The 55,776-nt window shown below is 62.3% G+C and carries 51 protein-coding genes, 1 tRNA gene and 2 pseudogenes (2 of these 54 running past the window's edge); 29 read left to right on the top strand and 25 right to left on the bottom strand.

Features of this window, described 5'->3' with window-relative positions; genetic code table 11:
• A protein-coding gene (locus F8N82_RS18445; RefSeq protein WP_038996640.1) for a peptidoglycan DD-metalloendopeptidase family protein crosses the window boundary here: on the top strand, positions 1-654 show its 3' portion. Its footprint begins 42 nt before the window's first position; only the last 654 of its 696 coding nucleotides appear in the window; the start codon falls outside the window, past its left edge; the stop codon is at positions 652-654.
• Between the two features lie 59 nt (positions 655-713).
• Here the strand turns inward: F8N82_RS18445 and F8N82_RS18440 are convergent.
• The 6 genes and pseudogenes from F8N82_RS18440 to F8N82_RS18415 form a co-directional block, all read right to left on the bottom strand.
• Positions 714-1,154 (bottom strand): annotated as a pseudogene (locus tag F8N82_RS18440) (transporter); the annotation flags it as partial.
• A 110-nt stretch (positions 1,155-1,264) separates the two neighbouring features.
• A pseudogene (locus tag F8N82_RS18435) lies at positions 1,265-1,682 on the bottom strand (hypothetical protein); the annotation flags it as partial.
• A 74-nt stretch (positions 1,683-1,756) separates the two neighbouring features.
• On the bottom strand, positions 1,757-2,167 hold the full coding sequence (locus F8N82_RS18430) for a hypothetical protein (RefSeq protein WP_052251568.1): 411 nt from the start codon (positions 2,165-2,167) through the stop codon (positions 1,757-1,759).
• Between the two features lie 113 nt (positions 2,168-2,280).
• Complete coding sequence (locus F8N82_RS18425) at positions 2,281-3,579, bottom strand: NAD(P)/FAD-dependent oxidoreductase (RefSeq protein ID WP_038996638.1); 1,299 nt, start codon at positions 3,577-3,579, stop codon at positions 2,281-2,283.
• On the bottom strand, positions 3,576-4,655 hold the full coding sequence (locus F8N82_RS18420; RefSeq protein ID WP_414602468.1) for a polyamine ABC transporter substrate-binding protein: 1,080 nt from the start codon (positions 4,653-4,655) through the stop codon (positions 3,576-3,578). The genes F8N82_RS18425 and F8N82_RS18420 overlap by 4 nt, the downstream gene beginning before the upstream one ends.
• A gap of 59 nt (positions 4,656-4,714) precedes the next feature.
• Positions 4,715-6,073, bottom strand: a complete 1,359-nt coding sequence (locus F8N82_RS18415; RefSeq protein ID WP_038999558.1) for a glutamine synthetase family protein — start codon at positions 6,071-6,073, stop codon at positions 4,715-4,717.
• A 174-nt stretch (positions 6,074-6,247) separates the two neighbouring features.
• On the opposite strand from F8N82_RS18415, the gene F8N82_RS18410 reads away from it, so the two are divergent.
• The 4 genes from F8N82_RS18410 to nadA all read left to right on the top strand — a co-directional run bounded on the left by F8N82_RS18410 (position 6,248) and on the right by nadA (position 10,922).
• A complete protein-coding gene (locus tag F8N82_RS18410) occupies positions 6,248-7,162 on the top strand; it encodes a helix-turn-helix domain-containing protein (protein WP_038996636.1) in 915 nt (304 codons plus the stop codon).
• Between the two features lie 53 nt (positions 7,163-7,215).
• Entirely contained in the window at positions 7,216-8,085 is an 870-nt protein-coding gene (locus tag F8N82_RS18405; RefSeq protein ID WP_038996635.1) for an isocitrate lyase/PEP mutase family protein, read from the top strand.
• A 54-nt stretch (positions 8,086-8,139) separates the two neighbouring features.
• Positions 8,140-9,636: a YdgA family protein gene (locus F8N82_RS18400; protein WP_038996634.1), complete on the top strand. Its 1,497-nt coding sequence runs from the start codon at positions 8,140-8,142 to the stop codon at positions 9,634-9,636.
• A 227-nt stretch (positions 9,637-9,863) separates the two neighbouring features.
• Positions 9,864-10,922 carry a quinolinate synthase NadA gene (gene nadA, locus F8N82_RS18395; RefSeq protein ID WP_038996633.1) on the top strand — a complete coding sequence of 353 codons (1,059 nt, stop codon included), beginning with the start codon at positions 9,864-9,866 and terminating at the stop codon, positions 10,920-10,922.
• Positions 10,923-11,026: 104 nt separating this feature from the next.
• Here nadA and F8N82_RS18390 read toward each other — a convergent pair whose 3' ends face one another.
• Positions 11,027-12,460: a M48 family metalloprotease gene (locus tag F8N82_RS18390; protein WP_038996632.1), complete on the bottom strand. Its 1,434-nt coding sequence runs from the start codon at positions 12,458-12,460 to the stop codon at positions 11,027-11,029.
• A 124-nt stretch (positions 12,461-12,584) separates the two neighbouring features.
• Between F8N82_RS18390 and F8N82_RS18385 the strand changes: the two genes are divergently transcribed.
• Both F8N82_RS18385 and F8N82_RS18380 read left to right on the top strand, forming a co-directional pair.
• Positions 12,585-12,824, top strand: coding sequence for a sulfurtransferase TusA family protein (locus tag F8N82_RS18385; RefSeq protein WP_038996631.1), 240 nt, complete (start codon positions 12,585-12,587; stop codon positions 12,822-12,824).
• Between the two features lie 24 nt (positions 12,825-12,848).
• Positions 12,849-13,919, top strand: a complete 1,071-nt coding sequence (locus tag F8N82_RS18380; protein ID WP_038996630.1) for an AI-2E family transporter — start codon at positions 12,849-12,851, stop codon at positions 13,917-13,919.
• 81 nt (positions 13,920-14,000) lie between these two features.
• On the opposite strand, the gene F8N82_RS18375 is transcribed toward F8N82_RS18380, so the two are convergent.
• Positions 14,001-14,474: a peroxiredoxin gene (locus F8N82_RS18375; protein ID WP_038996629.1), complete on the bottom strand. Its 474-nt coding sequence runs from the start codon at positions 14,472-14,474 to the stop codon at positions 14,001-14,003.
• Positions 14,475-14,485: 11 nt separating this feature from the next.
• Positions 14,486-15,046: a glycine cleavage system protein R gene (locus F8N82_RS18370; protein WP_038996628.1), complete on the bottom strand. Its 561-nt coding sequence runs from the start codon at positions 15,044-15,046 to the stop codon at positions 14,486-14,488.
• 260 nt (positions 15,047-15,306) lie between these two features.
• Between F8N82_RS18370 and dapA the strand changes: the two genes are divergently transcribed.
• The 5 genes from dapA (at position 15,307) to F8N82_RS18345 (ending at position 19,000) form a co-directional block, all read left to right on the top strand.
• A complete protein-coding gene (dapA, locus tag F8N82_RS18365; protein ID WP_038996627.1) occupies positions 15,307-16,185 on the top strand; it encodes a 4-hydroxy-tetrahydrodipicolinate synthase in 879 nt (292 codons plus the stop codon).
• Between the two features lie 17 nt (positions 16,186-16,202).
• Entirely contained in the window at positions 16,203-17,318 is a 1,116-nt protein-coding gene (bamC, locus tag F8N82_RS18360) for an outer membrane protein assembly factor BamC (RefSeq protein WP_038996626.1), read from the top strand.
• Positions 17,319-18,077: an MBL fold metallo-hydrolase gene (locus F8N82_RS18355; RefSeq protein WP_038996625.1), complete on the top strand. Its 759-nt coding sequence runs from the start codon at positions 17,319-17,321 to the stop codon at positions 18,075-18,077.
• 29 nt (positions 18,078-18,106) lie between these two features.
• The gene (purC, locus tag F8N82_RS18350) at positions 18,107-18,817 is read left to right on the top strand and encodes a phosphoribosylaminoimidazolesuccinocarboxamide synthase (RefSeq protein ID WP_038996624.1); all 711 of its coding nucleotides are present in this window, start codon (positions 18,107-18,109) and stop codon (positions 18,815-18,817) included.
• A gap of 93 nt (positions 18,818-18,910) precedes the next feature.
• Positions 18,911-19,000 (top strand) — tRNA-Ser (locus tag F8N82_RS18345).
• Positions 19,001-19,242: 242 nt separating this feature from the next.
• On the opposite strand, the gene F8N82_RS18340 is transcribed toward F8N82_RS18345, so the two are convergent.
• On the bottom strand, positions 19,243-20,913 hold the full coding sequence (locus tag F8N82_RS18340) for a PAAR domain-containing protein (RefSeq protein WP_338918805.1): 1,671 nt from the start codon (positions 20,911-20,913) through the stop codon (positions 19,243-19,245).
• A gap of 513 nt (positions 20,914-21,426) precedes the next feature.
• Between F8N82_RS18340 and F8N82_RS18335 the strand changes: the two genes are divergently transcribed.
• Positions 21,427-22,095 (top strand): class I SAM-dependent methyltransferase, encoded by a 669-nt coding sequence (locus F8N82_RS18335; RefSeq protein WP_038996621.1) that lies wholly within the window; start codon positions 21,427-21,429, stop codon positions 22,093-22,095.
• A 24-nt stretch (positions 22,096-22,119) separates the two neighbouring features.
• On the opposite strand, the gene F8N82_RS18330 is transcribed toward F8N82_RS18335, so the two are convergent.
• The 7 genes from F8N82_RS18330 to F8N82_RS18300 form a co-directional block, all read right to left on the bottom strand.
• Entirely contained in the window at positions 22,120-24,684 is a 2,565-nt protein-coding gene (locus F8N82_RS18330) for a fimbria/pilus outer membrane usher protein (RefSeq protein WP_038996619.1), read from the bottom strand.
• An 86-nt stretch (positions 24,685-24,770) separates the two neighbouring features.
• The gene (locus tag F8N82_RS18325) at positions 24,771-25,514 is read right to left on the bottom strand and encodes a fimbrial biogenesis chaperone (RefSeq protein ID WP_038996618.1); all 744 of its coding nucleotides are present in this window, start codon (positions 25,512-25,514) and stop codon (positions 24,771-24,773) included.
• A gap of 87 nt (positions 25,515-25,601) precedes the next feature.
• The gene (locus tag F8N82_RS18320; RefSeq protein WP_038996617.1) at positions 25,602-26,198 is read right to left on the bottom strand and encodes a fimbrial protein; all 597 of its coding nucleotides are present in this window, start codon (positions 26,196-26,198) and stop codon (positions 25,602-25,604) included.
• A gap of 172 nt (positions 26,199-26,370) precedes the next feature.
• Positions 26,371-27,018: a response regulator gene (locus F8N82_RS18315; RefSeq protein WP_038996616.1), complete on the bottom strand. Its 648-nt coding sequence runs from the start codon at positions 27,016-27,018 to the stop codon at positions 26,371-26,373.
• Positions 27,019-27,089: 71 nt separating this feature from the next.
• Positions 27,090-30,320, bottom strand: coding sequence for a hybrid sensor histidine kinase/response regulator (locus F8N82_RS18310; protein ID WP_038996615.1), 3,231 nt, complete (start codon positions 30,318-30,320; stop codon positions 27,090-27,092).
• An 80-nt stretch (positions 30,321-30,400) separates the two neighbouring features.
• Complete coding sequence (locus F8N82_RS18305) at positions 30,401-31,594, bottom strand: EAL domain-containing response regulator (RefSeq protein ID WP_038996614.1); 1,194 nt, start codon at positions 31,592-31,594, stop codon at positions 30,401-30,403.
• Positions 31,581-34,409 carry an ATP-binding protein gene (locus F8N82_RS18300; RefSeq protein ID WP_038996613.1) on the bottom strand — a complete coding sequence of 943 codons (2,829 nt, stop codon included), beginning with the start codon at positions 34,407-34,409 and terminating at the stop codon, positions 31,581-31,583. Before F8N82_RS18300 ends, F8N82_RS18305 begins: the two co-directional genes overlap by 14 nt.
• A gap of 210 nt (positions 34,410-34,619) precedes the next feature.
• Here F8N82_RS18300 and F8N82_RS18295 point away from each other — a divergent pair, with 210 nt between their 5' ends.
• The 6 genes from F8N82_RS18295 to F8N82_RS18270 all read left to right on the top strand — a co-directional run bounded on the left by F8N82_RS18295 (position 34,620) and on the right by F8N82_RS18270 (position 40,860).
• Positions 34,620-34,997 (top strand): type 1 fimbrial protein, encoded by a 378-nt coding sequence (locus tag F8N82_RS18295; RefSeq protein WP_038996612.1) that lies wholly within the window; start codon positions 34,620-34,622, stop codon positions 34,995-34,997.
• Positions 34,998-35,195: 198 nt separating this feature from the next.
• Positions 35,196-35,519 (top strand): chemotaxis protein CheY, encoded by a 324-nt coding sequence (locus tag F8N82_RS18290; RefSeq protein ID WP_224793874.1) that lies wholly within the window; start codon positions 35,196-35,198, stop codon positions 35,517-35,519.
• A 198-nt stretch (positions 35,520-35,717) separates the two neighbouring features.
• Entirely contained in the window at positions 35,718-38,045 is a 2,328-nt protein-coding gene (locus tag F8N82_RS18285; RefSeq protein ID WP_038996610.1) for a hypothetical protein, read from the top strand.
• Entirely contained in the window at positions 38,036-39,256 is a 1,221-nt protein-coding gene (locus F8N82_RS18280) for a hypothetical protein (RefSeq protein WP_038996609.1), read from the top strand. The genes F8N82_RS18285 and F8N82_RS18280 overlap by 10 nt, the downstream gene beginning before the upstream one ends.
• 10 nt (positions 39,257-39,266) lie before the next feature.
• Positions 39,267-39,923 carry a DUF1266 domain-containing protein gene (locus F8N82_RS18275; RefSeq protein WP_038996608.1) on the top strand — a complete coding sequence of 219 codons (657 nt, stop codon included), beginning with the start codon at positions 39,267-39,269 and terminating at the stop codon, positions 39,921-39,923.
• Between the two features lie 40 nt (positions 39,924-39,963).
• Complete coding sequence (locus F8N82_RS18270) at positions 39,964-40,860, top strand: LysR substrate-binding domain-containing protein (protein WP_038996607.1); 897 nt, start codon at positions 39,964-39,966, stop codon at positions 40,858-40,860.
• Here the strand turns inward: F8N82_RS18270 and F8N82_RS18265 are convergent, their stop codons facing one another.
• Positions 40,861-42,258, bottom strand: a complete 1,398-nt coding sequence (locus F8N82_RS18265; RefSeq protein ID WP_038996606.1) for an amino acid permease — start codon at positions 42,256-42,258, stop codon at positions 40,861-40,863.
• Positions 42,259-42,462: 204 nt separating this feature from the next.
• Here F8N82_RS18265 and F8N82_RS18260 point away from each other — a divergent pair, with 204 nt between their 5' ends.
• The gene (locus F8N82_RS18260) at positions 42,463-43,266 is read left to right on the top strand and encodes a phytanoyl-CoA dioxygenase family protein (protein ID WP_038996605.1); all 804 of its coding nucleotides are present in this window, start codon (positions 42,463-42,465) and stop codon (positions 43,264-43,266) included.
• A gap of 85 nt (positions 43,267-43,351) precedes the next feature.
• Here F8N82_RS18260 and F8N82_RS18255 read toward each other — a convergent pair whose 3' ends face one another.
• On the bottom strand, positions 43,352-43,576 hold the full coding sequence (locus F8N82_RS18255) for a YdcH family protein (protein WP_038996604.1): 225 nt from the start codon (positions 43,574-43,576) through the stop codon (positions 43,352-43,354).
• A 363-nt stretch (positions 43,577-43,939) separates the two neighbouring features.
• Between F8N82_RS18255 and F8N82_RS18250 the strand changes: the two genes are divergently transcribed.
• The 4 genes from F8N82_RS18250 to F8N82_RS18235 all read left to right on the top strand — a co-directional run bounded on the left by F8N82_RS18250 (position 43,940) and on the right by F8N82_RS18235 (position 48,094).
• Complete coding sequence (locus F8N82_RS18250; protein ID WP_038996603.1) at positions 43,940-45,574, top strand: phosphoethanolamine transferase; 1,635 nt, start codon at positions 43,940-43,942, stop codon at positions 45,572-45,574.
• A gap of 99 nt (positions 45,575-45,673) precedes the next feature.
• The gene (rnd, locus tag F8N82_RS18245) at positions 45,674-46,807 is read left to right on the top strand and encodes a ribonuclease D (protein WP_038996601.1); all 1,134 of its coding nucleotides are present in this window, start codon (positions 45,674-45,676) and stop codon (positions 46,805-46,807) included.
• Complete coding sequence (locus tag F8N82_RS18240) at positions 46,804-47,097, top strand: YcgL domain-containing protein (protein ID WP_150777096.1); 294 nt, start codon at positions 46,804-46,806, stop codon at positions 47,095-47,097. The genes rnd and F8N82_RS18240 overlap by 4 nt, the downstream gene beginning before the upstream one ends.
• Positions 47,098-47,161: 64 nt before the next feature.
• Entirely contained in the window at positions 47,162-48,094 is a 933-nt protein-coding gene (locus tag F8N82_RS18235; protein WP_038999557.1) for a D-2-hydroxyacid dehydrogenase, read from the top strand.
• A gap of 27 nt (positions 48,095-48,121) precedes the next feature.
• Here F8N82_RS18235 and F8N82_RS18230 read toward each other — a convergent pair whose 3' ends face one another.
• Positions 48,122-48,715: a nitroreductase family protein gene (locus F8N82_RS18230; protein WP_038996599.1), complete on the bottom strand. Its 594-nt coding sequence runs from the start codon at positions 48,713-48,715 to the stop codon at positions 48,122-48,124.
• 148 nt (positions 48,716-48,863) lie between these two features.
• On the opposite strand from F8N82_RS18230, the gene F8N82_RS18225 reads away from it, so the two are divergent.
• The gene (locus tag F8N82_RS18225) at positions 48,864-49,313 is read left to right on the top strand and encodes a YcgN family cysteine cluster protein (RefSeq protein WP_038996598.1); all 450 of its coding nucleotides are present in this window, start codon (positions 48,864-48,866) and stop codon (positions 49,311-49,313) included.
• Between the two features lie 56 nt (positions 49,314-49,369).
• Entirely contained in the window at positions 49,370-50,584 is a 1,215-nt protein-coding gene (locus tag F8N82_RS18220; protein ID WP_038999555.1) for a hypothetical protein, read from the top strand.
• Here F8N82_RS18220 and F8N82_RS18215 read toward each other — a convergent pair.
• The 3 genes from F8N82_RS18215 to F8N82_RS18205 all read right to left on the bottom strand — a co-directional run bounded on the left by F8N82_RS18215 (position 50,581) and on the right by F8N82_RS18205 (position 51,916).
• Entirely contained in the window at positions 50,581-50,946 is a 366-nt protein-coding gene (locus F8N82_RS18215; RefSeq protein ID WP_038996596.1) for a YgaP family membrane protein, read from the bottom strand. The two genes, F8N82_RS18220 and F8N82_RS18215, sit on opposite strands and share 4 nt — an antisense overlap.
• A 66-nt stretch (positions 50,947-51,012) precedes the next feature.
• Entirely contained in the window at positions 51,013-51,483 is a 471-nt protein-coding gene (locus tag F8N82_RS18210) for an RNA methyltransferase (protein WP_010223125.1), read from the bottom strand.
• A gap of 61 nt (positions 51,484-51,544) precedes the next feature.
• Positions 51,545-51,916: a YajD family HNH nuclease gene (locus F8N82_RS18205; protein ID WP_038996595.1), complete on the bottom strand. Its 372-nt coding sequence runs from the start codon at positions 51,914-51,916 to the stop codon at positions 51,545-51,547.
• 126 nt (positions 51,917-52,042) lie between these two features.
• Between F8N82_RS18205 and F8N82_RS18200 the strand changes: the two genes are divergently transcribed.
• The gene (locus F8N82_RS18200) at positions 52,043-52,315 is read left to right on the top strand and encodes a hypothetical protein (protein ID WP_038996594.1); all 273 of its coding nucleotides are present in this window, start codon (positions 52,043-52,045) and stop codon (positions 52,313-52,315) included.
• On the opposite strand, the gene F8N82_RS18195 is transcribed toward F8N82_RS18200, so the two are convergent.
• Positions 52,312-52,785 (bottom strand): cyclic nucleotide-binding domain-containing protein, encoded by a 474-nt coding sequence (locus tag F8N82_RS18195; protein WP_038996593.1) that lies wholly within the window; start codon positions 52,783-52,785, stop codon positions 52,312-52,314. The two genes, F8N82_RS18200 and F8N82_RS18195, sit on opposite strands and share 4 nt — an antisense overlap.
• A 95-nt stretch (positions 52,786-52,880) precedes the next feature.
• Positions 52,881-54,932: a S9 family peptidase gene (locus tag F8N82_RS18190; RefSeq protein ID WP_038996592.1), complete on the bottom strand. Its 2,052-nt coding sequence runs from the start codon at positions 54,930-54,932 to the stop codon at positions 52,881-52,883.
• 84 nt (positions 54,933-55,016) lie between these two features.
• Here F8N82_RS18190 and F8N82_RS18185 point away from each other — a divergent pair, with 84 nt between their 5' ends.
• On the top strand, positions 55,017-55,508 hold the full coding sequence (locus F8N82_RS18185) for a hypothetical protein (RefSeq protein WP_038996591.1): 492 nt from the start codon (positions 55,017-55,019) through the stop codon (positions 55,506-55,508).
• Between the two features lie 22 nt (positions 55,509-55,530).
• Positions 55,531-55,776: the beginning of a class II glutamine amidotransferase gene (locus F8N82_RS18180; protein WP_038996590.1), read on the top strand. Its footprint extends 531 nt past the window's final position; 246 of the gene's 777 nt are visible here — the first part of the coding sequence; it begins with the start codon at positions 55,531-55,533; the stop codon falls past the right edge of the window.

Genomic DNA, 55,776 nt, shown 5'->3' with positions numbered 1-55,776 from the left:
TCCGCATGCAGTTCGCATTCCCCAAGCCCCGGTACTTCCGCCAACAAAGTCGTGGCCGGCACCTACAAGGTCAAGCGCGGCGATACCCTGTATTCGATTGCCGCGCGCCATGGCTGGAACTTCAAGGAACTGGCGCGCTACAACGGCATCGGTGCGCCCTATGCGGTGAATGTCGGCCAGACCATCCGCTTCGGCGGCTCGAAAACCACCACCCGCAGCACCACCCGCACCACTACCAGCGCCAGCAAGGCCAGGCCCGCAGCGCCGGCCACCAAGGTCACCCTGCGCGGTTGGGCGTGGCCGCTGCAGGGCACGGTGATCCGCCGCTTCTCGTCCGCCGACAAGCTCAACAAGGGCATCCGCATCGCTGCGACACCGGGCCAGCCGGTGTACGCAAGCCTGGGCGGCAAAGTGGCCTTCGCGGTGAACATCCGTGGTTACGGCAATCTGATCATCCTCCAGCACGGCACGTCCCACGCCAGCGTCTACGGCCACAACAGCAAGTTGCTGGTCAAGGAAGGCCAGACCGTCAGCAAGGGCCAGAAGATCGCCGAAGCCGGCGACCTGGATACCGACCGGGTGCAGCTGTATTTCGAGATTCGCCAGAACGGCAAGCCGATTGACCCATTGAGCGTACTGCCGGCAGCAGGCTGATGGCTTAGTTGCGTCGCAACAGCGTGCCTGGCGCTGTTGGCAGCACGTCAACTTCAGCGTTACCAGGCGTAGTTCAGGCGTAGGGTCCAGGTGTTGACGTCCGGTGACTTGTTGCATTCCGAGACCGAGTCGGTGTAGGCGATCAGGCCGCCGAACTGCGGCGAGAGCATGAAGCCCATGCTGGCGCCGAGCAGCACGTTCTCCTGCTGGTTGTCCTGGTCGACGCCGTCGACCCTGGTTTCGCCACCGGCGCTGTAGGTGGCGTCCAGCGAAGCCCAGAGCCCGCGATTGATGGTGTAGCTGTAATGGCCTTCGACGGCATACAGCGGCTTCTGTTCCAGCTTGCTGTCGCCCGGGTAATCGTCGTTGTCACCAAACAGCGAGACCCAGGTGTTGATCTCCAGCCAAGTCGGGCCGATGGGATGACCAAAGCCGATTTCCGGCTTGATCACCCAGCGGTTGGCGCCGATGTTGATCACTCGGTTCTTGTCGTAGTCGCCATGCCGATTTCGCCGATGCGGGTTTCGAGTGCCTGGGCGCCGCTGATTGACAGGGCAAGCAGTGTGCCGGCGATTGCGGTCAGTCGAAGCCTCATCAGTAGTCCTTACTTGTCGAAGGTCCAGGTGGCGGTGGAGCGCAGGTACCAACCCTTGGGCAGGTTGTGAATGATGAATGGCTGCAGGGTGGCCGACTCCACGTGCGCCCGGTCATGGTCACCGGCAAACGAGCTCTGGTACTGCACACGGGCGCCGAGCCGGCCGCGCGGCATCGATGGCAACGGCCGCGAGGCCCGCCTGCCATTTACCGGTACCCAGTTCGTCGTGCTCGGCGGTTGGCGCAGTGATCTGCGGGCCGATGCCCAGCTGTACGCCTTCGGTCTTGAGCAGGAAGATGTCGAACAGGTTCAGGTCGCCGATGCCGATGCCGATGCCGATGCCGGTGCTGTAGCCGCCATGCGGATCCGGGCGGGTACTGACCGGCAGGGTTGCCCGCAGCAGTTGTGGCACAGGCAGGAAGTCGCCCGGGGCAACGCGAGGCAAATGGCGTAGGTCCTTTGCATAACGTGACAGCCTGATCAATGAAACGGTTAGAAGCGCTTGAGCTACTGGTACTTGATCACGATGCCTTTTAGCTTGCGCCCTTCGATCGTGCGGATATCGCGGTCCCACAGCGGGCCGCTGACGTAGGCGGACACCGGCTGGATCCGGTCATAGACCACCACCACGGCATCGCCGCCGATGCTGGCGGCCTGCTCGCGCAGCTTCTGTTCGACTTCGGTAATCGGCGGTGGCGGCTCGACGCTGGCATCGACGACGATTTCACCGAGCCGGGCATGGGGGCGGGTTGGCTCGCTGCGCAGCACCTCGACATTGGCTGCACGGGTGGGGGCTGCATGGGGCGCGCCGACATATTCGGTGGTGCGCGCGTCGATATTGCTGCAACCGGCCAGGGCCAGCAGCAGACCGCCGAGCAGCCAGTGCTGGCGCGGGTAAAGCTTGAGGCCTGCGATCATCCTTCGATTCCCTCCGAAGCCTGTCATGCACTGAAACAAAGACTTATCTGAAAGTAGCTGCAATTGAGTCAGTCGCAAGGGAAAGAAGGATGTTTAACGGGCGGCAAGGCGTCCTAGCCAAGCACCTCACGCAGGCGGTACCAGAACATCCCCAGCGCCAGCAGTGGCGAGCGCAAGGCCTTGCCGCCGGGGAAGGTCAAATGTGGCACCGCGCTGAACACATCCAGACCCTGGCTGTGCCCGGCATGAATCGCTTCGGCCAACAGCCGCGCGGTCCAGTGGGTGACGTTCAGGCCGTGGCCGCTGTAACCCTGGGCGTAAAACACATTGGGGTGCTGGGACAGGCGCCCGACCTGGGGGAAGCGATTGGCGGTGATGCCGATCTTGCCGCCCCACTGAAAATCGATGCGGGTATCGGCCAATTGCGGGAACACCTTGAGCATCTTCGGCTTCATGTAGGCGCCGATGTCCGCAGGGTCGCGCCCGGAGTAGTGGCAGGCGCCGCCGAACAGCAGGCGCCGGTCGGCAGACAGCCGGTAATAGTCGAGGCCGACCTTCTGATCGCACAGCGACAGGTTCTGCGGAATCAGTTGCTCGGCCTGTGCCTTGGACAACGGCTCGGTGGCGATGATGTAGCTGCCGGCGGGCAACACCTTGCCGCTCAGGCGCGGCTCCAGCTCATCCAGGTGCGCGTTGCAGGCCAGCACCAGGCTGGCGGCGCGTACCGTGCCATGACTGCTGCGTACCTGCACGGTGGCGCCATGGTTGATCTGCAGCACCGGGCTCTGTTCGAAGATGCGCACACCCAGGGATTCGGCCACGCGGGCTTCGCCAAGTACCAGGTTGAGCGGGTGCAGGTGGCCCGAGCCGCGGTCGATCAGGCCGCCGGCATAGACGTCGGAGCCGACCACCTGATGCATCTGCTCGGGCCCGACCAATTGCGTTTCATGGCGATAGTTCAGTTCGGCCAGGCTTTGTTGTTCTGCGCGAAAGGCGGCGAACTGCGCCGGGGTATTGGCCAGTTCGCAAAAGCCCCAGCGCAGGTCGCAGTCGATGCCGTGCTCGCGGATACGCTCGGCCACCACCTCGACCGACTCGATGCCGGCGCGCTGCAGGTACTTGACCCCGTCCTGGCCGACGTAGCGGGCAAAGCCTTCGACTTCATGGCCGATACCGCGAATCAGCTGACCGCCGTTGCGCCCGCTGGCGCCCCAGCCGATGCGCCGGGCCTCCAGAAGGATCACCGAGAGGCCGCGCTGGGCCAGTTCGATGGCGCAGTTGACCCCGGTAAAACCGCCGCCGATCACACAGACATCGGCCTGCAGATCGGCGCCCAGGGCAGGGTAGGGCGCCAGGTTGTGCGCCGTGGCGCTGTAGTAGGAGCGGGCGTGTTCAGGGCTGTACTGGTTCATTTGTTCGACTTCACTTTGCTCCAGGAGCGGGTCATCAGGCGCATGATCTGCGGCGTCGGAGTGTTGGAGACATACAGCTTGTCCAGCACCTGTTGCGGCGGGTACACCTCGGGGTTGTTGACAAGCTCGGCATCCATGTACTGCTTGGCCGGCGGGTTGGCGTTGGCGTAACCGACCACGCCGCTGACCTTGGCGATCACTTTCGGGTCGAGCAGGTAGTTGATGAAGGCATAGGCCTCTTTCGGGTTGCTGGCGTCGGAGGGGATGGCCAGCAGGTCGAACCACAGGTTGCTGCCTTCCTTGGGAATGGCGTAGGCGATGTTGACGCCGTTCTTGGCTTCTTTGGCGCGGTTGGCGGCCTGGAACACGTCGCCCGAATAGCCGAAGGCTACGCAGATATCGCCGTTGGCCAGGTCCGAGACGTATTTGGACGAGTGGAAATAGGTGATGTAGGGGCGCAGGGTCAGCAGTTTGGCCTCGGCTTCCTTGTAGTCTTCAGGTTTGTTGCTGCGTGGATCTTTGCCCATGTAGTTGAGGATGGCCGGGAACAGCTCGTCGGCCGAATCCATGAACGATACGCCGCACTGGCTGAGCTTTTTCAGGTTCTCGGGCTCGAACATCACCGCCCAGGAGTCGATGTGATCAACGCCGAGCACCTGCTTGACCTTGTCGACGTTGTAGCCGATGCCGTTGGTGCCCCACAGGTAGGGCACCGAGTGCTGGTTGCCGGCATCGTTTTCTTCGAGGGCCTTGAGCAGTGCCGGGTCGAGGTTCTTCCAGTTCGGCAACTGCTCGCGGTCGAGTTTCAAAAAGGCACCGGCTTCGACCTGGCGGGCCAGGAAGTGGTTGGAAGGCACGACCACGTCGTAGCCGGTGCGGCCGGCCAGCAACTTGCCTTCCAGGGTTTCGTTGGAGTCGAACACGTCGTAGATGACCTTGATACCGGTGCTGCCCTGAAAATCCGCCAGGGTGGTTTCACCGATGTAGTCGGTCCAGTTGTACACGCTGACACTGGGCTGGGCCTGGGCCGCGGCGCTGACCAACAGCGCCAGGGTTGCAGTTACGACTGTTTTCATGGGACGCATATCGACACCTTTTTGAATTGTTGTTTTCGATACTTGTTACAAGCTCGGGCTCAGACGCTGAGCAGCAGGAACTCCCGTTCCCAGGAACTGATCACCCGTTTGAAGTTCTCGTGCTCGGCCCGTTTGACCGCCACATAGCCACGCACGAATTTGCTGCCCAGGTACTGCTCGATGGTCGGGCAGTCTTCCATGTGCGCCAGGGCGTCTTCGATGGTGATCGGCAGGCGCAGGTTGCGCCTCTCGTAGGCGCGGCCCTGTACCGGGGCGCTGGGGTTGATCTTCTCGACCATGCCCAGGTAGCCGCACAACAGGCTGGCGGCAATCGCCAGGTAGGGGTTGGCATCGGCGCCGGGCAGGCGGTTTTCCACGCGCATCGCTTCGGGGCTCGAGGTTGGTACACGCAGGCCCACGGTGCGGTTCTCTTCGCCCCATTCGACGTTGACCGGCGCCGAGGTGTCGGGCAGGAAGCGGCGGAACGAGTTGACGTTGGGGGCGAACATCGGCAGCACTTTGGGGATGTATTTTTGCAGGCCGCCGATGTGGTGCAGAAACAGCTCGCTCATGTTCCCGTTGTCGTCGACGAAAATCGGCTTGCCGGTGGCGATGTCGACCACGCTCTGGTGCAGGTGCATGGCGCTGCCCGGCTCGTCGCCCACAGGTTTGGCCATGAAGGTGGCGGTGACGTTGTGCTTGAGCGCCGCCTCGCGCATGGTGCGCTTGAACACGGTGATCTGGTCGGCCAGGTCGAGGGCGTCGCCGTGACGGAAGTTGATTTCCATCTGCGCCGGGCCGTCTTCGTGAATAAGCGTGTCGAGGTCCAGGCCCTGGGCTTCGCACCAGTCGTAGACGTCTTCGAACAGCGGGTCGAATTCGTTGGCAGCATCGATCGAGAACGACTGACGGCCGCTTTCGGCCCGGCCCGAGCGGCCCAGTGGCGCTTGCAGCGGCAAGTCCGGGTCTTCGCAGCGCTGGGTCAGGTAGAACTCCATCTCCGGTGCGACGATCGGCTGCCAGCCTTTGTCGGTGTAGAGCTTGAGGACTTTCTTGAGCACGTTGCGCGGCGACAACTCGATCGGGTTGCCCTGTTTGTCGAAGGTGTCGTGAATGACCACGGCGGTCGGCTCGATGGCCCATGGCACCACATACACCGCGGCCGAATCCGGGCGGCAGACCATGTCGATGTCGGCCGGATCGAGCAGGTCGTAGTAGATATCGTCGTCGACAAAGTCCCCGGTTACCGTTTGCAGAAGCACACTTTCCGGCAGGCGCATGCCTCGTTCATGCAGGAACTTGTTGGTCGGTGCGATCTTGCCGCGGGCGATACCGGTCAGATCACTGACCACGCACTCGACTTCGGTAATCTTGTGTTCTTTCAGCCACGCAGACAGCTGATCGAAAGGGGCATTCATAAAGACCTCGTTGTTGGTTTTATCCACGCCAGGACCGGCAGTTGCGACCGGCTTGCCACCCAAGCGGCTTCCCCTGTAGCGCGTTGAGGTCTATCTTGGGTGACGCTTGCGCATTCGATCTATCCACTTTCAGCAAGACTAAAATGCACCAAAAGAGTGCATAAAGAGCAGCTCATGACAGCGTCAACGCCTTTGCGGGTTCAAGCTTTCAACACCGCCGATGTCACCGAACAGGTCCGTGCCACCCCAGGCTGGACCCAGCATTACCAACAGATGTCTCCCGGGCATTTCGCCGGCCAGTTGCGTTGCCTCGACCTGCAGGGCGTGGAGATCTACGAGGAGTGCATGAACACCCGGGTCGAGCAGAACTTCAGTGCGCCGGCCGGCTCCCTGGCGTTCTGTTTCGACCGCAGTGACCACAGCCTCTACGTGCTCAATGGCGAAAGCCGCAACATCTGGATCACCCCCGAGAACTATCAGGAAGTGGCCGTGGTGTTCGGCCCGGAATTCGTTCAGCGCCACGGTCTGGACATCGCCCGCCTGGACGGCCTGTTCATGGCGCCGCTCAACTCGATGCAGAACGAGCTGTTCAGCCGCTGGCTGAGCGGGACCCTCACGCGCATTTCGCAGGCCATCGACCCGCCCAGCCAGGACGCGCTGGCTGAACAGTTGTTTGAAGACTGTCTGTTCATCCTCGATAATGCGTGCATCTGTCTTGATCGCGGGGCGTTGTGGCGGCGTACCGAGGAGCGGGCGATCATGCGTAAAGTCGGCGAATGGGCCGCCGATTGCCCCGAAGAAACGCTCAATTTGCTCGAACTTTCACAGGTCGCCGGGGTGTCCTTGCGCCAGTTGCAACACGCCTTCAAGACGTTCACCGGCATGGCTCCGGCGCAGTGGTTGCGCCTGCGCCGGCTCAACAGTGCGCGACGAGAACTGCTCAGTTGCCGGCCCAGCGACACCACCGTAGCCGAGGTGGCCATGCACTGGTCGTTTTGGCACCTGGGACGGTTTTCCGACAGCTACCGCAAGCTGTTCAAGGAACTGCCCAGCGAGACGCTCAAACGCGCGGCGCTGTCAGTCAGATAGCCAGCAGTGGTAATGTTCGACCTACTAAATGAAGTCGATAGCCTGGAAAGACCATGCCAAGAGCCTCCCACCAAGACCTGCGTCGCGCGTTCCGTCAACTGCTTGCCTCACCTGCCTGCTACCACACCGCCTCCGTTTTCGACCCGATGTCGGCGCGTATTGCCGCCGACCTGGGCTTTGAGGTGGGTATCCTCGGTGGCTCGGTGGCCTCCCTGCAGGTGCTGGCCGCCCCTGACTTTGCCCTGATCAGCCTCAGCGAGTTCGCCGAGCAGGCGACGCGGATCGGCCGGGTGGCCCAGTTGCCGGTGATCGCCGACGCCGACCACGGCTATGGCAACGCGCTCAACGTGATGCGCACGGTGACCGAGCTTGAGCGTGCCGGGATTGCCGCGCTGACCATCGAGGACACCCTGCTGCCGGCCCAGTTCGGGCGCAAGTCCACCGACCTGATCAGCATCGCCGAAGGCGTCGGCAAGATCCGTGCGGCGCTGGAGGCGCGGGTTGATCCGGAGCTGTCGATCATTGCCCGGACCAACGCCGCGCTAATTGCTACCGAAGAAGTCATCGCTCGCACCGTGGCCTACCAGAACGCTGGGGCTGACGCCTTGTGCATTGTCGGCATCCGCGACTTCGAGCACCTGGAACAGATTGCCGCGCACCTGAGCGTGCCGCTGATGCTGGTGACCTACGGCAACCCGCAACTGCACGACGATGCGCGCCTGGCCGAGCTAGGCGTGCGCATTGCCGTCGATGGCCATGGCGCCTACTTTGCCGCGATCAAGGCCACCTACGACTGCCTGCGCGAGCAGCGCCGCATCACCTGCAGCACCTCGGACCTGAGCGCCACCGAACTTACCCATACCTACACGCAGCCGGACGACTACATCGTCTGGGCCCGCGAGTACATGGACGTCAACGAATAGGCCGCAAGGCTTAGCCAAAGCAACAACTCTCTACAAATGGAAGCGAAACAATTCATGAAGAAATCTACAGGCGTACTCGGCCTCGCAGTGGCAGTGGCAGCGGTGTGCACCGCGGGTGCCTGGTACACCGGCAAGCAACTGCCCGGCGTGCTGGAAACCACCATCGCCGAATCCAACGCCCAGACCAAGCAGGCGCTGGTGGGTATGGACACCCTCGTGGAGCTTGAGCTGGTATCGCTGGACAGCCGTCTGTTCAGCAGTACCGCCAAATACCGCCTCAAGGTAAAGAACCTGCAGGTTGGCGAAGACAGCAAAAGCTTCGAGCTGAATTTTGTCGACCAGATCGAACACGGACCGTTGCCGCTGTCGCGGGTCAAGGCACTGAAGCTGATGCCGGTCATGGCTGCCAGCCATTACCGCCTGGAAAAAGACGCTGCCACCGCCGACTGGTTCGCCCTGACCAAGGACGTTTCGCCGCTGCAAGGCCAGGTCGCCTACGGCTACGATCGCTCGATGGACAGTGCTTTCCAGGTGGCGCCGATAGAGTGGAGCAAGGACGGCTCGTCGCTGAAGTTCTCCGGGCTTGAAATCAGTGGCCACGGCAACGAAGGCGCTGAACGCGTGCAGCTCACCGGCCAGTCGGCCGGCCTGAGCCTGAACCTGGTTGACCCCGACAGCAAAGTGCTGAAAGTCGAGATCAAGGGCCTGAGCCTGACCGGCGACATGACCAAGACGCCGTTCGGCTTCTATGTCGGCAAGATGGACATGGCCGTGGCTGATACTGTCGCAACCTTCGGTGACGAGCAAAAGGTCCTGATACTCAAGGGCCTGGCGCAGAACAACGAGTACAAGAACGACGGTGACAAGCTCTCGGCGCGCATGGAATACAAGGTTGGCGACATCAACTTTGACGGCAAGGCAATCGGTGCCGGTGAGATGGTCTGGAGCCTCAAGCGTCTCGACATCCCGGCCATGCAGGCGCTGTTCGGCTGGTACCAGAGCCGTCTGCCGGAGTTCCAGCAGGCCGCTGCCGAAGGTGCAGGCATGCCGGACCTGGCAATGACCGACGCTGAAAAAGCCCAGGTGCGCAGCGATGTCCAGCGTCTGCTGGCGGCCAAGCCGCAGATCGCCCTGGAGAACCTGTCGTTCAAGACTGCCAATGGTGAAAGCCGTTTCAGCTTCAGCGTTGACCTGGCCAACCCGACCTCCCTGGAGCTGCCACCAGAGGAGCTGTACAAGCAGTTGATTACCCAACTGCAGAGCAAGCTGTCGCTGTCCAAGCCGATGATCGGTGACCTGGCGACCCTGCAGGCGCAGTTCGAAGGCCAGACCGATGCGGCTATCGTCTCCCAGCAAGCGGCCCAGGCCGGGGAAATGGTCAGCATGATGGCGGTGCAAAGCCAGATGGCCAAGGTCGAGGGCAACGACATCGTTACCTCGCTGCACTATGCCGATGGCATGGTCGACTTCAACGGCCAGAAGATGACCGTCGAGCAGTTCGCCAGCGTGATCATGGCCAACGCCAGCGCGATGCAGGCGACCGGCGGTTGATGTTCAGGCCCGGGGCGCCCGCCCCGGGCTTGTTTCACTAAAAAAACCTTTTGAATTCATCCGATTATCTGTAGCCTTCGGCATCCTATAAAAACCCGAGGCCGCAGCTGGTCCGTGGTTCTGTGTGCAAGGCTGTTTTGCCCTGCCTGCGGAGCCTGTAGCCGATTTGCCAGGGCTCGGTGATACACTCGACTTACGCGCTCAATGCGCCTGCAGGTCCAGCGATCATGACCCAGATTTCCGAACGCCTTCTCGTCCAGGCCCACCTCGATGCCAAGCAGCCCAAGCCGCTGACACCCGAGCAAGAGGCCGACTACCGCGCCGCCATTGCCGCCGAGCTCAAGGCGCAAAATGCGGTGCTGGTTGCCCATTACTATTGCGACCCGGTGATCCAGGCCCTGGCCGAGGAAACCGGCGGTTGCGTGTCCGACTCGCTGGAAATGGCCCGCTTTGGCAAGAATCACGCGGCCACGACCGTAGTGGTGGCCGGTGTGCGCTTCATGGGCGAGACGGCCAAGATACTCACTCCGGAAAAGCGCGTGCTGATGCCGACCCTGGAAGCGACCTGTTCGCTGGACTTGGGTTGCCCGGTGGATGAGTTCTCCGCGTTCTGCGACAAACACCCCGAGCGCACCGTGGTGGTGTATGCCAACACCTCGGCGGCGGTAAAAGCCCGGGCTGACTGGGTGGTGACCTCCAGTTGCGCGCTGGAAATCGTCGAAAGCCTGATGGACAACGGCGAGACCATCATCTGGGGCCCGGACCAGCACCTGGGCCGCTATATCCAGAAGCAGACCGGCGCCGACATGCTGTTGTGGGACGGTGCTTGCATCGTCCACGAAGAGTTCAAGTCGCGCCAGCTGGCCGACATGAAGGCGCTGTACCCGGATGCGGCCATCCTGGTGCACCCGGAGTCGCCCGAGGCGGTGATTGACCTGGCCGACGCGGTAGGTTCCACCAGCCAGCTGATTGCTGCGGCGCAGACCCTGCCGAACAAGACCTTCATCGTCGCCACCGACCGCGGCATCTTCTACAAGATGCAGCAGCTGTGCCCGGACAAGATCTTCATCGAAGCGCCCACCGCCGGTAACGGCGCGGCCTGCCGCAGCTGCGCGCATTGCCCGTGGATGGCCATGAATACCCTGGAGCGCACCTTGCAGTGCCTGCGTGAGGGCAGCAACGAGATCTTCGTTGAGCCGGCGCTGATCCCCCAGGCGATCAAGCCGCTCAAGCGCATGCTCGACTTTACCCAGGCGGCGCGGATGAAGTTGTCCGGTAACGCCTGACGGCCCCATCGCTGGCAAGCCAGCTCCCACAGGTTCGGTGCATGCAAATCTACTGTGGGAGCCGGCCTTGCCGGCGATAGGCTGCGAAGCAGCCTCATGCGGTCTTAGCGCATCATGTCCTTGACCATCCGCTGCTGCTCCATCAGCTCGCGCTGACGCGCATCGATCTTCGACGCCAGGACAAAGTTGTTGCCGGCGCGCTGCTTGGCGTAGTCGAGCTGCTGCAAGGCCTGGTCGAAATCGCCCACCAGGGCAAAGTATTCGGCGCGGGCCTGGTGCAGGCCGATGGTGTTGCCCGACAAACCACGTACTTCCGCTACGTCATACCAGACATCCGGATCTTCCGGACGATTCTTGAGCAGCGCATCCAGCGCCTTCTCTGCCTCGGCAGGGCGGTTCTGCTTGAGCAGCAGGTCGATGCGCGCCTGTTGCAGCGGGTAGTTGGCCGGGTACAGGCCACGCATCCGCTCGACGCGCTGCTGGGCATCGGGTAAGCGATTGTTGGTGATGTCCAGGTCGATCTGCGCCAAGTTGTAGGTGATGTCGTTGGGCGCCTTGGCCAGCAGCGGCTTGAGGTTTTCGCGCGCCTCGTTCAGGCGTCCACCCTTGATCTGCGCCAGCGCCAGGCCGTAACGAGCGGCATCTTGCTGCGGGTTTTCATCGAGCTGCGCCTGGAAGCGCTTGGCCGCAAGACCTGGGGTGCCTTCGTAGATCAACGCCACCCGGGCGCGAATCAGCTGATAGCGCTTGCTGTCTTCGGTGCCGCCCTTGGGCGCCTGTTCGGCGCGGTTGCGGGTGTCGGCGATCCGCGATTCGGTGACCGGGTGAGTCAGGAGGAATTCCGGCGGCTTGGCGTCATAGCGGTACTGACGCATCAGGCGCTCGAACATGGTCGGCATGTTGCGCGGATCGTAGCCGGCCTTTTCCAGGTTGAGGATACCGATGCGGTCGGCTTCCTGTTCGTTCTGCCGGGAGAAGCGCCGCTGTTCCTGGATGGCCGCCGCCTGGGTACCGGCAATCGCGGCAATACCGGCATCACCGGCGCCTGCAGCGGCGGCGACGATACCGATCAGCAGCGCGCCCATCATCGGCAGCTGCATACGCTGCTGGGCCTCGACGCCACGGGCGAAGTGGCGCTGGGACAAGTGCGCCAGTTCGTGGGCCAGCACTGAGGCGTACTCGCCTTCGGTCTGGGCATTGAGAAACAGTCCGCCGTTGACCCCGACGATCCCGCCAGGGGCGGCGAAGGCGTTGAGTTCACGGCTGTCGATGAGAATGAACTCCAGGCGCCGGTCCTGCAACTGGCTGGTTTCGGCCAGGCGGTAGACGCTGGTTTCGACGTAATCCTTGAGCTGGGGATCGTTCAGTTGATTGACATTGCCTCGCAGCAGGCTGAGCCAGGCGCGGCCCAGTTGGTGTTCCTGTTGCGGGGAGACAATGGCAGAACTGGCGTCGCCGAGTGACGGCAGGTCGTCGGCATGGCTGGGGAGCGCCATCAAACAGGCCAGCGTCAGCAGGGTAGGGCGCAGAAAATTCATGCACGAAGCTCTGGTCGACAAAGAACCTTACTGTAGCCCGCTCACACGTTGGCGACCAGTGGCGGTATCCTACCAGGCATTGTTCAAAATGCTACCTGTGCCGCATACCTGCCTGGAGAACCCCATGAGCGCTACCCCGACCCATGACGCCGAACTCGACGCCAGCGGGCTGAACTGCCCGCTGCCGCTGCTCAAGGCGAAGATGGAGCTCAATCGCCTGGAAAGTGGCGCAGTGCTCAAGGTGATCGCTACCGACGCCGGTTCCCAGCGCGACTTTCGCACTTTTGCCAGATTGGCTGGTCATACGCTGCTGCTCGAAGAGGCCGAAGCCGGGGTGTACACCTACTGGTTGCAAAAGGCCTGAGTTTTCTCTGTTAAAGGATCGTCAATGTTCAAGGTGCTTCGCGACTGGATGCAGCGCTACTTCTCCGATGAAGAAGCGGTGGTATTGGCGGTCTTGCTGTTTCTGGCGTTCACCGCAGTCCTGACCCTGGGCGGCATGCTTGCCCCGGTGCTGGCGGGGATGGTCCTGGCGTTTCTGATGCAAGGGCTGGTCAACGCCCTGGAGCGCCTGCGAGTGCCCACGCGCTACGCCGTGGGGCTGGTGTTCATGCTGTTCATGGGCGCCCTGGCGGTGTTCCTGCTGGTGCTGGTGCCGCTGCTTTGGCATCAGTTGATCACCCTGTTCAACGAACTGCCGGGCATGCTCGGCAAGTGGCAGTCGCTGTTGCTGCTGTTGCCCGAGCGCTACCCGCACCTGGTTTCTGACGAGCAGGTGCTGCAGGCCATTGAAGTGATGCGCGGCGAGATCGGCAAGTTCGGCCAGTGGGCCCTGACCTTCTCGTTGTCGAGCCTGCCGCTGCTGGTCAACATCATGATCTACCTGGTGCTGGTGCCGATCCTGGTGTTCTTCTTCCTCAAGGACCGTGAACAGATCGCCCATTGGGTCAGTGGTTACCTGCCCAAGGAACGGGCGCTGATGACCCGGGTGGCTGAAGAAATGAACCGGCAGATCGCCAACTACATTCGCGGCAAGGGCATCGAGATCCTGATCTGTGGTGTGGCCACCTACATCGCCTTCATCAGCCTGGGGCTCAACTATGCGGCGCTGCTGGCCTTGCTGGTGGGCCTGTCGGTGGTGGTGCCCTATGTCGGCGCGGTGGTGGTGACCGTGCCGGTAACCCTGATTGCGCTGTTCCAGTGGGGCTGGGGTGATCAGTTCATCTACCTGATGGCGGTGTACGCGATCATCCAGGCCCTGGATGGCAACGTGCTGGTGCCGTTGCTGTTCTCCGAGGCGGTGAGCCTGCACCCGGTGGTGATCATCTGCGCGGTGCTGCTGTTTGGCGGGCTGTGGGGGTTCTGGGGGATCTTCTTTGCCATCCCGCTGGCGACCTTGTTCAAGGCCGTGCTGGATGCCTGGCCGCGGCGCGAGCCAATGGTGGCGCCGCTGCTCTAAAAGCATCGCGGGGCAAGCCCGCTCCCACAGTACTCACTGTGGGAGCGGCGGTGCGGCGATCCGACTTGCCCCGCGATTGGCTTATCTTGCGTTCAGCGCCTGCGCCTGCGCCAGTACGGCATCCACATGCCCAGGCACCTTGACCCCGCGCCAGGCCTTGCGCAGCACACCATCCTTGTCGATCAGGAAGGTGCTGCGGTCCACGCCCATGTATTCCTTGCCGTAGAGCTTCTTTAGCTTGATTACGTCGAACAGCTGGCACAGCACCTCGTCCTTGTCGCTGATCAGCTCGAACGGGAAGGCCTGCTTGGCCTTGAAGTTCTCGTGGGACTTGATGCCATCGCGCGAAACGCCAAACACCAGGGTGTTGGCCGCTTCGAAGGCCGCATGCTGGTCACGGAAACCCTGGCCTTCAGTGGTGCAGCCCGGGGTGCTGTCCTTGGGGTAGAAGTACAGCACCACCTGCTTGCCTTTAAGCTCAGCCAGGCTGACGCTCTGGCCGCTGGTGGCCTGGGCCTGGAAATCGGCGACGGGTTGGTCGAGTTCAACGGCCATGAAAAGCTTCCTTACATCGGGTTCTGTGGGCGCCACGGTTCGATCAGCGCATCCAGGTTCAGGGCATCGGAGAAGTCCAGGAACTGGTCACGCAGCCAGCTGATCTGGGTACCGGCCGGCAGGGTCACGGTAAAGGTGGCGTTGAGCATGGTGCCGCCAGTCTGCGGAGCCTGGTAGGTGTCGCAGGTCAGGTTCTCCAGCTCCACATGGTGGTCGATGAAGAACTGGCACAGCTCGTTGATGATGTCCGGGCGATAGGCGGCGCTGACATAAGCCACGTACGGCAACGACAACGGGCGCACTTCCAGCTCGGCGCTGCGCACCACGTTGACGGTAAAGGTGTGCTTCTTGGCCAGGCCCGGCAGGGCGCCTTCAAAGCGCGCCAGGGCGTCCCAGCTGCCGGCGACCTGCAGCACCAGGGCACTGCACTCGCCGTGGCGGGTCAGGCGCGAGGTAACGACCGAGCAGCGATTGTCGTTACTGGCCCGGCACAGGATGTTGGTCAGCTCCATGGGATTGGCACCCAGGGCGCTGATGACAAGGAATTGTTCGCGAACGGTGGGGGTGGACATGCAGCATTCCTAAAGCGATGAGCGGTCGGTACCTGACGTGGCAAAAAGGCCGGTAAGCAGGAGCCCGGGGCTCAGGATCGAGCCTTGGGGCGCTGGCTACGCGCATTGTCGGCAGCCCGGCGGGCCACTATGTACCGATCAAAGACAGAAGGGTAGCGAAAATGGCCGCCGAGGGGAATGCTCCGCCCGCCTGCTTCGCTTGTGCAAGGCCGATGGCGCCAGTACCATTACCGCTCTCTTTTTCCGGCAGGAGCAGTTTCATGATTGCGGGCAGTATGGTGGCATTGGTCACACCCATGGATGCACAAGGGCGTCTTGATTGGGACAGCCTCAGCAAACTCGTGGACTTCCACCTGGAAAACGGCACCCACGCCATCGTTGCCGTCGGTACCACCGGCGAGTCGGCGACCCTGGATGTCAATGAGCACATTGAAGTCATCAAGGCGGTGGTCAAGCAGGTCAACGGGCGTATCCCGGTGATCGCCGGCACCGGCGCCAACTCCACCAGCGAAGCCGTACACCTGACCCGCAACGCCAAGGAAGCCGGCGCCGACGCCTGCCTGCTGGTGGTGCCGTACTACAACAAGCCGACCCAGGAAGGCCTGTACCAGCACTTCAAGCACATTGCCGAAGCCGTCGACATCCCGCAGATCCTCTACAACGTACCCGGCCGCACCTCCTGCGACATGCAGGCCGAGACCGTGATCCGCCTGTCGACCGTGCCGAACATCATCGGCATCAAGGAAGCCACCGGCGACCTGAAGCGCGCCAAAGCCATCCTTGACGGTGTCAGCAAGGACTTCATCGTCCTGTCCGGCGACGATCCTACCGCCGTCGAGCTGATCCTGCTGGGCGGCAAGGGCAACATTTCCGTGACCGCCAACGTCGCCCCGCGGGAAATGGCCGACCTGTGCGAAGCCGCCCTTGCGGGCAATGCCGAGAAGGCTCGCGCGATCAACGAACAACTCATGCCCCTGCACAAGGACCTGTTCATCGAAGCCAACCCGATTCCGGTGAAGTGGGCTTTGGTTGAAATGGGCCTGATGCACAAGGGCATCCGCCTGCCACTGACCTGGCTGAGCGAATCCTGTCACGATACGGTACGCCAGGCGATGCGCCAGTGCGGCCTGAAGTTTTAATTGAGGACGTACACCGCATGAAGCGATTGGCTGGTCTTTCCGCCCTTGCCTTGATCATCTCCAGTACCAGCGGTTGTGGCTGGCTTTGGGGCGAAGAGGGTTACTTCCGTGACCGTGGCAGCGATTATCTGGAGGCCACCCAGAAGCCGCCGATGCAGCTGCCACCGGACGTCAGCAGCGCCAAGCGGCTCGACCCGCTGCTGCCGATCCCGCGCAATGTCGCCGACGACAACGTCAAGGGCGAGTTCGAAGTACCGCGTCCACAGCCGTTGAACGCCGCTGCCGATATCAGCGATTTCAGCCTGCAGAAGAGCGGCACCTCGCGTTGGGTCCTGGCCCAGCGTTCGCCTGCTGAAGTCTGGCCGGTGGCGCGTCAGTTCTTTGAAGACAACGGCTTCCGGATTGCCGAAGAGCGTCCGCAAACCGGCGAATTCAACACCACCTGGCAGCGTTTCGACGAGCTCTCGGCATCCATGGCCAAGCGCCTGGGCAGTGCCTCGAGCAGCAGCGACAACGAAGTCCGTGCACGCATCCGCATCGAGCCGGGTGTGCAGCGCAACACCAGTGAGGTTTACATCGTCACCGTCGAGCGTCCGGCCGGCAGCACTGCCGAGCAAGACTTCCCGGCGCGTTCGGCCAACACCGGTGTCGACGCCATCCTGGTCGACGAAATGCTCGCCAGCATGACCCGCAGCGCCGAGAAGGGCGGTTCGGTGTCGTTGCTCGCCGCCCGCGACTTCGACACCCCGAGCCGCGTCAGCCTGAGCGAAGACGGCAGTGGCAACCCGGTGCTGAACCTGGGCGCCGACCTCGATCGCGCCTGGTCCAGCGTTGGCCGTGCCCTGGAACAGGGTGAATGGCGCGTTGAAGACATCAACCGCAGCCTGGGCCTGTACTACATCAACCTGGCCGAGAAGGCCGAGGCCAAGGACCAGGAGCCAGGCTTCTTCAGCCGCCTGTTCGGCAGCGCGCCGAGCAAGGAAGAGCGTGAAGCCCGTGCCGAACGCTATCAGGTTCGCCTGAGCAAGGTTGGCGAAAACGTCCAGGTCACCGTCGAGAAGAACATCAACACTGTGGCCCCGGCAGACGTTGCCCGCCGCGTGCTGAGCGTGATTCAGGACAACCTGGGTTAAGTGCGCTTCGCCGTACTTGGAAGTGGAAGCCAGGGAAATGGCACGCTGATCGCCAGTGGCAACACCTTGCTACTGGTCGATTGCGGCTTTTCCCTGCGTGAAACCGAGCGGCGCCTGGCGCTGCTCGGCGTTTCTGCGGCGCAATTGAGCGCGGTGCTGGTCACCCACGAACATGCCGACCACGTGCATGGGGTCGGGTTGCTGTCGCGGCGCTACAATGTACCGGTCTACCTCAGCCGTGGCACCTTGCGCGGCATGCGCAAGCCGGTCGAGGCCGCAGGCTTCCTGGCCGCCAACGACATCTTGCAGCTGGGCGACCTGAGCGTTACCGCCGTCGGCGTCACTCACGACGCGCTGGAGCCGCTGCAATACGTATTTGGCGATGGCAGCCGGCGCTTTGGCGTGCTGACCGACCTGGGCTCGTATGATGCGGCCCTGCTCAGCAGCTACCAGGGCCTGGACGCCTTGCTGATCGAGGCCAACCACTGTCGCGACCTGCTCGGACGCGGGCCTTACCCGATGTTTCTCAAGCAGCGGGTGGGCGGCGACTACGGACATTTGAACAACCATCAGGCCGCGCGCCTGGTGTCGGAGCTGGACTGGCAGAACCTGCAACACCTGGTGCTGGCCCATCTCAGCAGCAAGAACAACCAGCCACAGCTGGCCCGGCAATGCTTCGTCGATACCCTCGGCTGCGACCCGGACTGGCTACAAGTGGCCAATCAGGATTCCGGGCTCGACTGGCGTGAAATCGCCTAGCCCATCTCATTTAGCAAGCGGAGCCCATCATGGAAAAACGTGAAGAACTCTACCGCGGCAAAGCCAAGTCGGTTTACAAGACCGACGACGCTGACCGCTTGATCCTGCTGTTTCGCAACGACACCTCGGCGTTCGACGGCAAGCGCATCGAACAGCTCGACCGCAAGGGCATGGTGAACAACAAGTTCAACGCCTTCATCATGCAAAAGCTTGAAGAAGCCGGCATCCCGACCCAGTTCGACAAACTGCTGGGCGACAACGAGTGCCTGGTCAAGAAACTCGACATGATCCCGGTCGAATGCGTCGTGCGTAACTACGCTGCCGGCAGCCTGGTCAAGCGCCTGGGCGTCGAAGAAGGCATGAAGCTCAACCCGCACACCTTCGAGCTGTTTCTCAAAGATGACGCCAAGGGCGACCCGTTCATCAACGAATCCCACGTCGTGGCATTCGGTTGGGGTACTGCCGAGCAACTGGCCAAGATGAAAGAGCTGTCGCTCAAGGTCAACGACGTGCTGAACAAGCTGTTCGACGACGCCGGCCTGCTGCTGGTCGACTTCAAGCTTGAATTCGGCGTATTCCACGGCGAAATCGTCCTGGGCGACGAATTCAGCCCGGACGGCTGCCGCCTGTGGGACAAAGAGACCCGCAAGAAGATGGACAAGGACCGCTTCCGCCAGGGTCTGGGCGACGTCATCGAAGCCTACGAAGAAGTTGCCAAACGCCTGGGCGTGCCGCTGTAAGCGGCAAGTTCACGCAAGCGCCTGATACCACGCGAATTTTTTTCGCAAACAGGCTTTGCCTTTCGGCAAACTGCTGGTATCATGCGCGCCACTGGAGAGATGCCGGAGTGGCCGAACGGGACGGATTCGAAATCCGTTGTACTGGCAACAGTACCTAGGGTTCAAATCCCTATCTCTCCGCCATACATGTAGTAGCCGAAGCCCCCGAAAACGTTGAAGTTTTCGGGGGCTTCGTCGTTTCGGGGCGGAACATTAGGGCAGATTTCATGGCTCCGAGGGTTGTACCACGTCCGTCAACTTACTTAAACTTGATCAGCACGGCTACAACTACCATCCAAGCGAAGGAGATGATCATCATCGTCATATTGATGACCAGAAGACGTTTCAGATATGGAGGGAAGTTTTCAAGATCGCCTGGATCCAGCTCACCGATGTGAAGTGATGACCTTGGTATTGTGATCATCTGTGCGATTTTTGCTATCTCCAAGAGGGACCAAATCAAACCCCGCTTCCCCAGGCTCGTGCCCCAAATATAAATATAACGGCTGTTCTTCAAGGCCTCTTTTATGGCGTCCAGGTGACGGTGGCTTAGGTACAGGCTGAATGCGAGACCCGCAGCTGCGAGCAGACCAGGACCACCCGTAAAAATGATCGCAATCCAGGGAGACCACGTGTCGATACTGGTCATGGCTGTATAGTTTCGTAAATTTTATCCCCCATGTATTCACCACCCATGCCACCGACAGTCGTACCCCCCCCCACGCGCCAATCCCCAATGGCCGCGACACAGACAACACCCCGATACCTGTCGAGACGCCAAGCGCCAGGCAAATCGGACCACTGGCAACTTGGCCTGCCCAGCCGCCCGCACCACCCCCAAGGGTGGATATGCCGAATTTCCCTCCTTCCGTAAACTTGACCTTCTCGCAAGCTGCCTCAGAATCGCCGTTACACACCTGCTCAATAGCCAGCAACGAGGACACGCCGCCAATACCAATACCGATATAGCCGCCTGTCTTCATGTACTTGGCAGCACGACTGGTTGCATCCACATGGGTGGCATAACCCGGGATCTGACCCGGCGCACCAGCCTTGTCCCAGTGATGCACCAGGCTCCGATTGGAAATACCGAGGGCTGTTTTTAGCTTGGGGTGATCGCCGAAGGTTGTCTGGCCACGCAGACGCGTTGAGCTCAATAGGTGTGCATCCAGCTTGGCGAGCAGGTGCTTACGATCAGCAAAGAACTGCGGCGATTTAAGGTGGCCGTGCTGTCGATAGCTTTGCTGGTGCAAACGTTCTATGGCTTGAAGGGTGTCGCGCAGTTTGGTCAGGTGCGTCTCCATCACCACTGCGCTGACCCCAAGCCAGGTTGAGGTCGGGCCAGTAAAACTGGCGATTTCAGCACCGTGGCGGTGCATGAAGTCGGCTTGCTCTGGCGTCAGGGGATCCAGGGATGCCTTGACCTGTTGCGCTGCCTGCATCAGTTGCGCTTCCTGGTAGGTACAGGAAGTGTTGTTCGGATCGCCGAGCACGATCATAGAGCCGGCTTTGATCTCGCCTAGATTAGGGTTGAGCGCCTGAAACTTGCTCATCACGGCCGAATCGCGCATGGGAAAAAGCGTGGCCTCCAGTGCTTCGCGGGTCATGCTTTTGGGCGCCACATAGAAGCCAGGTTCCTGGGCCTCTACGCGGTTGAATGCCGTGGGAGCTGGATGGCTCGAAGGCGCGAAACTGGATTGACGCGGCGCTACCGAGGGGTTGGTTACCGTTGAAGAGCCTGGTTGCGCTGCTCGCCTGGCTGATTGCGGTGTAGACTTTTCGTTCTGATAGCTGGCCGTGAACACCGAGGGAATCAGTCGGGCTCTACAGGGGCAGTCGCTGAAACTATCCAGTGTGCCAGCCATGAGTTTGCCATGACTTTCCATGTGCGAGATGCCACCGACGATCCGATAAATCTTTCCGTCCTTGCCACATGAAACTCGATCACCTTCGCGAGCATGAAGCAGACCAAAGAAATTGACTCTGTCATCACCATCCAGCACTTTGCCACCGCAGGTGGTTTTGTCACCCAAGCCAATGAAATAGCCGTCAGTCATTGAGTTTTCTCCATTTCGCCTGGTCAAAGGTCACGAGTTTGGCTGCCTTCGGTGGCCACTCGGTAAACAGCGATCGGGGGATGGGATTTATCCAGAGTGCGGAGAAACTCAAGGGAGACGTCATTGCTGCATTCATTCGTATGATCCTGATCCATGGGGTTTTGGGCTACTGTCCTCTTGTCACCTCAGCGAGCGCGATACGCCTGGTGCATCTCGGCCGGTGACAATAAGTGGAGGATGTAACCCACAGGCAGCACCCTGGAACGGTGGCTATCGAGAATAAATAGGACTATTCCCAAAGGCCCAAAGAATTTGGTTGGTCGGCAGGGTATTCCAGGTCCAGAAAATGTAGGCCTATAACGGCCTGCGCTCCGCTGCGGGGCAATCCTGCGGTCACGACACGCTTTACTTTTTCTGACGCCAGAATACTATCAACCCCCATCGGCCCTGGCCTGAATTCAGCGTGCATCCCTGCGCACGTGCCTCTATTCGTTCGAAGCAATCAGAGAAGACATGATTACCATCCAAGAGCTCAATGACTTCATCAGCAATCCGGAATTGAATGACAGTATCGGACAGGTCTGGGCCTTGATCGGCCAGCATTTCGAGCAAGCACAGGCCACCTTGCCGCCAGAACAGGCAATGCCGCGTCGTGAACTGTCGTTCCATGACCATGTGCGCCTGCTGGGCTATCTGTCGCTGCTGATTGCCGAGGTGCCGGGTGATGTGGTGGAAATCGGCGTGTGGAAGGGCAAGTCGCTGGTGCTGATGAACGAGGTGTGCAACCGCGAGCGCCGAATTATTGGTATCGACCCGTTCGCGCTGCCAAACCAGTTCGAAGAGTTCAGCCACTACAAGCAACTGATGCTGCCTAACGCCGAAGTCATCCGCGGCTTCTCGGAGCTGTGTGCCGAGCGCTTCTACAACCTCGCGCCCAAGGTCGCGCTGTTGCATATCGATGGTGGCCACGCAGGTCGCAACGTGCTGCTGGACTTCCTGCTGTACTCGCCGAGCGTCGTGCCAGGTGGCTTCATCGTGTTTGACGATTACGGCGACTTCCAGCACTCGCCTGAAGTGGGGCCAGCGGTCGATCTGCTGCGGGCCACCGGCTACTTCAATGGCTTCCATGTCCTGGGCTGTGTGCATGGCTTCGAGAACAGTTACGTTCTGCAACGCATGTAATTGAAGCCGGCAGGTGTGCCTTGCTCATGGCTGGCACACCAACCGCTGGCGTTCATAGTTCAACGCCTTGTCCCGCTCGGGCAGGCTGTAAGGCGCGCTGCACTGGCGCTCGCCCCATTTGATCGTCAGGCTGCCCTGGTCTTCTTCCAGCAGCACCAGCGCCTTGCCGTTGGGGTCGGAGATCGCCAGTTGTTTACCGCTGGCATCTTCCAGCGAGGCCCCGAACGGAATCATCCCGCCCTGTTCGTCGAACAGTTCGAACTGCACCCGCCGCCCGCTCTTGCCGGTGTAGCGGGCCACCACTACGGCGCCGCGGCGCGGCACCAGTTGCTGGGTGGCGTTGTCGATCTCGATGTCGCCGCCCAGCTCGCGGGTGTCCAGGCTGATCCAGTTGACCCGGTAAGGTTGCGCGTTGGGGATTACCGCGTAGCCGTTGCGCCCGGTTTCTACACCGCTGTAGCTGCTGATCTTGGCGCCTTTGACCCCCGGCACCTGGGCCAGGGCGAAGGTTTCGCTGACGGTCTGGCCCAGGTTGATACCGCCTTCGTGGGCGACCACCGAGCCCGACACGTTGAGGTTTTGCGAGTCGTAGCCGCGGCCCTGGCTGTAGCCCAGGGTGATGTCGGCCACCGAGGTACGGGTGTTGAGGTTGGCCGAGGCGGAGTTGCCACCGGAGCTGCTGTTGCCACCCTGGACCGAGTAGAAGGTGTCGCTGGTCTCGGACAGGTAGCCGTTGACGCCAACCTGGGTGCTGTCACCACCTTTTTGTGTGCTGGTGGTGATAAATGCGCGCGGCGCGCGAGCGCGGCTGCCCAGCGGGAAAGACACCGACAGGTTGAACTGGGTATCGCTGCTGGAACCGCCGTAGCCATCGCCCAGGTCCTTGGTGCGGGTGACGCCGAAGTTGTAGCTGGCTTCGCCCCAGTTGTTGCTGTAGCCGGCCGAAAAACTCTGCGAGCCGCCGCGGTTCCAGTAGCGCTGGTCGCTGGCGTTGACGTACAGGCTGCCGAACTCGCGGTTGCGGCCCATGCTCTGGTTGATGGTCAGGTCGGTGCGGGTCTTGGAGTTGCCCGGACGGCGCTCCAGGTCGCTGCTCAAGTCCTGGACGTGGTCGGTCAGGCTGCGGAAACCTTCGGTCGAGTAGCGGTACGCGGCCAGGGTGAAGTTGGTGTCGGTTCCGGTAAAGGTCTTGGCATACAGGGCGCGCACACTATTACCCTGGGTGGTTTGCCCCAGTGCGCGGCTGCTTGAATGGGTGACGTCGAACGACACGGCGCCCAGCGCAGTGTTCTTGCCGGCGCCCAGCGACAGCGCCTTGTAGTTGTCGCTGGCCTGTACACCGATGATGCCGGTGAGGTTGCTGCTGATGCCGTAGGCCAGGGTGCTGCTGAGAATGTTCGGCGTGGCCATGCCGTCGGTATTGCTGTTGTACTGGCCGGCCGAGATGCTGTATTTGACCTGGCCTTCACGGACCATGATCGGCAGGCTGGAGAACGCCTGGGTGGTCACCCGGCGGCGGCCGTCCGCTTCGACGATGGTGATCTGCAGGTCGCCGTTGGAGCCGGACGGATAGATGTCGCTGATCTCGAACGGCCCTGGCGGCACACTCGCGGTGTACAGGATGTAGTTGTTCTGGCGGATCTCCACGGTGGCGTTGGTCTGTGCCACGCCACGGATGATTGGCGCATAACCGCGCTCGCTATCGGCGCGCATGCCTTCATCGGAAGCCAGTTTGACCCCGCGATAGCGCACACTGTCGAACAGGTCGGTGTCGGTGAAGATATCCCCGGCACTGAACTGGCCCTTGATGGCCGTGACGTCATGTTGCAGGTAGCTGCGGTTACTTTTGAAGGTGCTCGGGCGACCGGTGCTGCTGGTGAAGTTCGACTCGTTGCGAAAACGCCAGGCGCCCAGGTTGATGCCGTTGCGCAGGCCCAGGTTGTTGGCAATGCGCGTGTCGGCATCGCCGGCGCTGCGGCTGCTGTTGAACTGGTAGTTGATAAACGCTGCCGGCACGCCGTCATCCCACAGTGCAGGGTCGACGTAACCACGGATGCCGCGCTGCATCGCTACCTGCGGCACGCTGGCCGCCAGCTGCAGGCGCGCGGCGTCATAGCGCAGGCTGGCCTGGTCGATCAGCGCTGGCAGGTCATAGCAGCTTTGCGGGGTGTTCGGGTCGAATTTGCCCTGGGCCTGCAGTTTGTTCAGGTCGATGCCCAGCTGTTGCAGCAGTTCCAGGGTCAGGCACGGTTCTACGCGCCCGGTTGCCGGGTTGCGGTTGAAATCGATGTCCCGTCGGCCCACCAGTACTTCGTTGCTGTACAGGTCGACCCGGTAGTTGCCTGGCAACACGCTGTTGGCAGACAGCAGCAGTTGCAGATCAACCGACGAGGGCGCGCCTTGCAGGAAGGTGGTGTTGAACGCTTCCAGTTGTTGCCCGTCGCTGGTGTCCTGCTCGGCCAGGGCCGGCAGCGCGGCAAGCACGGCCAGCGACAGCGCGCTCAACTGCAACAGGCGGGCAGTAGCAGTGTGAGCGCGCGCACGTTGGCCGGCGCAATGAGTTGGCCTGTTACCGGAAGAAAAAGACATGCGAAGGAACCTGTATCATCCCGAATAACGACTGGGCGCGGCGAGGGGCGTAATCACGCGCGGGGTTAACGCCTTGGCATTAACCGTTATTGTTTGCTCGGCGCTTGGGCAGCAGTGCTTGTTTGGCCGCTGGACAGTGTCGTGGTGTACTGATTTTGCGCACCGTAATCATTGATGCTGGAGAAGCTCAGGCGCACGTCGTTGTCGGCGCCCAGGGTTTTAACCGGGAATGTTTTTATTTCACCCGGGGCGACCATGGTCGAATCCGCTGCCAGTTCACTGTGTTTACCCGCCTCAAGTTTTATATCGGCCATCGATACGTGATAAAGGCTCGGGTTGTTAACCTGCAACAGGGTCTTGCCACTCTGGCGCAGCAGTTGCCATTGCAGTTCGGTCGGCGCCATCAGGGCATTGCCCGGCAAGCCGGCAGGTCGGAAGAAAATCTTGATGCGCTGGCGCACAGCCAGTTGCAAGGTATTGGCGGCAGCCGCAGCCTGGGGGATTTCCTGGACGTTGAGCCAGACCACCGACTCTTTGTCTGCAGGCATGCCGGTACCTTCGTACAGCACCCGCAGCAACTGCTGTTCACGGGCGAACACCCGTGCCAGTGGCGGGGTGACGGCAAAGGGCACGCTGCGCTGGGCATCGCTGTCGTCGACCCAGGATTGAATCAGCACATCCTGGCTGCCATTGCGCACGGTGACGTTGGCTTCCTTGTGGTTGCCATCAAAGACAATCCGCGTGGCGCTCAGGGAAATACTGGCCATGGCCTGGCCGGCCATGAGCATGCCGAGCAACCCCAGGCATGCGGGAATAGAACGACGCAACATGGTGTGTACCGTTTGATTCAGGGGTTGTGCTTCAGGGTCAATGGCGAGGCCTGGCGGCCTCGCACATAGCAGTTCAGGCGCTACGCGTTATTCGTATTGCAGGATGAACGGCAGGGTGGCGTCACCGCGACCGGCAGTGGCGGTGCCGGCTGCACCGGTGGTGACGTAGGCGGCGGAGAAGTTGAGGATCGCGTCGCCGCCCGCTGCGCCGGTACCGTGCATGTCGCTCTGGATCTTGGCGGTGGTTTTCGAGCTCAGGTCGATCAGCGCGCCGTTGCTGTCGAGCAGGGCGATACCGACGTTGGCCGCGGTGCCGGTGCCTTTGGTCAGGGCCAGGACTTTCTTGCCGGTGACCAGGCCCGAACCGCCGCTGGCAGCGTCAAAGATCATCGAGACTTTGGTGCCCAGGTTGCAGTTGACGTTGAGGTTGAAGTCTTTACCGGTTACACGGCCCGAGGATGGGCTTTCGGCAGTACCCATGTCCTTGATCGACACAGTGCCCATGTCCACGGAGATCACGCGATCGGCGTTGGCGCCGTCAACCGAGCAGGCGTCGTTGTTGATGACGCCGGTGAAGGTAATCTTGCCGCTGCCACCTTGAACAGGGACCGGGTCTGCAGCCAGGGCAGCGCCGGAAGCTGCAAGTACGGACAGGGTAATAAGGGCCAGTGAGAACTTCTTCATGGTGATGTCCATTTGTATTGGTTGGAAAGTGCTGCATGAAAATGCCAATACACAATAGAGCGGGGGGGGGGGTGCCGAACATCAGACGATTCTTATAAGGCCTGTGCGCAAGAAGGGCGGGGCGTTTGCGCAACAAAGCCATTATCGGAAAATGACTTTGTTGCCATATGGCTTAGTTGAAAACGCTGCGTTCCAGACAATAAGCCAGCAAGTCCTGGTCACTATTAACATCAAGTTTTCGCATGGCCGAAATCTTTTGTGCGCTGATGGTCTTGGCACTTCGGTTCTGGCTGCGGGCAATATCACTGACACTTTTACCGGCGACAAACAGTCGCAGTATTTCGAACTCCTTGGGTGACAGGGTGGCGAATCGATCCTCGATCGCCGCCGTGGTTTCGATGACCGAAGTTTTTGCCGGCTCCAGGCTTCGATACTGACTCTGTTGGGCCACGGCCTTGAGCGCCAGCTGGATTTCAGTGTGCAACTGGCTCTTCTGGATCACCCCGACCACGCCCAATTCATGCAGGCGGGTGAGAATCAGGTGGTTGGAGATCATCGTCAGGATCAGCACCTGCAAGTGCGGAAAATGCCGCTTCAGGTAATCGACCAGCTTCAGGCCGTCGCCATAGGGCGAGTCGGCCGGCATGTTGTAGTCGGTGATCACCAGGTCCACCGGTTGTTGCTCAAGCAGTTCGATCAGCCCTTTCGAGCACACGGCCTCGCCGACCACGCAAAAACGTTCGTCACGTTCTACCAGTTCGCGCACGCCGAGAAGCACGATGGGGTGATCGTCCGCGATGATGACTTTGAGTTTGTCCATAGAGGCTGTCCGTAGTACCGGTATAGAGGGTTAGGGTGTGTCCATACGGCCGCAGGTAAGCCTGATTGTTGTTACTCGAGCGCATCCACAACAGCGGCAAGTCGGGTCAGTATCTGCTGCACTTCAAGGTGCAGGGAAGCATCGACAACCCCGCCTGCCAGCCGGCACTCAAGCGCCGTACAGCGCTCGGCCAGGTTGATGGCCTGTACCGCACCCAGGGCGCCGGCGATGCTGTGCAGCCTTTGGGCGACGATTCTACCGTCACTTTGCTCCAGCGCGCAGTGGATCAATTGCAGGTCATCGCGCATGGTGCTGATGAACAGCGGGCGCATCTTCTCTGAAAGCTGCAGGTTGTCCGTGGCCTGGGTGGCAGCGGGGGCGGTGAGGGTGTCGGGCTCGACCCGCGGTGCTGCGCTCTGCAAGGCCGGGCGGCAGAGCTTGAGCAGATGGCCGCGCAGGGTCTGCAGGCTCAACGGCTTGACGATCCAGGCGTTCATGCCCACGGCAATGCAGCGCATGCCTTCCTCGCGCATGGCATTGGCGGTGACGCCGATGATCGGCAATTGCGGGTCGTGCTCGCGCAGGGTGCGGGCCAGTTCATAGCCGTTCATGACCGGCATGTTGACGTCGGTCAGCACCAGGTCAAAGACCTCGGGCTGCCACAAGTGCAGTGCCTGCTCGCCGTTGCTGGCGACCACTGCGGTGCAGCCCAGGGCCTCGAGTTGCTCCTTGATGATCGCCTGGTTGATCGGGTTGTCTTCGGCCACCAGGATCCGCAGTTGCAGGTTGTCGGCCTGCTGTTGTGCGGCCTGCTGCGATATCTGCGGCTTGCCCACGCGGGCCATGCCGACCGCCTGGGCGATGGCGCGCAGGTTGTGCAGGTCGACGTTCCAGCCGTGCGGGCTGTATTCCGGCGGGTTGCGCCCGCCCGCCGTGCACAGCACCCGTGGCCCGGGCCAGGCCGGCGCGGTGGCCGGCGCCAGGGCGTCGACCAGCACTGCCGGGGCATGTTTGGCTTCCAGCGGCTGCGGCGCCAGGGTGGCGTGTACGCCCAGGCGGATGAGCCAGTCGACCAGCGATTGCGCCAGCTCCTGCACCGGGGCGCGCACGTAGACCGGTATCGAGGAGGCTGCGGCTGGCGCACCATCGATGGTTTGGTCAGGTAGCACTGGCAGGCTCATTCGCAGGGCAAAACTGCTGCCCAGTCCGGGCTCGCTGACCACTTTCAGCTGCCCTCCCATCATTTCGCTGAGCCACCAGCAGATCGGCAGGCCCAAGCCGGCGCCGCCTTCGCTGCAGGCATCCTGTACCTGGTAGAACAATTCGAACAGCTTGGCCTGCTGCGCCGCCGAGATGCCGATGCCGGTGTCGGTGACCTGCCACTCCAGGCTGACCGTATCGTCCTCGTGCGCCAGCACCCGGGTGCGTAGCACCACGCGCCCGGTGTCGGTGAACTTGATGGCGTTGCTCAACAGGTTATTGAGGATCTGGCGGATGCGCATCGGGTCGCCGAGCAGGCGCTCGGGCAGGGCGGCGTCGGTGCAGGCATAGAGCTGCAGGCCCTTGCGCTGGGCGAAGGCGGCATAGGTGTGCAGGGTGTCTTCGATCAGGTCCAGGGGGCAGAACTCGATGGACTCGATGGCCATCTGCCCGGATTCGATCTTCGACACGTCGAGTACGTCGCTGATCAACTGGAACAGGGTTGCCGACGAACGCTGGATGGTCTGCAGGTATTCCTGCTGGCGCGGCTCCAGGCGGGTCAGGCCGAGCAGTTCGAGCGTGCCGAGCACGCCGTACAGCGGGGTGCGGATTTCATGGCTCATGGTCGCCAGAAACAAGGTCTTGGCTTCGTTGGCCGCATCGGCCGCGCGCCGCGCTTCTTCCAGTGCCGTGGCATCTTCGATGTGCCGGGTGACATCGTTGAAGGCATACAGGCGTACATCCTGGCCCTGGTAGCGGGTCGAGACAAAGCCCACCTGCAGGTGTCGGCCGTCGATTTCCAGGTAGGTTTCACCGCTATCGCCCTGGTCGGTGCGTCGCTCCAGGGCAGTGATCAACTTGGTGCTGCCCGGCGATTGCTGGGCCCGCTGGTTTTCCATCAGCACCTGGTTATCGGCACGGCGCACCACGCACAACCCGGTGGGCGCGGTATCGATCACCACGCGGCTGAAAGCCTCGCTTTCGGCGATGCTGTCATGGGCCTGGCGGGCCGGCAGGATCACCTGGCGGCGGTACCAGCGATTGGCGCCCCAGCCCATGGCGATGACCGCGACCAGCAAGGCGCCGAGGCTTGCCAGCGGCCACAGGGCATAGCGGAAGAAGCTGCGGTAGTTGATGGCATAGACCGCCGTCCATGCCGGACCATTGTGGTTGACCAGCTTGAACACCAGGCCTTCGGGCTTGAAGTTGATCCCTTCATGCAACGGCGATTGCGGCCACAGCGCGCCGATCAGCACCTGGCCGGAAGGCGCCACCAGGGTGAAGTGGTCGTAGATCGACCATTCCATGGTGCGTTCATAGTCATTGGCCTGGGACAGGTCGAGGATGCTGGCGATCATCACCCGGGTGTCGGCGCCCTTGATGTGTATCTCGTTTGCCGCCAGCTGGATACCGATATACGCCAGCATGCGCGCCGGGCCCGGGCTGGTGGCGCTCGCGCCATAGTGCTGCCAGCAGACTTCACCTTCGCTGAGCAACTGATGGTCGCGCGGCAGGCGATCGACCACGGCCTTGACCATGTCGATGAAGGTTTCGTTCAGCGGTACGGTCTTGGTCCGTGCGTGGCCGGCGGCGGGTACGGTAATGTCGAAGTTGCCGTCCTGGTTGAACAGGAACACATGGGGCGACTGGTAATGCGAGGTCGACCAGAAAGCACTGTAGAAGGTCGCCAGGTGCACACCCAGGGAGAAGATCTTGGCATGTTCGCTGGCGGCGATTTTCTCCGGGTCGATTTTGGCGCTGAAGGGCATGGAGTAGGAGAACTCCTGGCCCTGGTAAATGTTCGGGCCTTCTTCCGGCAAGGCTTTGAGCAAACGTACCTGGGCATTCTCGTCCTTGAGCAACTCGCCCTGGTGGCTGCGTTGGCCAAGGCTGCGCAAGAACACTTCCTGCTCGCGGATGTTTTCCATCAGCCGGGCAAAGTGAAAACGCACGGTGTCGTGCTGCTCTTCGATCAGGCGCTGAAACGACCAATAGCTGGTACCGACCAACAACAACGCCAGGCCGAGCAGCACCATCATCCCTTTGTTCAGGCGCAACGAACTGCGGGTGAGTTTATCCAGCAGGGCGTTGTCGTGCTTCATCAGGTGCTTCCGCAGTCTCGGTAATTTAGATGGCTGGATGGAGTTTACCTCTGCTGGCCATTAAAGGGCGGTGCGACCCATCAATAGAAAGTTGCTGGTCCGTCATTGTTGAGCAATTGCTGAAACTGCTCGGACGACACCGCATGGGAAATCAGAAAACCCTGGGCCTGGTTGCAGTCAATCTTGCGCAACAGAGCAAGCTCCTGGGGCGTCTCGACGCCTTCGGCGACCACGGTCAGCCCCAGCTTGCGGCCCAGGGCGACAATGCTGGTCAGTGCCGAGGTCATGCCTTCGTTTTCATGGCAGCCCTGGACCAGAGCGCGGTCGATCTTCAGCTCCGTGAAGGGTGTGGAGACCAGGTTCATGTAGGAGCTGTAGCCCTTGCCGAAATCATCCTGGGACAGGCCGAAGCCCTTGATGCGCAGGCGGCAGGCGCCGGCGTAGAAGTTGCTGATGTCCTGGGGCACCGAGCATTCCATCAGCTCGAAGCAGATCTTGCCGGGGATGCCCTGGTGATGCAGGACGAACTCCAGCAGGCGGTCGGCCAGGTCGTGGCTGTTGAGCAGGTGGGTCGGCAGGTTGATCGACACGGGGATGTCGTAACCCTGCTGGCGCCAGCGCGCCTGGGCATGGATGGCCTGCTTGAGCATCAGCCACAGCAGGCGTTCCTCCAGCTCGAAGGTCTTGAATGCCGGCAGGAACGAGCCGGGCAGCAGCACGCCTTGCTCCGGATGCATCCAGCGCACCAGGGCTTCGGCGGCGACGATGCGGCCGTTGCTGAGGGATTTTTTCGGCTGGAACCAGGCCTGGAACTGGCCGTTGCTCAGCCCGTGAATGAGCGCTTGGTAATCGAATTGCGCGACCGCCGGGGGTACCTGCGGTGCGCTGCGGTTCTTGCCGTTGAGCTGTTCGGTGAGGTTGCGCAGGGCGTCCGGCTTGACCGGCTTGGAGATCAAGCCGATCACCTCGACACCGAGGTTCTTGGCCACCAGGCTTGCGGCCATCAGCATGCGCTTGGAGGCGGCGCTCATGATCGCCAGGTCCGGCTTGCTGCGCAGCCTGGCCAGGCCCTGGATAAATTGCACGCCATCCATGCCCGGCATCAGCAGGTCGGTCAGCACCAGGTCGAAGTCACGCCGCTGCAGGTGTTCCAGCGCTTCCTTGCCGTCCTGGGCCGCTTCGAAATGGAAATTGCCCAATTCGCTGAACAGGTGCTGCAAGTACATGTGCTGGAACGGGTGGTCCTCGACGATCAAGATGTTATAGGGCTTCATGGGAGGTCTCTTGATAAGGCGCCAGATAGTTGAACAGGGCCCGCAACGCGAAAGGTTTGACCAGGCAATGGTTCATTCCGGCTGCAAGGCACAGTTCTGCTTCGCCGCGCATGGCATTGGCCGTTGCCCCGATGATCGGGATCGAGCAGCCTTGGCGGCGCAGTTCTCTGGCCAGTTCATAGCCATTGAGTTTGGGCATGTTCACATCGGTCAGGACCACATCGAAGTGCCCGGTTTTCCATAGCTGCAGGGCCTCGATACCGTCCCCTGCCAACTCGACGGTGCAGCCGAGCTCTTCGAGCTGATCACGCAGGATCAACTGGTTGATGATGTTGTCTTCGGCCACCAGGATATGCAGTTCGAGCTTCTGCATTTCGCGCTTTTGCGGGTCATCGGTGCGGGCGATCCACAGCCCCTGGGCTTGCCTGACGGCCTGGTGCACGGCGCTCAGGTGGTTGAGGTTGACCTGCCAGCGGCCGTCTTCCAGTTGCGGCTCGCAGCAGCCATGGGCGCTGGCCAGGATCAACGGCCCGCTCCAGTCGGTCACCAGCGCTTGCTCGGCGCTGCCGGGGTGCAGTTCCAGCAGCAGGTGGCCGCTGGCGGCATCCGCCGGCGTCGGCCGCCCGACCTGGGCCCGCGCCCCCCAGCGGCGCAGCCAGCCGCTGATCGATTGCGCCAGTTCGCGAATCGGCGAGAGCACATAGATCGTCTCGGGCAACAGGCCGCCCAGGGCGGGCAAGTCGCTGCTGGCCGAGGCTTCTTCCAGTGGCAGGGTCAGGGTGAAACTGCTGCCCAGGCCCAGCTCGCTGACCATGCGCAACTGGCCGTTCATCAACTGGGTCAGGCGCTGGCAGATCGGCAGGCCCAGGCCGGTGCCGGCCACTACATTGGTGTTGCCTTCGGTCTGGTAGAACGGCTCGAAAATGTACGGGTGGTCTTCCTCGGCGATACCCTTGCCGGTGTCCGAGACTTGCCACATCAGGCTCGAACGCTCGCCATCACGGTTGATCAGTTTGACCCGCAACACCACACGGCCGCTGTCGGTGAACTTGACCGCGTTGCTCAGCAGGTTGTTGAGGATCTGGCGGATCCGGGTCACATCGCCGATCAGCCGCTCCGGCAGTTGCGGATCGAAGCAGGCGTACAGCTGCAGGTTTTTGCCCAGTGCCGCGGCGCTGTAACCCTGGATGACTTCGTGGACCAATTCCAGCGGCGAGAACTCGCTCAGCTCCAGGGCCAGTTGTCCGGCTTCGATCTTCGACACATCAAGCACGTCGCAGATCAACTGCAACAGGGTCGCCGAGGAGCCTTCTATTGCGTGCAGGTAGTCGCGCTGCTGGGCATCGAGCTGGGTGCGCGCCAGCAGTTCCAGGGTACCCAGCACGCCGTACAGCGGGGTGCGGATCTCATGGCTCATGGTTGCCAGAAATAGCGTCTTGGCTTCGTTGGCGGCGTCGGCCGATTGCCGCGCGTCTTCCAACGCCGCTTCCACCTGCTTGCGTGCACTGATGTCACTGAAGGCGCAGAACAGCACGTCTTCACCGTTGTAGCGGGTCGGCGCGCTGCTCAGGTACAGGTGGCGGCCATCGGCGGTGGCGAAATAGTCGCTGCGTTGCGGTTGCTGGTTGTCGAAGGCCTGGTTGATCCAGCCGGCACACAGCACATCGCGCTCCAGGCCGTCGCCCAGCCATTGTTGCGCCAGGGTGTTTTCCAGCACCACCTTGCCATCGGTACGGCGCAGGACGCACAAGGCCACCGGCGCGGTCTGGATGACATCACGGCTGAACGCCTCGCTTTCGATCAAGGCCTGGATGCGGTGGATCGCCGGAGCAATGAACCGAAGCTCGATGCGGCGCATCAGCAACAGGATCAGGGTCACGGTGAGCAGGCAGAACAGCAGCGAGCCGACCAGCTGTTTCCACAGCCCGGCCAGCACCGCCAGCAGGTCGATCGAGTACACCAGTTGCCAGTCCGATGATTTGAGGTGTTTACGGATCACCAGGTGATCGGGTATCCAGCCGTCGCCGACAAAGCCGAAAAAGTTTTCGCCCTGGGAGTTGAGCAGCATCTGCCCCAACTGCGCGTCGTGGCTGTTGGTGAACACCAGCATGCCTTCGGAGTTGAGCATCATGAACTCACCGGCGCTCTGGTCATTGAGCGCCGCCGACACTTCGCGGCTGTCCATTTCCAGGCCCAGCCAGCCCGACTCGACGTCACGCTCATCGAGGCGAATGAAGATGTACAGATACGAGCGTTGCTCGGTCTGGTCAGTCAGCCACAGTTCGGCGGCGGGTGAGGGGTTGTTGTCCTTGAGCGCCTGCAATTGTTCGAGCATGTGCGCAGAAAACCCGGGCACTCCGGGGGCGCAGTTGTACAGGCGCCGGACTTGCGCGTTCGGCCCGGTGTCGACATACAGCAGGCTGACCTGCTTTTCCTTCATGTAGTCGCGCAGGCGCTGGGTCAGCCAGATGCTCCAGCGATTGTCGGTGGTGCTGCCCAGTTGCAGGTGCACTTCTTCGGTCGACGGCAGGTAGACCAGGGGTTTGCTCTGCCTCGACTTGCGCACTGCCGACAGGCTCAGGCTCTCGAGCAAGGCCTCGCGGTTGGTGAAGAAGGTATGTGCCTCGGCAATCGCACTGCTCATGTAGCCGCGACGCTGGGAGATGTCGTTGTTGAAGGTGAACAACAGGAAGTTGTACACGCCGCTGAAGATACCGATCAGCAACACCACGGCGAACAACCGCAGCAAGCGGCGGGCGGCTTCGGGGCTGGAAAGAAGGGGGCTGATTTGCAGCAGGTAGCTTTTTAATCTCATCCGCGGACTCTAGGGAGTCGCATGCGCAAGAGACATCAGACGATCCTTAAACATAAGCCTTGCCGGGTACGTTGGCCAGCCAGAAGGCTCTTATTTGTCCGGTTCTGCGACCTGCTTGGCAAAGCGCAACTTTGCCTATCAGACAATCCTTAAACATTGCGCCGCCCGGCCGACACTCAAGGTATCAACCGTTATCGCAGGAGTGCCGGCATGAATGGGAAGTATGTTGCTATCGCTGCAGGGTTGCTGTTCGGTCTGAGCGGAGCCTGCATGGCCGCCACGTCGGTTGCGCAAGGCGTGATCAATTTCACTGGCAGCATCGTCGAGTCACCGTGCACGCCGTCGGCCCAGGGCGGTGCCTTGAACCTCAACGATTGCCCGGCCCAGGCCCGGGGTACCCGCATCGACTTGCGCCGGGTAGAGCCGCAGGCGGCGGTCAGTACCCTTGATCATGCGCCGGTCAACGTCAGGCTGGTGGCCGACAGCGGCAAGGCCGGGCGTTACTACAACCAGCAGTACGCGCTGGTGGATGCCTCCGGCAAGGCACTGAGCTGCGGCGCTTACCTGATTACCCTGACCACACCTTAAGGCGTGGGCGTAAGGGCGTTTGAGAATTGTCTTAGAGTCTCTGAACACGACCAACGGTAACCTTGCCAGTACTTCAGCGAGTCGCAGTTTTTATAAAGACTCGCGAAGCCCATCTGTCAGGTTTACCGAATGTCAAACATAGCATTGCGCATAGTGATCGCTGATCGTCAGCACGATCAGCGAAGCAAGATAGAAAACATGCTCAACCGCCTGGGGTATTGCCGCGTTGCCCACTTGAGCAGCTTTCAAGCGTTGCAGGCGGCGACCCGGGCGCAGGGCACGCCCTTCGACCTGTTGATCGTCAACACGGTGCTGGTGCCTTCCCGGCAGTTCAACCTGCTGAAGTTCTGCCACGACAATCCGCGCATCCGCCATGCGCTTATCTATGAAGGGCAACGCGCCGACTGTTCGCGAGTCTCGGTGCCGGTCAATGCCAGGATTCAACTGTGCCTGTCGCGGGCACCGGACTTCGACTCGATCAAGCGCTGCCTGCACACTGTCGACCCGCTGTTGGCACGCTAATCACTGACTTTGCCCCCCGCGCGCCCTTGGTTTTTCAAACGCCAACTGGTAGCGTGCAGCACCTCGCTGTATTGCCCGATCCCTTTCGTCATCGTTGCCTGTCAAAGGTAGACGTACGCGGGTACCTGCTGTCCCACTCAAGGGCGCTGGCACAGGACGCATCGGGCGATGCACAGTCATTCGCAAATGGAGTTCACAATGACGCAAAGCAGCACCGTGCTGTCCGGTATTGAGCTGGATCAATTCATGGACCGTGTTGAGGTCGAGTATCAGGAACACGGTGGTGACTACGTGCTGGGCCAACTGCGCGCCCAGCCGCTCAAGGCGGCCTCGCTGGAATCGATCGACCGTCTGCACGTGCTGTGGGTCAATGCCGGTGACGCCGACGCCTCCAGGGCGGTGCTGGCCGACGACGGCCAGGCGCTGATCGAGGCGACCCCAGAGGAGGCGCGCAACGAGCTCAAGCTCAACCTGCTGATCTACCAACTGCGCCTTTGCAACTACCTCAAAGACGAGCAAGGCCTGCTGCAGGCCCTCGACGCCCTGCAGCAACTGAGCAACGAGGCGCTGGCGTTCGACATCGAGCAGTACCGGCGCTACCGCATTTTCGACGATCTGCAGCACACCACCCTCGACGTCGCCCTCAAGGCCATCGAGGTGCGTCACACCCTGGCGTTGATCAACCCCGGCCGTCACGCCCTGCGGGCCTGGGACGATGCCGATCAGCACCGGCGCCGGGCCCGGGTGCTGGCTTCCCACGAGCGTGACGAAGAGGCTCGCGAAGCGGCGCTGGCGGCGATTACCGCGTTGCGCACCGCTGGCGAAAGTCAGGACGTCGACGGCAACGACTGGCTGTGGCTGGGCGATGCGCTGATCGAAATCGTGCCGCTGCGCCTGGCGATGTTCGAGCAACCTGTGGTGCAGTCGATCGCCGAGCTGTCGTTGCCTCAGCGCCGGGAGTGGGAAGTGCGCCTGGCGCGCCTGGCTGCGCGCTCATTGAAGGCCCAGGGCGACCTGCCCGGTGCCTTGAAAATCTGTGAAGTGGCGACCCTGGAACTGGACTCCAGCGGCAGTGACAACTTTGTCGAATTCCACTTGCCCTGGTTGCTTGAAAACGGTCAGATCGACGACGCCGGGCAGCGTGCATTCATGGAAATCTATGGCGTTCGCACGCAGATGTGGCCGGGTATTGCCTACTGGGTCCACGATCGCCTGCTCGATGCCGAGGACCAATTGCCATGGTGGCCGCTGTGCGTGATGCGCGCCTGTGATGATCAACAGGTGCTGGAGCGGTTTACCTCCGGGCTGCCATGGCGCGATGAATCGACGCCGTCCATGGGCCCGCTGCTCGATGCGCTGCATGCTGCTCGCGATGACCTTGAGCAGATCGACAACGTTTTCGCCCTGGCCCTGGAAGAGGCCCGACGCCGCGCGCCGAATCACCCTTGGATCAACCGCCTGCTGGCAGTGCGTGAACGCCAGGCCGGGCGCATTGACGCCAACACTGAACTTACGATGCTGCGCGAGGCCGTTTCGGCCGGCAATATGCAGGACCACCGCAGCGCCTACAGCCTGTTCAGCGCCCATGCCAGTGTGTTCGGCATTGTCGATGCCTTGCGCCAACCGCTGCCGACAATGGCCGCTGGCATGAACTATTACGGTTTCGCTTGCACCATCGACGACCTGGTCGAGGTGGAAGTCGAGAAGCTCTCGAGCGAGGAGGCAGATCAGGCCTGGTCGTTGTTGCGCGAAGTACAGAAGGTGGCCTACGAACACGGCCAGGCTCGCATGGAGCAATGCTTCGCCACCGGTCGCGGGCATCGTTACGATGCCTGTGCGCACACGTACTCGATGCTCTGCAACAACCTGGCGATCAACTACCGCTGCTACAACGACCAGCGCATGTATGAGCAGGCCCTGGAGCTGCATGCCCGTGGCATTGCCGCCAGCCCGTTCGCAGAACACTATCATGGCACCCTGCAAAACCGCATTGAGCTGGGGGATGACCTGGGTATCGCCGAAGCCGCCGAACAGCTCTGGCACTTCGCCGCCGACTATGGCTACAGCCGCCACGACCCCGAAGAGTACCTGTTCGAAGTCAGCCGGGCCTTGTACCGCCTGGACCGCGAACGCGAGATCCTGATCTGGCTGGAGCGCGTGCTCAAATGGCAGGAAGAGCAAGGAGTCGCCGACAAGGACCTGGAAATCTCGCAACTGTTCGCGCGGATAAAAGTGGCCACGTACCTGTCGTACAACCTGCCGGAGGCCGCCACCAGCCTGTGGCTGCGCTACGCGCCGTATATCAACGAAGGTGACATCGCCAGCCTGCTGGGCTGCTCCGGCGATGTGCTCAAGGGCCTGGGGCGCAAGGAAGAGGCCATCGCCTACTACCAGCGCTCGATCCTGCGCAGTGATCCGGACAACGCTATCGACCAGAGCAACAATGAAATCTTCAGCCAGAGCATCGCCGAGCTGCAGGCCGTTGAAAAACCTGCAGGCAAGGCCTGGTGGCAGATATGGAAGTGACACCGGAGCTGCGACAGTCCGGTTACGCCCCGCGCAACGCACTCAATGCCGATCAACTCAAGCGCGGCATTGCCGAGCGCAGCAAGGCCCGCGGTGATGCGCCAGAGGTGGGCAAATGGTTGCTCAACCATTTCTACCGGCACCTGGTCGGCAACTTCGAGCCGGCGCGGCGGATCCTGACCCCGGAGCAGGCTGTCGAGGTGCTGGGGGCTGAACCGCCGCCGTGGGTGGCCAGGCATTTGGGCGACGCCGGCAAAGATTCGCAGCAGGCGCCTGCGCCGCTGGTCTGGGTCGATCCGCAGCAGGCGCCACTGCTGGCCGAGGAGGCCTTGCTGGTGGAGTTTTTGACCTCGCGTCAGGGCACGGCGTTGGCCGGCAAGCTCGACCGCATCAACTGCCCGCAGGCGCTGGCGCTGTGGCAAAAGGAACACGCGCAGATGGCTGCGCGCGTCGAGCAGGGCTGGCGCCAGAGCCAGCCCGAGGCGTTGCTCACGCGGGTAACGACTACTGAGCACGTATTGCAGGAGCTACGCCCCGAGAGTCCTTTGTTGCGCGCCGAGATGGCCTTTGAAAGCTACGTGATGCGCCACTGCCTGGGCCAGTTCGCCGATCGCCGCGCCCTGACCGGCGGCTACGGCGAGCGCTATGCCGAAGCGGTGGAGCAGCGGCGCATGCGCGTGTTCAGCTTTCGCGATGGCCAGGGCCAGCCGCACATCACCATCAGCCTGATCGTGCAGGGCGACGGCACCTTGACCGTCGAACAGGTCAAGGGCAAGCAGAACCGGCCGCCGGTCGAGCGCTATTACCAGGACCTGCTGCAGTGCCTGAATGCCTTGGGCACCGACCAGCAGACGCCCGCCGACTGCATCGCCATCGGCATTGTGCGCACCGAAGCGGGTTGGCTACGCATCGAAGAGGTCAGCGACCCGACCGCGCAGACCCGCCTGGTGGCGCGCTACCCGCAGTTGTACGAGCGCCTCGATGCACCTTCGGCCATGGTCGAGTGGCTGGTGGCCGGGCGTCAGCCGCAGCAGTTCTTGCAGGCTGCCCCGCAGGCGGTGTCGGTCAAGTACGCCACTCGGCACATCTTCAGCAAACGCGCTGAGCGTCAGCTCAATGATCCGCTGTACCAGACCGAAGGCGTGCCGTGGCCGGACATGACGCCGGCCCAGGCCGAGGAAATCCAGGCCTGGCAGGCCCAGGCAAGGTAAGGAGAACCGCATGTTTTTGCTTTTCGCGGCTGTTGTTTCAGCCTGGTTGTTGTGGCGGGCATTCCGCCCGCGCGGGCCTGGGCCGTTGTTCAGCCAGCGCAAGCACTGGTCGCTGTTGCTGGCCAGGCCCATGGCCGATGCGATGGGCGTCGAGGGCTTCTATTCGCCGGCGTGCGATCACTTCAACGAGCAAGCGCAGACGATCGTGCGGGCAGCGTTGCTGCACCAGGCCGGGGTTCGCAGCAACTCCAATGACGAGGCGGTGCGGGCGCACTTCAGTGCGACCCTCGAACAGCAATGGTACAGCCTCGACCTGCAGGCGCTGACGGCCAGCGACGAGCCGCGTGCGGCGATGGCCTTTGCCTGTGCGCGGGTGGCGTTTGTGGCCCGTTGTGCGCTGCTGATGCGCTGGCTCGAGCCCGATCTCGCCTGGCGTGTGCTGCTGCTCAATGCCCAGCGGGCGCAGGATTGTTTCGACAGTTGGGAAGATTTCGGCAAAGCCTATAAGCTGGGGCGCGAGCAGTGGGTTGCGGCGTTTCGCGTCGACTCGCTGGGCGAGGCGTTCCACGAGCCGCATCTGCGCCAGTTGCTGGCGCCCGGCAGCGGGGCCTGGGCCGATATCCCCTGGCATACGCCTGGGGCATTGAGCCCGGCGCGGGCGAGGTAACGGCGCAACTGCTGGTTCAAGCATCCGAGAGGGCATTGCGATGATCGGCTTCACCTTCCGCCAGCTGGAGTATTTCGTCGCCGCCGCCGAACAGGGCAGTGTCAGTGCAGCGGCACGCACCAAGCATATTTCCCAGCCGTCGGTGTCGCTGGCGCTGTCGCAACTGGAGGCGAGCCTGGGCGAAAAGCTCTTTCATCGCCAGGTCAGCCGAGGCCTGGAACTGACCCCGGCGGGGCGCAAACTGCTCGAGCAGGCGCGCGACATGCTCAACCTGGCCACGGCCATCAACGGCAAGGGCGAGCAGCAACAGGAGGTGCGCGGGAGCCTCAGCCTGATCTGCTTCCAGGACCTGGGGCCGTATTATGCGCCGCGTCTGTTGAGCGGCTTTCGCCGGCGCCATCCACAAGTCACCATCACTTTGTTCGAGGCCGATCTTGCCGAGGTCAATCGGCGCCTGGCAGATGGCAAGGCGGAACTGGCACTGACCTACGACGTGGGGCTCGATGCGCCGATCGAAAAACGCGTGCTGGCGCAACTGACGCCCTACGCCTTGCTGCCAGCCGATCACCCCCTGGCCGTGCAGGAGCGAGTGTCGCTGGTGGACCTGGCCAATGAATGCCTGATCCTTGAAGACATCGCCAGGACCCGAGAGTACTTCCTGTCGTTGTTCTGGGCCCATGACCTGCAACCGGCCAGCCTGCAACTGACCCAGACCTTCGAGATGCAGCGCGGGCTGGTCGCCCATGGTTACGGGGTGGCCCTGTCCTGCACCCGGCCGGTGGCCGACTGCAGCTACGACGGCCAACCCCTGGCCTGCCGGCCGCTGCTTGAAACCGTCAGCCCGCAGCCAGTGGTGCTGGCCCAGTCCAGCGCCATGCGCCCCTCACCGGCAGCGCAGGCTTTCCTCGACTGGGCCAGCGAGCAGTTCCCGGCCTGATCAGCGGCTGGGCGAATCTGCCAGCACTACCTGCGGTTGGCGGGCGACGAACAGCCAGTAGCCCAGTGACAGCAAGGCCAGCCAGCCAATGCCCACGTACAGCGCCATGCGCGTGTCCGGGAACCAGGCCAGCACGCCGAAGATGAACAGCATGAACACCACCGCGCAGGCCGGGCCGACCGGCCAGAACGGCACCGGGAAGTGCAGCCTGGCCACCTCGTCGGCGCTCATGCCGCGGCGCATGACGATCTGCGACAGCAGGATCATCAACCACACCCAGACGATCGAGAAGGTCACCACGGCGGCGAGGATCAGGAACAGGTTGTCCGGGGCCAGGTAGTTGAGCACGACCCCCAGCAGCAGGGCGACGGCCATCACCACCACGGTCATCCACGGCACGCCAAAGCGCGACAGCTGGGCGAAGCTGGCAGGCGCCTGGCCGTTGTGGGCCATGCCGTACATCATCCGCCCGGCACTGAAGATGTCGCTGTTGATCGCCGACACGGCGGCCGAGATCACCACGATGTTCAGCAGCGACGCCGCCGAGCCAATGCCCAGGCCGCTGAAGATCTGCACGAAGGGGCTGCCTTCGCTGCCGATCTTCGACCAGGGATAGATCGACATCAGCACGAACAGGGTGAACACATAGAACAGCAGGATGCGCAGCGGTACCGAGTTGATCGCCCGGGGAATCACCCGCTGCGGGTCCTTGGCTTCGCCGGCGGTGATACCGATCATCTCGACGCCGCCGAAGGCGAACATGACCACGGTGAACGAGGCGATCATCCCGCCCACGCCATTGGGGAAGAAGCCGCCATGGCTCCACAGGTTGCTCACCGCCGCCAGGGGCTCGCCGGCACCGCCCAGCTGGATGCCAAACATCAGCACGGCGGCACCGGCGAGGATCATCGAGACGATCGCGGTAACTTTCAGTAGCGACAGCCAGAACTCCAGTTCGCCAAACACCCGCACGCTGCACAGGTTCAGCGCGCCAATGAAGAAGACGATGCCCAGCACCCAGATCCAGCGCGGCGTGTCGGGGAACCAGAAGCTCATGTAGACGCCGAAGGCGGTGACATCCGCCAGGCACACCACCAGCATCGAGAAGGCATAGCTCCAGCCGGTGAGAAAGCCGGCAAAGCGGCCCAGGTACTGGCTGGCGTATTGTCCGAACGAGCCGGACACCGGGTTGCGTACGGCCATTTCACCGAGGGCGCGCATCATCATGTAGATCGCCGCGCCACCGATCAGGTAGGCGAGCAACACCGAAGGGCCGGCCAGTTTGATGGCCGCTGCAGAACCATAGAAAAGCCCGGTGCCGATGGCAGAACCGAGCGCCATGAAGCGAATGTGGCGGGTACTCAGACCGCGCCGCAGGGCGGTGCTGTTTTCGTTCATCCCAGGTAACTCCTCGTTGTTCTTATTCTTGGATAGCAAGGCGCCGTAGGACACAGGCAGGGCCATTAACCGGCCAAAGGCGGGGGGCTGACAACCGCTGCACCATACAGATTGCCTATAGTGGCGAATAGGTAATCTGTGGTTTACCGGCCGCGCGGGGGCGCCCAATACTTTTGTCCATTACAACAAGAGAGGTGGCCCCCGATGAATGCCGATATCGAACAGTTCCAGCGTGATGGTGCAGTGGTGTTGCGCGGTGTGTTCCGTGACTGGATCGAACCCTTGCGCGAAGGTTTTGAACAGAACCTGGCCGCGCCCAGCGCCTTTGCCATCGAGAACGTCGGCAGTGGCGAAGGCGGGCGCTTCTTCGAGGACTACTGCAACTGGCAGCGCATCCCGGCGTTCAAGGACTTCGTGCTCCATTCGCCGGCGGCGGCGATTGCCGGAGCGCTGATGCAGTCGCGGCAGGTGCAGGTGTTCCATGAGCATATCCTGGTCAAGGAGCCGGGCACCTCCAAACCCACGCCCTGGCACCAGGACCTGCCGTACTACTGCGTCGACGGCCTGCAAACCGCCAGCTACTGGATCCCGCTGGACCCGGTCACCCGCCACAACACCTTGAGCGTGGTGCTCGGCTCCCATCGCTGGCCCAAGCCGGTGCGGCCGAAAAGCTGGGCCAGCAACAAGGATTTCTATGGCGCCACCGATGCCGGCTCTGGCGAAAGCCTGTTCATGGACATGCCGGATGTGGAGAACGGCGACTACCAGATCCTCTCGCCGGAGCTTGAGCCAGGGGATGCGGTGGTGTTTGATTTTCGTACCGTGCATGGCGCTGCCGGCAACAACGGCAGCAACCGCCGCCGGGCATTTTCGACCCGCTTCATGGGTGACGATGTGCGTTACATCCAGCGGCCCGGGCGCACCTCGCCACCGTTTCCGGGGATTGACCTGAATACCGGCGATCGCATGCGCGAGGACTGGTTTCCGGTGGTGTGGGCGCGGTCTTGAGGGGGGGCTGGTAGGAGCGAGCTTGCCTCGCGATGCGATGTGCTAGGTAGATCGCAATCGTGGGGCAAGCCCGCTCCCACAGGGGCTACTTCAGGTGGGCGACGATCTCGTCCTTGATCTTCAGACGTTCCTTGCGTAGCCGGGTGACGGTGTCATCGGCTGCGCTGTTGTTCTCGGCATCGACGACTTCGGCGTCTTTGCGGTTGTAGTCTTCATGCAGCTGACTCAGCCGCGAATCGTGTTGTTTCTTCTCGAGGAACTGGTCCTTGGTCAGATTCAAGTCTGCGAGCAAATCGTGCTTGACCGGCATTTCTTCACCTCTCCGGGGGTGTGGGGTGGAAGTCATGAACTTAGAGGATAGTCGTCTTTGCCATGTTTCGGGGCTGGGGTAGTCTGTTGCAACATTTGCCCACCCAAGCCACCGAGCAATGCCTCACCTTCAACGCGACGTCGAGGTAATCGATATTGATCGCGATTCCTATTCAAAGGTGCACTTGCCCGGTTGAACGACAGCCGCTGAACCGCAGCTGAACAAAAACATTAAATAGGCGCCAGGCAATTATTTGTTGGCGTCTTTTTCACAAAAAATTGATGACTCGCTACTTACAGTTCGGGCAGTTTCCAAGGCGTGCCGCAAGGGCACTGTTTTCGGCGTTTAAATAAGCGAATCGTCATGTTCAAGGTCAAACCCCTGCGGGCCGAATGGGTCACGTTGATTGCCAGCCTGTACCTGTTGATCGGCTTCAACTCGTTATTATGGCAACACCTGGCCTCAGTGCTTTCTGCCGATGCTCATGGCCTGCTGCTGCGCGTGGCTTTTGGCGTGTTGATCCTCTGTGCGTTCAACCTGGTACTGACCCTGCTGGCCTTCAGGCCCCTGCTAAAGCCACTGTTGATTGCCCTGTTCATGGTCAGTGCGGCAGTGGCTTATTTCATGAGCCAGTACGGCGTAATGATTGATGTCGGCATGCTGCGCAATGCCATAGAGACGAATGCCGCGGAAGTGCGCGACCTGCTCTCGATTAAACTTTTTTTATATATAACAGTGTTGGGTGTATTGCCTTCCTTGTTGTTGTATAAAACCCCGCTACTGTACCGCAACTGGGCCCGCGAGTTATTCGGCAAGTTGCTTGCCAGTGTCGCCTGTGTTGTGGTGCTGGCCGCCGTCGCGCTGATGAACTATCAGGGCCTGGCTTCGCTGTTTCGCAATCACCATGAAATTCGCCTGATGCTGGTGCCGAGCAATTTTGTCGGCGCCTCCCTGGGTTATGTCGGTGAGCGGGTCGGCAGCGCCGCCAAACCGTTTCGCAGCATCGGCGCGGACGCGAAACTGGACGCTGCCTGGCAGCAGCGTACGCGCAAGTCGCTGACCGTGCTGGTGGTTGGCGAGAGCGCCCGGGCGCCGAACTTCGGGGTGCTTGGCTACGGGCGCGATACTACGCCGCAGTTGAGCAAGGAACAGGGCCTGATCGCCTTTACCGACGTGCACTCCTGCGGCACCGAAACCGCCGTGTCGGTGCCGTGCATGTTCTCCGGCTTGACCCGCAAGAATTACGACGCCAGCACTGCCAAGAACCAGGAGGGCCTGCTCGATGTGCTGCAGCGGGCCGGGCTGGCGGTGCGCTGGCGCGATAACCAGTCCGGCTGCAAGGGCACTTGCGACCGGGTGCTGTTCGAGGATGTCAGCAACCTCAAGGACCCGGCGCTGTGCGCCGATAACGAATGCCGCGACGAAATCCTCCTCAAGGGCCTGGACAGTTTCATCGACAACCTGCAACAGGACACCGTGCTGGTGCTGCACCAGATGGGCAGCCACGGGCCGGACTACTACAAGCGCTACCCGCAAGAGTACGAGCGCTTCACCCCGGTGTGCCGCAGCAATGCCCTGAACCAGTGCAGCCAGGACAGCATCGTCAACGCCTATGACAACACCCTGGTGTACACCGACCATGTCCTGGCCTCGCTGATCGACATCCTGCGCAGCAAGCAGGACAAGGTCGACACCGCCATGCTGTACCTGTCCGACCATGGCGAATCCCTCGGTGAGTACAACCTGTTCCTGCACGGTACGCCCTACATGCTGGCGCCGGAGCAGCAGAAGCACGTGCCGTTGCTGGCGTGGTTTTCCGACAGCTACAAGGCCAGCTTCGGCATTGATAGCGACTGCCTGCAACAGGCCCGCAACGCGCCGTTGAGCCAGGACAACCTGTTCCATTCCATGCTCGGCCTGCTGCAGGTGCGCACCGCCCTGTACCAGCCGCAACTAGACCTGTTCGCCAGTTGCCGGCCGATGTTGGCCGGGCACTGATCACAGGCGCAGTAGCGGCGGCAGGGATAGCGGTCGAGCGGTTTCCCGACGATGGCCTGCGCCGTATATACTGCGCGCCATTGTTTGTGGGAGAGCCTTGTGGCCATCGATATTCACTGGATTTGCGACGACCGCAGCCTGGCAGAGCATTGCCAACAGTGGCGCACGCTGCCCTTCGTGGCACTGGACACCGAGTTCATGCGGGTTGACACCTTTTATCCGAAAGCCGGTTTGATCCAGGTCGGTGACGGGGCACGGGCCTACCTGATCGATCCGCTGCGCATCGGCGACTGGCAGCCGCTGGCCGGCCTGCTGGAAGATCCGCAGGTGATCAAGGTCCTGCACGCCTGCAGCGAAGACCTCGAAGTGCTTTCGCGCCTGACCGGCAGCTTGCCGGCGCCATTGTTCGACACCCAGCTGGCCGCCGGCTACCTCAACCTGGGTTTCTCCATGGGCTATTCGCGCCTGGTCCAGGAGGTGCTTGGCATCGACCTGCCCAAGGGTGAAACCCGTTCCGACTGGCTGCAACGCCCGCTGTCGGAAACCCAGGTCAGCTATGCCGCCGAAGACGCCGTGCACCTGGCCGAACTGTACGAGCGGCTGGGGCCGCAGCTGTCCGCCGACAAGCACGCCTGGGTGCTCGAGGACGGCGCCGAACTGGTTGCCCAGCTGCGCCGCGAAACCGACCCGTATGAGCTGTACCGCGAGGCCAAGCTGGCCTGGAAGCTGTCGCGCGCGCAACTGGCGGTGCTGCGCGAGCTGTGCGCCTGGCGCGAGCGCGAAGCCCGTGCCCGCGACCTGCCGCGCAATCGTATCGTCCGCGAAAACGCCTTGTGGCCCATGGCCCGCACCCAGCCTGACTCGTTGTCGGCACTGGCCAAGATCGAAGACATGCACCCGCGGACCATTCGTCAGGATGGCGAGTTCCTGCTCGGCATGATCAAGCAGGCCGCCAGCCTGCCGCCGGAGCAATGGCCGCCAGCGGTGCCCGAGCCGTTGCCGATTGAAGCGGCGGCGCTGCTCAAGAAACTGCGCGCCATCGGCCAGGCCGAGGCCGAGCGTCTGAACATCGCCCCCGAGCTGATGCTGCGCAAGAAAACCCTGGAACTGCTGCTCAAGAGCGGCTACCCCAACGGACCCTATCAACTCCCCGAGTCGCTGCGCGGCTGGCGCCGTGAGCGCATGGGGCAGGCGCTGCTCGATTGCCTGGCGGGCGCCGGAGACCAGTCATGAAACGTATCTGCTCGATCTACAAGAGCCCGCGCAAGAACGAAATGTACCTCTATGTGCTCAAGGCCGACGGCCTGGAGCGCGTGCCCGAAGGCCTGCTGCCGTTTTTCGGAAAGCCTGTGCACGCCTTCGACCTGGTCCTGACCCCGGAGCGCCAGCTGGCCCGCGAAGATATCGCCAAGGTCCTGGAAAACCTCGAGCAGCAGGGTTATCACCTGCAGATGTCACCGGTCGAGGACGAGTACATCGAGCACCTGCCAGAAGAGCTGCTGCGTCGCAACGACCCGGTCTGACCTCCCTCACTGTCGCGCCGCCAGCTCCTGGCGGCCTTCGCCGTTACCCAAGGTTGTTATGAACATGCGTGTTTTGATCGCTGAACAGGATCATGCCCTCTACGCTCGGCTGTTGCGCGAGATGGCACCGGACCTGGAGGTCCTGAACAGTGGTGATTCGGCTGAGCTGGCGCAAATGGCCGCCGACAGCCCGGTGTGGCTGGGCCAGCCGGACCTGTTGGCCACCTTGCTGCGTCAGGGCCATCAACCGCAGTGGCTGCAATCGACCTGGGCCGGGATCACCCCGCTGCTGGCTGATGGCCTACAGCGTGACTACCGCCTGACCCGGGCGGTGGGCATCTTCGGCCAGGTCATGGCCGAGTACGTGCTCACCTACATGCTCGGCCACGAGCGTGAGGTGCTGGCGCGCCTGGTCAGCCAGGTCGAGCGCAAGTGGGATGACCGCCCCGGGCGCAGCCTGGAAGGACGTCGGGCGCTGATCGTCGGCACCGGCGATATCGGTCAGCGGGTGGCGGAGTTTCTGCTGCCGTTTGGCGTGCAGTTGTACGGCATCGCCAGCCAGCCGCGCGAGCAGGCACCGTTTATCGAAGTGGCCGGTCTCGAGGACCTGGGCCGTCTGGTGGGCCAGGTCGATTATGTAATCAACCTGCTGCCCGACACCCCGGCGACCCATGACCTGTACGACGCGGCGCTGTTTCAACGCTTCAATCCCGAGGCGTTGTTCATCAATGCCGGGCGTGGCGTGGCGGTGGTCGATGCCGACCTGGTCGAAGCCTTGAAGAAGGGCCATCTGGCCGGCGCCGTAATCGATGTCTGCCGCCAGGAGCCGCTACCGCAGCGCCATCCGTTCTGGACCGCCTGGGGCTTGCTGCTGACCGGGCACAGCTCGGCACCGACCTCGCCGGCGGCGATGGTGCGCTTGTTTGTCGAGAATCTGCGGGCGTATCAGGCGGGTGAAGCGTTACGTGGAGAAGTGGACTTTCAGCGCGGCTACTAACAGCCTCGACTCGACCCGCGAAACCCATCAAAGGCTGAAATCACCCTCGGCCGCCAGCTCGCTCAACGGCCGCCGCAGGCTCGGCACTTCCCGCGCCTGCAGGCCTTCGGCCAGGCTCGACTTGTCGCCCAGCTTGCCGATCGCTACCGCCGCGTGCAGGGCGTAGCCTTCAGGAATCTTCAGCTCCTTGCGGGTCAGCTCCTGGTCAAAGCCGGCCATGCCGTGGGTGTGCCAGCCGCTCAGGCTTGCCTGCAGCGCCAAGTGGCCCCAGGCGGAGCCTGTGTCAAAGGTGTGCCACAGGGCTGGGGTTTCTTCACTGGCGCCTGGTGCGGTGAAACTGGTCTTGGAAAGGATGATCACCAGTGCCGAGGCGTGTTGGGCCCAGCTTCGGTTGAACTCGTTGAGCAAACCGAGGAAACGCTCCCAGTTCGGCGTGTCGCGGCGGGCGTACAGGAAGCGCCAGGGCTGCGAGTTGTAGGCCGAAGGTGCCCAGCGTGCGGCTTCAAGGAAGCTCAGCAGGGTGGCCTGGTCAATCGGCTCGCCGGTGAAGGCGCGCGGCGACCAGCGCTGGATGAACTGTTGGTTGATGGCGTGATCGGCAACGCGAGGATTTGCACTCATCTTGAGTTCCTGAGAGTTGGGTAGGTGACCGCTGGTCAAACTACTGTGTCATATGAGCGCTGACAAGCGGTCTGGCAATGGCCGGTGACAGGCCCTAGACTGGCGCCGCCGCGCCGCCGCGAACGAATTGAAACAGGACACCCGCTACATGACTGCCAACGCCGATCCGTTCTGGATGCGTAAAACCCTCGAACAGCTCAACCCGCAAGAGTGGGAGTCGCTGTGTGACGGCTGTGGCCTGTGCTGCCTGCAAAAGCTTGAAGATGAAGACGACAACAGCGTCTATTACACGCGCATCGCCTGCAAATTGCTGGACCTCAAGACTTGCCAGTGCAGCGATTACCCGAACCGGATGCAGATCGTACCCGACTGTATCCAGCTCACGCCGGGCAAGGCCGACCAGTTCAAATGGTTGCCGACCACCTGCGGTTACCGTCTGGTCAGCGAGGGCAAGGACCTGCCCGACTGGCACCATCTGGTCTGCGGTGATCGCGAGCAGGTGCACAAGCAACGGATTTCACAATCCGGACGCATGCTCAGTGAAGACAGCGTCGATGAAGACGATTGGGAAGAGTATCTGATTTTCCGCGCCGGTTGAGCTGCAGAGGCTTGCCGGGAGGCGCGTTTGGGGGAACAAGGAGTTTCTGTATGCGTGTGCGTTGCCATTGGTGGCTGGTGTTGGGCCTGCTGGCCAGTTCGCCGGCCTGGGCGAAAAAAGTCGATCTGGATTACCACGTGCGCTTGCTGCCGCAAAGCGAGCAGGCCGAAGTGCGCCTGACCCTGGCCGATGGCGCCAGTGTCCGCAGCCTGGACTTCGACCTGGGCAAGGACGGCGCCTACAGTGACTTCAAGGCCGACGGCCAGTGGCAGGTGCAGGGCGACGATCAGCGCGGCCATTGGCAACCGGCGCCCGGCAAGAGCCAGCTGACCTATAAGGTACGCCTGAGCCAGCGCCTCAAGGGCGGCGTTTTCGAGACCCGCATGACCCCGGACTGGGCGCTGTTTCGCGGTGACGACCTGGTGCCGCCGGCGCGCCTGGACCAGCACGACGGCACCGAACTGGTGGCACGCCTGAGTTTCGAGCTGCCCAAGGGCTGGAAAAGCGTCGAAACCCCGTGGCCGCGCATTGGCAAGCAGCGCTTTCGCATCGACAACGTCTCGCGTCTGTTCGACCGCCCGACCGGCTGGATGCTCGCCGGCACCATCGGCACCCGCCGTGCACGCCTGGGCGAAACCGACGTCAGCGTCGCCGCGCCGCAAGGCCAGGGCATGCGCCGCCTCGACAACCTGACCCTGCTGACCTTCGTCTGGCCGCAACTGCAGGCGGTATTTCCGCGCAATCCGCCCAAGCTGCTGCTGGTCGGCGCCCGCGATGAGCTGTGGCGGGGCGCCCGCGCCGGACACAACTCCATCTACCTGCACAGCAGCCGCCCGCTGGTCGGTGAAAACGGTTCAAGCCCGCTGCTGCGCGAGCTGGTGCATGTGTTCGCGCAGATCAACGACCGTGAAGCCAGCGACTGGATCGCTGAAAGCCTGGCCGAGTACTACGCCAGCGAACTGTTGCGCCGCGCCGGCGGCATGACCGAGGAGCGCTATCAGGCCCAGCAGGCGAGCCTTGAGCGCAGTGGCAAGAAGGTCAGCAGTTTGCGCGGCGAGCAGGTCGACAGCGCGGTGATCGCCCGTGGCGTGCTGCTGTTGCGGGCGCTGGACCAGGAAATCCGCCTGCATACCCACAACGAGCGTTCGCTGGACGATGTCACCCGGGCGATGATGCGCCTGAACAGCGTCAGCACCGCGGAGTTCATCCAGCTCAGTGAAAGCGTGCTGGGCAAATCTTCCGAAGTGCTGCAGAGCAAGCTGTTGCGTTAAGGCTTGGGGTCTTTCAGGGCATCGTTGCCCGTCACCGTGGTGCCGCGGGTGGCGGCTTCGGCGTTGGCCTTGAGCGCTTGCAGCTCGGCGCCGCTGCGTTCGATCTTGGCGCGGATGTTATCCAGGTCGCTACGGCCGCGCTCGATCAGGCTTTTCACCGAGCTGTGGCCGGTGATACCACGGGCCAGGGCAACCCCGCCGATGGCCACCTGAATCAACCCAAACACGCCGCCGCGGCGCAGCCCCTTGCCGACCATGATCACCCCGGTGGCGACGGAGCCTGCGCGTTCCCAGCCGTGCACGTTGTGTTCGCTGGCCATATGCGCTGAGTTGGCCGGGATAAGCGTCTGTTTCTCGGACATGATCATTCTCCAGTAGGGACGATGGTCTACAGCAGACCGCCGGGCAGGCCGGGCTGTTCAGTCGACTTACTTGAATTTCGGCCCGGAGCGGGTGTTCAGGCCTTTGGCCAGGCGGTCGTAGAGCACCACGTTGACAGTGGCGGCAAGGTTCATGCAACCGTTGGTCGGGATATAGATGGTCTCTTCGCACCAGGCCCGCACGCTCGGGTCGAGGGAGCCGTCTTCGGGGCCGAAGATGTAGATCGCGCGGTCCGGATGGGTGTATTCGGGCAGCGGCCTGGCGCCGTCGACCAGCTCCACCGCCACTGGTGTGCAGCCCAGGGGGATGATCTTCTGCAGGTCGTCGATGCCGATCAGCGGGATGTCGTAGTGCACACGCTTGGTGTCGGTGACGAAGTCGCGGGCGCGCTCATAGCGCTTGCCGGTGTAGAACACCGAGTTGACGCCGTAGCAACCCGCGGCGCGCATCACCGAACCGACGTTCTCGGCTGACTTGGGGTTGAACAGACCAATGCAGCTGTACCGTTTGTTCGCCACGTGCCGGGGCCTTTCGCAAAAAAACGCGATTATACGGGCTTGCCGGCCACTGTGGGCGGCTTCAGTCCTTCTTCAGCATGCCGGCCAGGGCCGCGAACGGATTGTGGGTGGCCTTGGCGATGCTCGGGCTGCTGGTCGAACCTTCGCTGAAGTACTGCTGGTCGGTGTAGCGCGAGTGCTCGTTGTCGTGACAGTACAGGCACAGCAGTTCCCAGTTGGAGCCGTCCTGGGGGTTGTTGTCGTGGTTGTGGTCACGGTGGTGCACGGTCAGCTCGCTCAGGCGCTTGCCGGCGAACTCGCGGGCGCAGCGGCCACACACGTGCGGGTACATGCGCAGGGCCTTGTCACGGTAGCCCATTTCCTTGTCGCGCTTGGCGTCGGCGAGGATGCGGTCTAGCCGTGCGGTGGCGGCGGCAGAGGATGACGAACTCATGGAATTACCTTTTCTCGGGCTTGTTACGGTTATGCCTTGAAGTTTAGCCCGATGGCGGGCAATTCGGACAGGCAAACCGTACGCCGTGGGAGTAGCCTGTAGGTAGGACCCTCAAGGAGCCTGTGCATGCGTTACTCGATCATTGCCGTACTGATCTGTGCCAGCTTGCAAACCGCGGTGGCTGCCGACCTGCAGCCGCGGCTGACAACTCCACTGCCAGGTGCACCAGGCACTGCGACGCCAACGCCGTATCCGCAGGTGACACCGAGCACGCCGCCGCGGGCTGGTGATGCGCAACCGGGTTCGCCTTTGCTGCCGCCGATGCCACTGCCCAACCCGCCCAAGGACCAGCCACTGCCTGGTCTTGACCCGGGCAACGGCAAGGGCAAAGGCGACTAGACCTGCTGCGCCAGGCGCTGACCGTCCTGCATGCGCAGGCGCCGCGACAGGGCCACGGCCAGGGCGCGGATGATCTTGGCGGCGATCTTCGGGGCGTCGTTGAGCATCTTTTCCAGCGAGTCCTTGCCCAGGCTGAGCAACTGGCAGTCGCTGGCGGCAATGCAGCTGGCCGAGCGCCGTTCACCGTCGAGCACGGCCATTTCGCCGAAGGCGCGGCCTTTGCGCAGGGTGGCGATTTCCACCTGGCGCTGCTCGGCGTCGTTCTTGCGCACCGAGACTACACCGTAGTGGATGATGCACATGAACGTGCCGGCATCGCCTTCGCGAAAGATTTCTGCGCCTTCGCTCATGCTGCTGATGCTGAAATAGCCGGCAGCGGCCTGGAAGTCGCCAGGCTGCAACTGGTCGAACAGGCCGCAGTCCATGAGCATGTCGCGGATTTCGTTATTGAGGTGGGTGGGTTCAGGCATTTGCGTCGTTCTTTTAGATTTATGGTGTCTGATGATCGCGGGTCAAGCCCGCTCCTACAGGGGCGGGCGATGACTCAGACAACAAATTTTCCGATTTACACCACGTTCAGCACGTTAAATACGAACGCGTACTCCAGCGCTACATCGCGCAGCCCCTGGTAGCGCCCGCTCATGCCGCCGTGGCCGGCGCCCATTTCGGTCTTGAGCAGCAACAGGTTGTCGTCGGTCTTGGTCACTCGCAACCGCGCAACCCATTTGGCCGCTTCCCAGTACTGCACGCGGCTGTCGTTGTAACCGGCAATCACCAGCAGGGCAGGGTAGGCCTGGGCCCGGACGTTTTCATACGGCGCGTAGGCCTTGATCCGCTCGTACACCTCAGGCTCTTCGGGGTTACCCCACTCGTCGTACTCGGTGACGGTCAGCGGCAGCTCGGGGTCGAGCATGGTGTTGAGCACGTCGACGAACGGCACTTCGGCAATCGCCGCCTTGAACAGCTCCGGGCGCTGGTTGAGCACCGCGCCGATCAGCAGGCCGCCAGCACTGCCGCCGCTGATCGCCAGTTGCTCGGCGCAGGTCACGCCCTGGGCAATCAGGTGTTCGGCACAGGCGATGAAGTCGCCGAAGGTGTTGTGCTTGTGCTCCTGTTTGCCGGCGCGGTACCAGGCTTCACCCAGCTCGCCGCCGCCACGCACGTGGGCGATGGCAAAGGCCACGCCGCGTTCGAGCAGGCTCAGGCGGGCGTGGGAGAACCACGGGTCGAGGCTTTCGCCGTAGGCGCCGTAACCGTACAGGTACAGCGGCACCGGCTTGCCGACGTCGGCGCGGCGCTGCACCAGGCTGATCGGTACCTGGGTGCCGTCGGCGGCGGTGGCCCACAGGCGCTGGCTGACGTAGGCATCCGGGTCGAACGGGCCGAGCACCGGGGTTTCCTTGAGCACCTGCTGGGCGCCGTTGCCCAGCTCCAGTTGGCGAACCTGGGCCGGGCGGTTGAGCGACTGGTAACGCAGGCGGATGCGCGGGCTGACGAACTCCAGGCTGTCTTGCACGTACAGGCTGTAGGCGGCGTCCGGCAGTTCCACGCGGTAGGCTGGCAGGCCTTGCGGGCGCACCTCGATGATCGGCAGGCCGCCTTCGCGCAGGCTCAGGGTCAGGGCGCTGGCGTTGAGGGTCAGGCCCTCGAGCATCACCGTGTCGCGGTGGGCCACCAGCCGTTGCCATTGCTCGCGGCTCGGCACCCCTTCGGCTTGGGCCTGGTACAGGGCGAAGTTGATGCCGTCCTGGTTGGTGCGGATGAACCAGCGCCACTGGCCTTCGAGCTGGCCGTGGTCGGGGTAGTATTCGTGGCCCTCGACTCGAGGCGCCAGGCAGGTGAAGGCCTGCTCGGGGTGTTCGGCGTCCAGCACCCAGGCTTCGCTGGTGGTCTTGCTGTTGAGCAGCAGGATCAGTTGGCGCTCGGAGCTGGCGCGGTAGCAGTGCAGAAAGAAACGGCCGTCGGTTTCTTCATACACCGTGTCGACCACGGTGCTGCCCAGGCGATGGCGCAACAGCTTGTGCGGGCGGTGGGTATCGTCCAGTTCGGCGAAGAACAGCGTCTGGTTATCGTTGGCCCAGGTCATGCTGCCGTCGCAGTCCTCGAACGGCAGCTGCTCGATGGCGCCGCTGGCCAGGTCCTTGACGTACAGGGTGTAGATCTCGTCGCCGCTGGTGTCCAGGCTGTAGGCCAGGCGCTGGTGGTCGGGGCTGATGCTGAAGGCGCCCAGGGACAAAAAGCCGCCCTTGGCCAGTTCGTTCGGGTCGAGCAGCAGCGCTTCGCGGCTTTCATCGACCGTGTTGGAATCGTCGGCCGGGCGCGGGCAGCGGTAATGGCGGGCGTACTCGTCACCGGCGGTGGTGCGCGTGTAGTACAGGTACGGGCCCCAGGGCGAGGGCAGCGACAGGTCGGTTTCGAGGATGCGCGCCTTGATCTCTTCGAACAGTTGTTCGCGCAGCGGCGCCTGTTCGGCAAGCCGGGCCTCTTGATAGGCGTTCTCGGCGTTCAGGTAAGCCAGCACCTCGGGGGTATCGCGCTGCTGCAGCCAGGCATAGGGATCGGCACCTTCGGCCTTGTGGGCAATCGGGGCACGGGGAGCGGTGGCGTCTGCGGACATGCGGGGTTCTCTTGGCTGGGGGGCGCCTGCGCGCGGAAAAGTGTTTATCATAAGCGTCTATTTACCTAGCTTGCCACGGACACCATGACCGAGAACGATTATCTGCTCGCCTGGGGCCTCTACGCCCTTGCCGCCTTGGGATGCCTATTGGTGGGCTTTCGCCTGACCTCATGGATGTGGCGCTGGCTGCGTGAGCCACTGCGGGTGCTGATGGCGGTCCTGCTGCTGACCCCGACCATCGTCGACCCGGTGAAAGAGAAATTCGCCCCGGCCATCGCCATCGCGGCCCTCGATACCCTGTTCAAGGTCGGCAACAACGCCCTGCGCGCCGCAGCAGACCTGGCCATGTACGGGATGATCGCGTTTGCCCTGTACGCGCTGTTCGTGCTTATCCGCTGGCCGTTCGAGCGCCGCGCCAAGGCCCGCCGCGCGCAGGCCGAAGCCGCCGCCAAGCGTGAGGCCGAGGAGCCTGTGAGCGATGAGCCGTTCGCCGCCGAGCGCAGCGACCGCTACCGTAACCCGCCACCTGCAGCGCCGCTGGGCGGCAGTGGCACGCGGGTCGAGCCGCGTCTGTAGGATTTGCCCGGAGCAGCCAAGCATGTGTGAACTACTGGGCATGAGCGCCAATGTGCCGACCGACATCGTTTTCAGCTTCACCGGGCTGATGCAGCGCGGCGGGCGCACCGGCCCGCACCGTGACGGCTGGGGCATTGCCTTCTACGAGGGCCGCGGCCTGCGCCTGTTCCAGGACCCGGCGGCGAGCTGCGAGTCGGAAGTCGCCAACCTGGTGCAACGCTACCCGATCAAGAGCGAAGTGGTGATCGGCCACATTCGCCAGGCCAAC

Source organism: Pseudomonas fluorescens (assembly GCF_902497775.2).
GTDB lineage: Bacteria > Pseudomonadota > Gammaproteobacteria > Pseudomonadales > Pseudomonadaceae > Aquipseudomonas > Aquipseudomonas putida_F.
The sequence above is the reverse complement of the archived record's forward strand: the minus strand, read 5'-3'. Positions and strand labels throughout refer to the sequence as shown.

Excerpts from the sequence above, each read along its gene's own strand:
- F8N82_RS18280 (WP_038996609.1), top strand. The coding sequence starts at position 38,036 with ATGGAAGTGACACCGGAGCTGCGACAGTCCGGTTACGCCCCGCGCAAC.
- F8N82_RS18425 (WP_038996638.1), bottom strand. The coding sequence starts at position 3,579 with ATGAACCAGTACAGCCCTGAACACGCCCGCTCCTACTACAGCGCCACG.
- F8N82_RS18300 (WP_038996613.1), bottom strand. The coding sequence starts at position 34,409 with ATGAGATTAAAAAGCTACCTGCTGCAAATCAGCCCCCTTCTTTCCAGC.
- F8N82_RS18400 (WP_038996634.1), top strand. The coding sequence starts at position 8,140 with ATGAAGAAATCTACAGGCGTACTCGGCCTCGCAGTGGCAGTGGCAGCG.
- F8N82_RS18335 (WP_038996621.1), top strand. The coding sequence starts at position 21,427 with ATGATTACCATCCAAGAGCTCAATGACTTCATCAGCAATCCGGAATTG.
- F8N82_RS18320 (WP_038996617.1), bottom strand. The coding sequence starts at position 26,198 with ATGAAGAAGTTCTCACTGGCCCTTATTACCCTGTCCGTACTTGCAGCT.
- F8N82_RS18205 (WP_038996595.1), bottom strand. The coding sequence starts at position 51,916 with ATGAGTTCGTCATCCTCTGCCGCCGCCACCGCACGGCTAGACCGCATC.
- F8N82_RS18420 (WP_414602468.1), bottom strand. The coding sequence starts at position 4,655 with ATGAAAACAGTCGTAACTGCAACCCTGGCGCTGTTGGTCAGCGCCGCG.
- F8N82_RS18295 (WP_038996612.1), top strand. The coding sequence starts at position 34,620 with ATGAATGGGAAGTATGTTGCTATCGCTGCAGGGTTGCTGTTCGGTCTG.
- purC (WP_038996624.1), top strand. The coding sequence starts at position 18,107 with ATGGAAAAACGTGAAGAACTCTACCGCGGCAAAGCCAAGTCGGTTTAC.
- F8N82_RS18255 (WP_038996604.1), bottom strand. The coding sequence starts at position 43,576 with ATGCCGGTCAAGCACGATTTGCTCGCAGACTTGAATCTGACCAAGGAC.
- F8N82_RS18330 (WP_038996619.1), bottom strand. The coding sequence starts at position 24,684 with ATGTCTTTTTCTTCCGGTAACAGGCCAACTCATTGCGCCGGCCAACGT.
- F8N82_RS18405 (WP_038996635.1), top strand. The coding sequence starts at position 7,216 with ATGCCAAGAGCCTCCCACCAAGACCTGCGTCGCGCGTTCCGTCAACTG.
- bamC (WP_038996626.1), top strand. The coding sequence starts at position 16,203 with ATGAAGCGATTGGCTGGTCTTTCCGCCCTTGCCTTGATCATCTCCAGT.
- F8N82_RS18260 (WP_038996605.1), top strand. The coding sequence starts at position 42,463 with ATGAATGCCGATATCGAACAGTTCCAGCGTGATGGTGCAGTGGTGTTG.
- F8N82_RS18235 (WP_038999557.1), top strand. The coding sequence starts at position 47,162 with ATGCGTGTTTTGATCGCTGAACAGGATCATGCCCTCTACGCTCGGCTG.
- F8N82_RS18370 (WP_038996628.1), bottom strand. The coding sequence starts at position 15,046 with ATGTCCACCCCCACCGTTCGCGAACAATTCCTTGTCATCAGCGCCCTG.
- F8N82_RS18315 (WP_038996616.1), bottom strand. The coding sequence starts at position 27,018 with ATGGACAAACTCAAAGTCATCATCGCGGACGATCACCCCATCGTGCTT.
- F8N82_RS18215 (WP_038996596.1), bottom strand. The coding sequence starts at position 50,946 with ATGTCCGAGAAACAGACGCTTATCCCGGCCAACTCAGCGCATATGGCC.
- F8N82_RS18380 (WP_038996630.1), top strand. The coding sequence starts at position 12,849 with ATGTTCAAGGTGCTTCGCGACTGGATGCAGCGCTACTTCTCCGATGAA.
- F8N82_RS18190 (WP_038996592.1), bottom strand. The coding sequence starts at position 54,932 with ATGTCCGCAGACGCCACCGCTCCCCGTGCCCCGATTGCCCACAAGGCC.
- F8N82_RS18340 (WP_338918805.1), bottom strand. The coding sequence starts at position 20,913 with ATGACTGACGGCTATTTCATTGGCTTGGGTGACAAAACCACCTGCGGT.
- F8N82_RS18250 (WP_038996603.1), top strand. The coding sequence starts at position 43,940 with ATGTTCAAGGTCAAACCCCTGCGGGCCGAATGGGTCACGTTGATTGCC.
- F8N82_RS18265 (WP_038996606.1), bottom strand. The coding sequence starts at position 42,258 with ATGAACGAAAACAGCACCGCCCTGCGGCGCGGTCTGAGTACCCGCCAC.
- F8N82_RS18285 (WP_038996610.1), top strand. The coding sequence starts at position 35,718 with ATGACGCAAAGCAGCACCGTGCTGTCCGGTATTGAGCTGGATCAATTC.
- F8N82_RS18230 (WP_038996599.1), bottom strand. The coding sequence starts at position 48,715 with ATGAGTGCAAATCCTCGCGTTGCCGATCACGCCATCAACCAACAGTTC.
- F8N82_RS18305 (WP_038996614.1), bottom strand. The coding sequence starts at position 31,594 with ATGAAGCCCTATAACATCTTGATCGTCGAGGACCACCCGTTCCAGCAC.
- F8N82_RS18385 (WP_038996631.1), top strand. The coding sequence starts at position 12,585 with ATGAGCGCTACCCCGACCCATGACGCCGAACTCGACGCCAGCGGGCTG.
- F8N82_RS18310 (WP_038996615.1), bottom strand. The coding sequence starts at position 30,320 with ATGAAGCACGACAACGCCCTGCTGGATAAACTCACCCGCAGTTCGTTG.
- F8N82_RS18375 (WP_038996629.1), bottom strand. The coding sequence starts at position 14,474 with ATGGCCGTTGAACTCGACCAACCCGTCGCCGATTTCCAGGCCCAGGCC.
- F8N82_RS18410 (WP_038996636.1), top strand. The coding sequence starts at position 6,248 with ATGACAGCGTCAACGCCTTTGCGGGTTCAAGCTTTCAACACCGCCGAT.
- F8N82_RS18430 (WP_052251568.1), bottom strand. The coding sequence starts at position 2,167 with ATGATCGCAGGCCTCAAGCTTTACCCGCGCCAGCACTGGCTGCTCGGC.
- dapA (WP_038996627.1), top strand. The coding sequence starts at position 15,307 with ATGATTGCGGGCAGTATGGTGGCATTGGTCACACCCATGGATGCACAA.
- F8N82_RS18325 (WP_038996618.1), bottom strand. The coding sequence starts at position 25,514 with ATGTTGCGTCGTTCTATTCCCGCATGCCTGGGGTTGCTCGGCATGCTC.
- F8N82_RS18200 (WP_038996594.1), top strand. The coding sequence starts at position 52,043 with ATGCGTTACTCGATCATTGCCGTACTGATCTGTGCCAGCTTGCAAACC.
- F8N82_RS18240 (WP_150777096.1), top strand. The coding sequence starts at position 46,804 with ATGAAACGTATCTGCTCGATCTACAAGAGCCCGCGCAAGAACGAAATG.
- F8N82_RS18275 (WP_038996608.1), top strand. The coding sequence starts at position 39,267 with ATGTTTTTGCTTTTCGCGGCTGTTGTTTCAGCCTGGTTGTTGTGGCGG.
- nadA (WP_038996633.1), top strand. The coding sequence starts at position 9,864 with ATGACCCAGATTTCCGAACGCCTTCTCGTCCAGGCCCACCTCGATGCC.
- F8N82_RS18390 (WP_038996632.1), bottom strand. The coding sequence starts at position 12,460 with ATGAATTTTCTGCGCCCTACCCTGCTGACGCTGGCCTGTTTGATGGCG.
- F8N82_RS18225 (WP_038996598.1), top strand. The coding sequence starts at position 48,864 with ATGACTGCCAACGCCGATCCGTTCTGGATGCGTAAAACCCTCGAACAG.
- F8N82_RS18415 (WP_038999558.1), bottom strand. The coding sequence starts at position 6,073 with ATGAATGCCCCTTTCGATCAGCTGTCTGCGTGGCTGAAAGAACACAAG.
- F8N82_RS18270 (WP_038996607.1), top strand. The coding sequence starts at position 39,964 with ATGATCGGCTTCACCTTCCGCCAGCTGGAGTATTTCGTCGCCGCCGCC.
- F8N82_RS18290 (WP_224793874.1), top strand. The coding sequence starts at position 35,196 with ATGCTCAACCGCCTGGGGTATTGCCGCGTTGCCCACTTGAGCAGCTTT.
- F8N82_RS18195 (WP_038996593.1), bottom strand. The coding sequence starts at position 52,785 with ATGCCTGAACCCACCCACCTCAATAACGAAATCCGCGACATGCTCATG.
- F8N82_RS18185 (WP_038996591.1), top strand. The coding sequence starts at position 55,017 with ATGACCGAGAACGATTATCTGCTCGCCTGGGGCCTCTACGCCCTTGCC.